Origin of the sequence: Variovorax sp. 22077, assembly GCF_052044195.1 — a bacterium.
GTDB lineage: Bacteria > Pseudomonadota > Gammaproteobacteria > Burkholderiales > Burkholderiaceae_C > Variovorax > Variovorax atrisoli.
In genome coordinates this window covers 1-54,535 of the sequence record NZ_JBQEQC010000019.1, presented here as the reverse complement: position 1 = coordinate 54,535, position 54,535 = coordinate 1, and the positions used below count along the sequence as shown (strand labels likewise).

The following is a 54,535-nucleotide window of genomic DNA, read 5'->3' as shown; positions in this document are numbered from 1 at the left end:
GCCGAGGCCGGCGGCTGCTCGATCACCACCACGTCGTCGGGCCTGCCGTCGCGGCCGGCGTCGGGATGGTCGTCCTTGGGCTCGATGGGGCCGGTCTTCATGTAGTGGAAGAAGCTGCCCACCACGGCGCCGATCATGGCGACCACGGCGAGCGGCTTGGCGACGCCCTTCCACAGCGACACCAGCGGGCTGATGTGCGGGTCCTTCGGAAGGTCGGCGTACAGCTGCGGCCGGTCGGCGTGCTGCAGCACGTACATCACGTGAGTGCCGCCCACGCCCGCCGGGTCGTAGACGCCGGCGTTGGCGAAGCCGCGCTCCTTCAGGTCGACGATGCGCTCCGAGGCGTACTCGTGCATGTCCTCCTTGGTGCCGAAGTGCAGCGCGCCGGTGGGGCAGGCCTTCACGCAGGCCGGCTCCAGGCCCACGCCCACGCGGTCGGAGCACAGCGAGCACTTGTAGGCCTTGTTGTCGACCTTGCTGATGCGCGGCACGTCGAAGGGACAGCCGGTGACGCAGTTGCCGCAGCCCACGCAATGCTCGCTGATGAAGTCGACGATGCCGTTGGCGTACTTGACGATGGCACCCGGCGAGGGGCACGACTTCAGGCAGCCGGGGTCTTCGCAGTGCATGCAGCCGTCCTTGCGGATCAGCCATTCGAGCTTGCCGGCTTCGGGCTCGACCTCGGAGAACTTCATCACCGTCCAGGAGGCGGGCGTGAGGTCGACCGGGTTGTCGTAGGTGCCGTGCGTGGTGCCGACTTCGTCGCGCAGGTCGTTCCACTGCATGCATGCGACCTGGCAGGCCTTGCAGCCGATGCAGGCCGACACGTCGATCAGCTTCGCGACCGGCTGGATCTGCGGCCGATGGCGGATCTCGGGCGACGGCGTGGTCGTGGCCGAGCGGGCGGCGATGTCTAGGGTTTGAAGAGATGACATCGTTCAGGCCTTCTCGATGTTTACGGTGAAGGACTTGTACTCCGGCGTCTGCGTGTTCGCGTCGCCCACGAACGGCGTCAGCGTGTTCACCAGATAGCCGGGCTTGGCGATGCCCACGAAGCCCCAGTGGTTCGGCAGTCCTACGGTATGGACCGTGCGCCCGTCCACCTGAAGTCCCACGATGCGCTTGGTGACCACGGCCACGGCCTTGATGTAGCCGCGCTTGCTCGACACCTTGACCATGTCGCCGTGGCCGATGCCCTTCTCCTTCGCGAGCTCTTCGCCGATCTCGACGAACTGCTGCGGTTGGATGATGGCCGAGGTACGCACGTTCTTGGTCCAGTAGTGGAAGTGCTCGGTGAGCCGGTAGCTGGTCGCCACGTACGGGAAGTCCTTCGGCACGCCGAGCCTCTCGAGGTCGCCCTTGAAGATGCGTGCCGCGGGGTTGGCGCGCGCCTTCTCGTTGTTCGGGTGCATCAGGTTGTTGACCAGCGGCGACTCGAACGGCTCGTAGTGCTCGGGCAGCGGTCCTTCGGCCATGCCGGTGGGCGCGAACAGGCGCGCCACGCCCTCGGCGGTCATGATGAAGGGGCGCACCGCGTCGGCTTCCGTCGGGTTGGCGTCGGGCCGGATGTCGGGAATGTCCGAACCTGCCCACTGCTTGCCGTTCCACGCGATCAGGCCGCGCCTGGCGATCCATGGCTTGCCGGTGGCGGGGTCGGTGGACGCGCCGTTGTAGAGGATGCGCCGGTTCGCCGGCCAAGCCCACGCCCAGTTCTGCACCATGCCGATGCCGTACGGGTCGGCGTTGTCGCGCCGCGCCATCTGGTTGCCGGCCTGCGTCCATGCGCCCGAGTAGATCCAGCAGCCGCTGGCGGTGCTGCCGTCGTCGCGCAGCAGGCCGAAGCCCGAGAGCTGTTCGCCGGCCTTGGCCAGCGGGGGCTTGGTCGGGTCCTTCGGATCGGTCAGGTCGGCGAGCGCGCGGCCGTTGTATTCCATCGCCAGTTCCTGCGCGGAGGGCGAGTGCGGAATCTTGTAGGGCCAGGTGAGCTTGACGATCGGATCGGGGAAGGCGCCGCCGTCCTTCGCGTAGGCGGCGCGCAGCCGGTTGAAGATGCCGGCGACGATCTCGATGTCGCCCTTGGCCTCGCCCGGCGGCTCCGCGCCCTTCCAGTGCCACTGCAGCCAGCGGCTGGAGTTGGTGAGCGAGCCGTCCTCCTCCGCGAAGCAGGTGGAAGGCAGGCGGAACACCGTGGTCTGGATGTCGGCGCTCTTGACGTCGTTGAACTCGCCGAAGTTGCGCCAGAACTCGCTGGTCTCGGTCTGCAGCGGATCGATGGTGACCAGGAACTTGAGCTTCGAGAGCCCGTCGACGATCTTCTTCTTGTCGGGGAAGGAGCCCACCGGGTTGAAGCCCTGGCAGATGTAGCCGTTGAGCTTGCCCTGGTTCATGAGCTCGAAGGCCTGCAGCACGTCGTAGAGCCTGTCGATCTTAGGCAGGTAGTGGAAGGCCCACTCGTTCTCCGCCGTGGCCGCGTCGCCCCACCACGACTTCTGCATGCTGACGAAGAACTTCGGGTAGTTCTGCCAGTAGCTCATCTGGTTGGGCCGCAGGGGCTTGAGCGCGCGGGTCTTGTAGTAGTCCTCCAGCGTCTGCTCGCTGTCACGCGCCAGCGACATGTAGCCCGGCAGGGAGTTCGACAGCAGCCCCAGGTCGGTCAGGCCCTGGATGTTGCTGTGGCCGCGCAGCGCGTTCATGCCGCCGCCCGGCACGCCGATGTTGCCCAGCAGCAGCTGCACGATGGCGCCGGTGCGGATCATCTGCGAGCCCTGGCTGTGCTGCGTCCAGCCCAGCGCGTACATGATGGTCATGGTGCGCTGGGAGGTGCTGGTGCTCGCGATGTACTCGCACACCTTCAGGAACTTGTCCTTCGGCGTGCCTGTGATGCGGCTCACCATGTCGGGCGTGTAGCGCGAATAGTGCCGCTTCATCACCTGAAGCACGCAGTTCGGGTCCTGCATGCTCATGTCGACCTTGGCCATGCCCTGCTCGTCGAGTGCGTAGCCCCACGACTTGGGGTCGTAGTTGCGCTTCTCGGCGTTGTAGCCGCTGAACAGGCCGTCCTCGAACTTGTAGTCGGGGCCGACGATGAAGGTCGCGTTGGTGTAGTTGCGGACGTACTCGGTCTGGATCCTGTCGTTGCTCAGCAGGTAGTTGATGACCCCCGCCAGGAAGGCGATGTCCGACCCCGCGCGGATCGGCGCGTAGTAGTCGGCCATGGCGGCCGAGCGCGTGAAGCGCGGGTCGACCACCACCAGGCGGGCCTTGTTCTGTTTCTTGGCTTCGATGACCCACTTGAAGCCGCACGGATGCGCCTCCGCGGCGTTGCCGCCCATGATCAGCACGACATCCGCGTTCTGGATGTCCTGCCAGTGGTTGGTCATCGCGCCTCTGCCGAACGTCGGGGCCAGACTGGCCACCGTAGGTCCGTGTCAGACGCGTGCCTGGTTGTCGAACACCAGCATTCCGGTCGAGCGGAATGCCTTGTGCGTGATGTATCCGGTTTCGTTGGACGAGGCCGAGGCGCAGAGCATGCCGGAGCTGGTCCAGCGGTTCACGGTCTTGCCGTCAGCGTTGGTGGTCTGGAAGTTGGCGTCGCGGTCGGCCTTCAGCAGCTTGGCGATGCGGTCGAGCGCCTCGTCCCAGCCGATGCGCTTCCACTCCGTGGCGCCGGGTTCGCGCACCTCGGGGTATTTCAGGCGCATGGGGCTGTGCACGAAGTCGAGCAGGCCGGCGCCCTTGGGGCACAGCGTGCCGCGGTTGACGGGGTGGTCGGCATCGCCCTCGATGTGGAGGATGTCGGACACCACGTTCTTCGCCTTGTCGCCAAGGCTGTACATGATGAGGCCGCAGCCCACCGAGCAGTACGGGCAGGTGTTACGTGTCTCGGTGGTGCGCGCGAGCTTGAAGTTGCGGGCCTCGGCCAGCGCGGCGGTCGGCGAGAAGCCGAGCGCGGCGATGCTGGAGCCGACCAGCCCCGCGCTGCTGACGCGGAAGAATTGCCGGCGGTTCATGTCCATGACGGAACCTCCTGCGGCGGTGAAGTGGGGGGTCGTTTCATCGTGGTCTTCTTTTCTTCTTGCGGGTAACTCGAACGAAAGCTGGCAAGCCGCGCTACTTCGGCGCCGAACCGTCGCCAGCGCTGGGCGCGGGCGCCGCGCCGCCGGACGAGCCGGCGCCGCCCGGGCCGCTCATGCCGCCGACGGCTGCGCCGCCTTCGGACGGCCCGTTGTGGGACGTGGTGGACTCGACCTTGTCGCCGGACTCGGCAGGCGTGATGCCGGTGGGGCTGGCGCCGGTCGTGCCGGCGCTGGCCTTGGGGGCGGGGGGTTTGGGATCGCAGGCGCTCGAGAGCACGCCGAGGGCCAGGCACAGACCCAGGGTTCGCAGGCGCTGAGATTGCAACATCGACACTCCTTCGGGGAAAGGATCGCCAGATAGTGGAATGTTTTTATTTGCCTCGTCGCCGCCGCCAAAGAATGTCTGATCGGAGCGAAGGGGTGTTTGAGTCGCATCATGCGGCAGGGCCGGTGTGCGGGCAAGTAGGCCAAAACCGGCAATAACCCTCGAATCCGGCTGCGAGCGAGCCTCTCGGCTATCGTCGCGGCCATGAATGCCTCCCTTCGCCTGGGTTGGCGCACGCTCTGGCGCGACCTGCGTGCCGGCGAGCTGCGCCTGTTGATCGTCGCCGTGCTCCTGGCCGTGGCCGCGCTCACGGCCGTCGGCTTCTTCGCCGACCGGCTGCAGGGCGGGCTCAAGCGAGACGCGCGGCAGCTGCTGGGCGGCGACGCGGTGATCGTCAGCGACAACCCGACGCCCGAGGCTTTCGTGGCGCAGGCCAAGTCGCTGGGGCTGCAGGGCTCCTCTACGTACGGCTTCCCGACCATGGCCCGCGCCGAGGACGCGCAGGGCGGCGCCAGCAAGCTGGTGGCGCTGAAGGCGGTGACCACGGGCTACCCGCTGCGCGGCAGCCTGCAGACCTCCACCACCATCGATGGCGCGGGTGCCGTCACGCGCGACATCCCGCCGCCGGGCGAGACCTGGGTCGATGCCTCGCTGCTCGACTCGCTGGGCCTGAAGGTCGGCGACACGTTGCTGCTCGGCGACACCGGCCTGCGCGTGGGCCGCGTCATCACGCTGGAGCCCGATCGCGGCGCCGGCTTCATGAGCTTCTCGCCGCGCGTGATGCTCAACCAGGCCGACGTGGCCCGCACCGGGCTCGTGCAGCCGGCCAGCCGCGTGGGCTACCGATATGCCGTGGCCGGCAGCGACGCCGCGGTCAAGCGCTTCACCGACTGGGCCGACGCCACCATCAAGAAGGGCGAACTTCGCGGCGTTCGGCTCGATTCCTTCGAAAGCGGCCGGCCCGAGATGCGCCAGACGCTCGATCGCGCCGAGAAATTCCTGAGCCTCGTCGCGCTGCTGGCTGCGCTGCTGTCGGCTGTGGCGGTAGCGCTGGCCGCGCGCGGCTTCGCGGCCAGCCACCTCGACGACTGCGCGATGCTGCGCGTGCTCGGCCAGAGCCAGCGCACCATCGCTGTGGCCTATGCCTTCGAGTTCGCGGTGATCGGCATCGTGGCCAGCGCACTGGGCGTGGCCATCGGCTTCGCGGTGCACTACGTGTTCGTGCTGCTGCTGGCGGGGCTGGTCGAGACCGCGCTGCCCGCGGCCACGCTGTGGCCCGTGGCCTTCGGGCTCGGCATGGGGCTCACGCTGCTCTTCGCCTTCGGCCTGCCGCCGGTGCTGCAGCTGGCGCGCGTCCCGCCGCTTCGCGTGATCCGGCGCGACGTGGGCGGGCTCAAGCCCGCGTCGCTCGCGGTGCTGGGCGTCGGCGTCGCGGGCTTCGCGGCCCTGCTGATGGCGGCCAGCAGCGACATCAAGCTGGGGCTCATCGCCGTCGGCGGCTTCGCGGGGGCGGTGGCGGTGTTCGCGCTCTTGAGCTGGCTGGCAGTGAAGGTGCTGCGCCGCAGCGTCAACGAAACGACCGCGCCGCGCTGGCTGGTGCTGGCGACGCGGCAGATCTCGGCGCGGCCGGCCTATGCGGTGGTGCAGGTCAGCGCGCTCTCGGTGGGGCTGCTGGCGCTGGTGCTGCTGGTGCTGCTTCGCACCGACCTCGTCGCGAGCTGGCGCCAGGCCACGCCGCCCGACGCGCCGAACCGCTTCGTCATCAACGTCATGCCCGACCAGAGCGAGGCTTTCCAGAAGTCGCTGCGCGATGCAGGCGTGAGCAAGTTCGACTGGTACCCGATGATCCGCGGCCGGCTCGTGGCCATCAACGACAAGCCGGTCTCGCCCGACGACTACACCGAGGACCGTGCCAAGCGACTGGTCGACCGCGAATTCAACCTCAGCAACAGCCTGGAGGCGCCGCCGCACAACAGCATCACCTCCGGCAAGTGGACACCCGGCGCGTCCGGCGAGGTGAGCGTGGAAGAGGGCCTGGCCGAGACGCTGGGCCTGAAGATGGGCGATGTGCTGCGCTTCGACATCGGCGGCATGCAGAACGATGCGCGCATCACCTCGCTGCGCAAGGTCGACTGGGGCTCGATGCACGCCAACTTCTTCGTGATGTACACGGTGGCCTCGCTCGCCGACGTGCCCACCACCTACATGGGCGCCTTCCGCGCGCCCGAGACGCGCGGCTTCGACAACGCGCTGGTGCGCAGCTATCCGAACGTGACCAACGTCGACATGAGCGCGACCATCAACCAGGTGCAGCGCGTGCTCGATCAGGTGATCCGCGCGGTCGAGTTCCTGTTCGGCTTCACGCTCGCGGCCGGTCTCGTGGTGCTCTTCGCCGCGGTGACGGCCACCCGCGAGGAACGCGCGCGCGAGTTCGCGGTGATGCGCGCGGTGGGCGCGCGTGCCAGCCTGCTGCGGCAGGTACAGCGCGCCGAGCTCGCGGGCGTGGGCCTGCTCGCGGGTTTCCTCGCGAGCATCGTGGCCGCGCTCATCGGCTGGGGGCTCGCGCGCTTCGTGTTCGAGTTCACCTGGACCGCCTCGCCGCTGGTGCCGGTCGCCGGCGCGCTGGCCGGGGCGGTGCTGGCGCTCGGCGCCGGATGGTGGGGCCTGCGCGAGGTGCTGCGCCGGCCGGTGGTCGACACCTTGCGGCGCGCGGCGGAGTAATTTTTTTCTTTTCTTCGTGGCGATGCGAAGCAAGACGAGGCCGGGGATGCAATACATTCCCCGGCCCCGTATCCATTTCAAGAAGAGAGAAATTCCCGCATGCGCCTGGCGTCATTCCAGATCACCAACTTTCGCTCGATCAACGACAGCGGCCTCATCGACTCCACGCAGATCACCACGATCCTCGGCCGGAATGACAGCGGCAAATCGAACCTGCTGCGCGCGCTGCACAGCCTGAACCCCGCCGAAGGCATCGCCGAACTCAGCCCCATCAAGGACTTCCCGCGCCATCGCCGCCTGGAAGAGTGCACGGGCGACACGCCCGTCGTGTTCACGCGCTGGAGCCTCGACGAGAGCGAGCAGGCCGAGCTGGCCGCGATCCTGCCGCGCGCGGCAGGCGTGCGCCACGTCACCGCGAGCCGCGGCTATGCCGCCGTCCGCACGGCCGGGTTCGAAGGACTCGGTGCCCTGTCGCTGGACGTGAGCGAGATCAAGGGCAAGGTCCGCAAGATCGTGCCGGCAGTCAAGGCCGCGGCCGAGAAGGTCGCAGACGAGGCGAAGGCCGCGCTGGACCAGGAAGCCGACCTCTTCGACGCCGCGATGATCATGAGCCCCGACTACATCAGGTGGTCGGCCGGCGCGGTCAAGGCGGCGCAGGCCCTGCGCAAGGCGCTGGCCGTGGCCGGCGCCGAGCTCAGCGACAAGCAGGAGCAGATGCTCGGCGAGCTGGAAGACATGGCCCTGGCCATCGCCAACGACGCGCCCGCGCTGGAGCGCGCGCGGGAATGGGTCGTCGGCAAGCTGCCGCGCTTCGTCTACGTCGACGAATACCCGGCGCTGCCCGGGCGCCAGAACATCGCCGAATACCTGGGGCGCGAGGGCTGGGGCCAGCTCACGCCCGAGCAGCAGAGCTTCGGCAGGCTGTGCAAGGTCGCGGGGCTCGACCTGCGGCAGCTGCAGGCCCTGCTCGAGAAGAACGACCAGGCCACGCGCAACCAGCTCGTCAACCGCGCCGGCTCGGTGGTGACCGCCGAGATCCGCCGCCTCTGGAAGGACCGTGCGCTGAAGGTGCGCTTCAACCTCGACGGCCAGTACCTCGACACGCTGGTGTCCGACCCGAACGCCGCCTACGAAGTCGAGGTGAACCTGCAGGAGCGCAGCCGCGGCTTCCAGTGGTTCTTCTCGTTCTACGTCGCCTTCTTCGCCGACACCCGCGGCGGCCGGGCCGAGGACGCCGTGCTGCTGCTGGACGAACCCGGCCTGCACCTGCACCCCCATTCGCAGGCCGACCTGCTGGCGCACCTCGAAAAGGACTTCGCCGGCAACCAGGTCATCTACACCACGCATTCGCCGTTCATGGTGCCCGCCCACCGCCTCGACGCCGTGCGCACCGCGAGCCTGAGCGAAACGGCGGGCACCACTGTGAGCAACACCGCCGAGGGCGACGAGCGCACGCTGTTTCCGCTCAAGGCCGCGCTGGCGCTGAGCCGGATGGCGAGCGAGCCGGTGACGCAGGACGCGGCGAAGCCGCTGGCTGCGACGCAGGAACCGGTGAAGCCCGCGCCCGCCAGGCCTGCGAAGTCGGCAAAGTCCGCCGAGACGGCCAAGCCGGAGCCTGTGAAGCCAGAACTCGCCAAGCCCGTTGTCGTGGAAAGCGCGAAGCCGGTGGAAGCGGCACTTGTCGCGGTGGCCGCGCCTGCGCCCGCGATGGCTGAGGCGGCGAAGGCTGCCGCTCCCGCGAAGATCGATGCAGCCAAGCCCGAAGCGGTAGAGCCGGTCGTCGTGGAAAGCGCCAAGCCGGCACAAGCAGCACCTGTCGCAGTCGCTGCGCCGGCCGTTACGCCTGCGACGCCCGAATCGACGAAGCCGCCGGTCGTCGAGAGCACCAAGCCAGTCGAGCCCGTCGCGGCGGCGCCGGTCGCCGTGGCTGCCATGTCCGCGGAGACCCCCGTGGCGCAAAGCGTCGAGGAGCCGGTCGCCGCCATCGGTCAGCAAGCGGAGCAGCCGGCAGAAGTCGCCTGACGGGCAGGCCTGTCAACTCATGCGGCGCCAACCATGCGCCGCATGTGCAGGCTTTTCCTCGGTTCATGGCGCCATCGCTTCCTCCCTGAACATGTGCTCCCCCGCGAAGTCCACGAACGCCCGCACCTTCGGCGACAGCTGACGGCTCGACGGCCACAGCGCCGTGAACTGGCCCTGGCGCACGAGGTGCGTGGCCAGCACGCGCTGAAGTTCGCCGCGGCACAGCGAGTCGCGCGCGAGGAAGTCGGGCATGTAGGCCACGCCGAGGCCGGCGACTGCCGCGCTGAGCATGGCTTCCATGTTGTTGCACAGCAGGCCGGGCGGCAGCTGCGCGGGCAGGCCGGGCAGGTCCCAGTCCTCGATCTTTCCGCCGGTGGCGAACTTGTAGCGAAGGCAGGCGTGCCGCGCGAGGTCGGCCGGCGTCTGCGGCACGCCGTGGCGCTCGAGGTAGGCCGGCGAGGCGACGAGCACGAAGCGGAACGGGCCGAGCCGGCGCGCCACCAGTTGCGAGTCGACCAGCTCGCCGCTGCGGATCGCCACGTCGACGCCCTCGGCGATCACGTCGACCAGCCGGTCGTTGAAGTCGAGGTCGAGCTCGATCTCGGGGTAGCGCTGCCTGAAGGCAGGCAGGATCGGCAGCAGGAAGCGGTAGCCGATGGTCGGCAGGCTCACGCGCAGGCGGCCGCGCGGCGCGGCCACGGCGTCCTGCATCATGGACCGCGCGTCGTCCAGTTCGTCGAGGATGCGGCGGCAGCGCTCGTGGAAGAGGGCGCCTTCCTGCGTCAGCCGCATGTGGCGCGTGGTGCGGTTGAAAAGGCGCACGCCGAGCTGCTCCTCGAGCCGCGCGACGTTCTTGCCCACGGCCGAGGCCGAGATGCCCAGGAGCCGGCCGGCCCTGGCAAAGCTCGACAGGTCGGCCGCCCGCACGAAGGATTCGAGTCCGCTGAAGCTGTCCATGGATTGGCAACCTTTGGTTGGGAGTGTGTGGAGCAATGAGGCGATTCTCAGTGCATTGATTCCTTTCTATCTTCGTGCCTTCCTTTTTACCTTCCGCGAAAGCACGTTCCGATGTCCGCTTCTTCTTCCTCCAGGAACTGGCTCCTGGCCGCCGTTTGCCTCGCGGCGCTGGGCATGCCGCTGAGCTTCACAGGCCCGGCGGTGGTGCTGCCCGCCGTGCGCGATGCGCTGGGCGGCAGCCCGGTGCAGCTCAACTGGGTGACCAACGCCTTCATGCTGAGCTTCGGCGCCACGCTGATGGCCGCCGGGGCGCTGGCCGATGCATACGGGCGCAAGCGCGTCTTCCTGCTGGGGCTCGCGGTGGTGGCGCTCAGCGCCTCGCTGCTGACCCTGGCGCCGGGCATCGTGGCCTTCGACCTGGCGCGCGCGCTGCAGGGGCTGGGCTCGGCCGCAGCCTTCGCGGCAGGCACGGCCGCGCTGGCACAGGTGTTCGACGGTGCGGCGCGCACGCGGGCCTTCAGCCTGATCGGCACCTCGTTCGGCGTGGGGCTGTCTTGCGGCTCCATCGTGTCGGGCTGGCTCGCGGAGCGCTTCGGGTGGCAGGCGGTGATGCTGAGCCCCGGCGCGGTGAGCCTCGCGGCGCTGTGCATTGCTTCGCTGGCGATGCGCGAATCGCGCAACCCGCAGGCGATGGGGCTCGACGTGCCGGGCACGCTGAGCTTCACCGCCGCGCTGAGCCTGCTGACCCTGGGCGTGCTGCAGGCGCCCGACAGCGGCTGGGGCAGCCCCTGGGTGCTCGGTGCGCTGGCGGGCGCTGCGGCGATGGGCGCGGTCTTCGTCGCCATCGAAAGGCGCGTGCCGCATCCGATGCTCGACCTGTCGCTGTTCCGCTTTCCGCGCTTCGTCGGGGTGCAGCTGCTGGCGGCCGCGCCGGCCTACGGCTTCGTCGTGCTGCTGGTGCTGCTGCCGATCCGCTTCGTGGGACTCGAAGGGCGCAGCGCGATCGAGGCGGGCGCCTTCATGTTCGCGCTCTCGGGGCCGATCCTCGTGGTTCCGACGCTGGCGGCATCGCTGGCGCACCGGTTCTCGGCCGGCGCGATCTCGGCCGTCGGGCTGCTGGTGTGCGCTGCAGGCCTCTTCTGGCTCAGCCGCTGCGCGCCGGGCACGCCGCTCGCCGGGATGGCGTGGCCGCTGCTGCTCATCGGCGCCGGCATCGGGCTGCCCTGGGGCCTGATGGACGGGCTGGCCGTGAGCGTGGTGCCGCGCGAGCGCGCAGGCATGGCCTCGGGCATCTTCAACACGGTGCGGGTGGCGGGGGAGGGCATCGCGCTGGCACTCGTCGGAGCGGGCCTGACCGCGCTGGTGACGGCGCATCTGGGGCAAGTCGCCGGCGCATCGCAGGCGGCGCAGCGCGTGACCACCGGCAACCTCGCGCAGGCGCTGGCGCTGCTGCCCGGCATGGACCGCGCGGCCTTGCTGCACGCGTATGGCGCGGCGTTCGGCACGCTGCTGTGCGTGCTGGCGGGGGTGACGGTGCTGACGGCGCTCGTCGTGTTCGCTTTCCTGCGCGGCGAGACGCACGCCGAGGCCGGCGCCGTGGCGCTGGAGTCGACGGCCTGCTGAATCAGGCTGCTTCGGCGGCCTCGAAGATGTCGCGCAGCCACTGCGTGAACACGCGCACGCGCGAGGACAGCTGCCGGTTCTGCGCGTAGAGCACCGAGACGGGCATCGGCGGCGGCGCGAACTCGGGCAACAGCACCTTCAGCCGCCCCTGCGCCAGTTCGCCCGCCACGCGGTAGCGCGGCACCTGCACCAAGCCCAGTCCCGCGACGGCCGAGCCGGTGTACAGGTCGGCACCGGTCACCGAGACGATGCCGCCGAGCTGCACGCTCGTCACCCGCCCGTCGACGGTGAATTCGAGCGGGAGGGCCTTGCCCGTGGCGCTGGAAACGTAGTGGATGGCGCGGTGCGAGGCCAGCTCCTCCAGGCTGCGGGGCTCGCCATGCGCCTCCAGATAGGCGGGGCTCGCGACCGTGACCTGCGGCAGCAGCGCCACGCGCCGCCCGATCATCGAGGAGTCCTGCAGCGTGCCGGCGCGCAGCACGCAATCGACGCCTTCGCGCACCAGGTCGACGAGGCGGTCGTCCTCGCCGATGTGCAGCTCGAGCTCGGGGTAGCGCGCCAGGAAGCCCGGCAGCGCCGGCACCACGAAATGCCGCGCCAGCGTGCCCTGCAGGTTCACGCGCAGCAATCCCTTGGGCGCGGCGTCGCGGAACAGGCCCTCGGCTTCCTCCACGTCGGCCAGCAGCCGCACGCAGCGGCGGTAGTAGGCCTCGCCGTCCTGCGTGAGGCGCACGGTGCGGGTGGTGCGCTCCAGCAGCCGGGTGCCGATGCGCTGCTCCACGCGCTTGATCAGATTGGTGACGGTCGCACGGGGAATCCGCAGGTCTTCGGACGCCTGCGTGAAGCTCTGGCGCTCTGCGATGCGCACGAAGGCCTGCATTTCCTGGAAGCGGTCCACGGGCGGCTTGCCGGTCTATTGTTGAAGTGGATGGAATATTAATGGCGATCAGGTGCTGATTATCTTTTGGGCGGAACGATCGAAGATTCGCCTCACCAACCAACCTCCACCGCAAAGGACACCAGCCATGACCCGCTCATCCACCCCCAAGGTCGCCATCGTCACCGGCGCATCGCGCGGCATCGGCGCCGCTGTCGCGCAGCGCCTCGCCAGGGACGGCTTCGCCGTCGCCGTCAACTACGCATCGAGCCCTGCGCAGGCCGACGCCCTCGTCGCCGAGCTGACGGCCGCTGGCGGCAGAGCCATCGCCGTCAAGGCCGACGTGGCCCGCGCCGACGAAGTGCGCGCCATGTTCGACGTCGTCGAGGCGCAACTCGGCAAGGTCGAGGTGCTGGTCAACAACGCCGGCGTGCTCAAGACCCTGCCGCTGGCCGAGCACAGCGACGCGCAGTACGACCAGAGCTTCGACATCAACGTGCGCGGCACCTTCAACACGCTGCGCGAGGCCGCCGCCCGCCTGAACGAGGGCGGGCGCATCGTCAACTTCTCCAGCACCACGCTCGCGCTGAACATGCCCGGCTACGCGATCTACAACGCCACCAAGGCGGCGGTCGAGGCCTTCACGCACGTGTTCGCCAAGGAACTGCGCGGCCGCAGCATCACGGTGAACGCCGTGGCGCCGGGCCCGATCGCCACCTCGCTCTTCCTCGACGGCAAGACCGAGGAGCAGATCCAGGCCTTCGCGAAGATGCCGCCGCTGCAGCGCCTGGGCCAGCCCGAGGACATCGCATCGGTGGTGTCCTTCCTTGCCGGGCCCGACGCGGGCTGGGTCAACGGACAGATCCTGCGCGCCAACGGCGGACTCGCCTGAGCGGCGGACTCCAAGCGAAACAAGCCGAAGGAGAAACACGCCATGAAGAAGCAGATCGTCCTCGTCACCGGTGCCGGCAGCGGGATCGGAAAGCTCACAGCACTGTCGCTCGCCGAGGCGGGCCACGTCGTCTACGCATCGATGCGCGACATCGCCGGACGCAACAACGCCCGCGCCGCCGAACTGCGCGCGCTGGCCGCGCAGAAGAAGCTGCAGCTGCATCCGCTCGAACTCGACGTGCTCTCGCAGGAGTCGGCCGATGCCGCCGCAGCGACCATCGTGCGCGAGCAGGGCCATCTCGACGTGGTGATGCAGAACGCCGGCCATCTCGTGGTCGGGCCCACGGAGGCCTTCACGCCGCAAGAGATCGCGAAGGTGTTCGACACCAACGTGCTCGGTGCGCAGCGCGTGAACCGTGCGGTGCTGCCGTACCTGCGGGCGCAGGAATCGGGTCTGATGCTGTGGATCAGCAGCACGACCACAAAGGGCGGCTTTCCGCCGTTCATGGGGCCGTACGGCGCGGCGAAGGCTGCGATGGATTCGCTGGCCGTCACGCTGGCCTACGAGATCGCGCGCTTCGGCATCGAGACTTCCATCGTCGTGCCGGGCGCCTTCACCAAGGGCACCGACCACTTCCCGAGCGCGGGCAGGCCAGCGGATGCCGCCATCGCCGCAGCCTATGCCCGCTACGACGGACTCATGGACCAGATCGGCGCGCGCCTCTCGGCGCTGACGCCCGACGGCGCCGACCCGCAGGCCGTGGCCGACGAGATCGTGCGCATCGTGGGCATGCCCGCCGGCACGCGGCCGATGCGGTCGGTGGTCGACTTCGTCGGCGACGGTGCGGCGGAGGTCTTCGAGGTGTCGGAGCGCGTGCGCATCGAGTTCGCCAGGCGCATCGGCATGGCCGACCTGCTGGAGGCCAAGGTGCGCCGCTGAACAAGGCGTCACGAAGAGCAGGGCGGTCTTCCTGTCCAATAGCGGCATGGAAAACCCGTCCCACGACCTCATTGCCGAACGCGTGACCGAACTCGAGATCAAGTCGAGCTACGCCGAAGACCTGCTCGACCAGCTCAACATGACGATCTACCGCCAACAGCAGCAGATCGACCGGCTGATCCTGCAGGTCACTCAACTGAAGGAGCAGATGCAGAGCTCAGGCCAGGACGGCGCCGCGCGCAACCCGCGGGACGAACTCCCACCGCACTATTGACACCCCCCAGGCTTCGCGCACTTCGTGTCGCTGCGCCAACCCCCTCGCCGGGGGCAACACCGATGGCCCGGCAAAGCCGGTTCCATGGTGTTCCTGGAATCAGCGGTCAGCCATGCGCATGCCAGAGCACGGCGAAGAAGTGGCAGGTGCTGCCGGCAAGCACGAACAGGTGCCACACCGAATGGGCGAAGCGCACCTTGTTGTCGAACAGGAACACCACCGCACCGGCCGTGTAGAAGAGCCCGCCGGCCACCAGCCAGCCCAGGCCTGCGGCCGACATGCGCTCGTACAGCGGCACGGCGGCCATCAGCGCCATCCAGCCCATCGCCACGTACAGGCCGGTGGACCACAGCGGATGCTTCAGCCGGTTGAACAGCTTGGCGCCCACGCCCAGCGCCGCCGCCGCGCAGATCGCGCCGAACAGCGTCCAGCCCAGCGGGCCGCGCAGCACGCCGAACAGGAAGGGCATGTAGCTGCCCGCGATGAAGAGGTAGATGGCTGCGTGATCCAGCCGGTTGAACCACGCCTTGGCGCGGCCGATCGGCAGCGCGTGGTAGAGCGTTGAGATCAGGTACAGCACGATGGCCGTGCCCGCGAAGAGGCTGGCACCGACCACGGCCGCGGCCTGGCCCTTCTGTGCGGCGCTGTAGACCAGGATCGGCAGCGAGGCGATCGCGAGCGCAAGGCCCAGGCCATGGCTCAGTGCGTTGAAGAGCTCCTCCATCGCCGTCTGGTCGCGTGCGGCGAGGACGGCGGTCTTGCTGCGTTGCGGGGGCGGGGGAGAGGGTGTCGAAAAGGTCATCGTCTGTCCGTGCGCAATGAGTGTGTCGGGGCGGGAGCCGAGAGTGCCTGCCTACTTGACCTGCTGCTTGCCCAGCTTGCGCGCCAGCGTGCGCCGGTGCATGCCGAGCCTGCGCGCGGTCTCCGAGATGTTGAAGCCGGTCTCGGCCAGCGTCTCGTGGATGCGCTCCCATTCGAGCGTCTTGATCGAGGTGGAGCGGTTGGTCAGCTCCACCTCGGTGGTGCCGACGGCGCGGCCGAAGGCGGCCTCGATGTCGTCGGTGTTCGAGGGCTTGGCCAGGTAGTGGCAGGCGCCGAGCTTGATGGCTTCCACCGCGGTGGCGATGCTCGCGAAGCCCGTGAGCACCACGATCAGCATCTTCGGGTTGTGCCGGTGCAGCATCTGCACGCAGGCCAGGCCCGAGGCCTCGCCGTTGAGCTTGAGGTCGACCACCGCGTAGCCGGGCGTGGCGGTGGCCAGCAGCGCCTCGACCTCGGCCAGGTTGCTCGCGTGCGCCACCGCATAGCCGCGGCGCTCGAACGAGCGCCCGAGCGCGCGCGCGAAGGCGCCGTCGTCCTCGACGATCAGCAGCTGGCGCTGCGCTTCAGCTCCGGTTTCGCTCATTGCCTTCCATTCCGATGGTCCTGCCGGCGGCCGCGAGGGCTTCCTCGTCGTCCGCGTCGTCGCCCACTTCCGTCTCTTCTTCCTCGAGCACGATGGCCGCGAGCGGCAGCGTGATCTTCACGACGGCGCCGCCCTCGGGCCGGTTGGCCGCCGCGACGCGGCCGCCCACGGTGCGCGCCACGTTCACCACCAGGAACAACCCCAGCCCGCCGCCAGCGCGGCCCTTGCTCGACTGGTAGGGCTTGCCGAACTCCTTGAGGATGGCCGGCAGGAAGCCGGGGCCTGCGTCGGTGACGGTGATCGTCAGCGCGTCGGCGTCGTGCGCCGCCTCGAGGCGCAGCCAGTGGGGCGACGCCTCCAGCGCATTGTCGAGCACGTTGCAGATCATCTGCTTGAGGGCCGAGTCGGAAACCATGGGCAGGTCGCGGCCGAAGCGGTTGTCGTACTCGAAATCCTCCACCGGGCGGGTGGTGCGCCATTCCTCGACCAGGTCGTCGAGGAAGGTGCTGACGGTGGTTTCCTCCGAAGACTCGCCGCGCGCCTCGCCGGCCGACAGCAGGATGCCGCTCACGATGCTCTTGCAGCGCTGGATCTGCAGTTCCATCTCGGCCACTTCGGTCAGCAGCTCGGGGTCGGAACTGAAATGCGGCAGCCGGCGCCAGTCGCCGAGGATCACCGCGAGCGTGGCAAGCGGCGTGCCCAGCTCGTGCGCCGCGCCCGAGGCCAGCAGGCCCATGCGCACGATGTGCTCTTCCTCCGAGGCGCGCTGCCGCAGGTCGGCCAGACGCGCGTCGCGCGCGCGCAGGTTGCGGCTGATGCGGGTGATGAAGATGACCAGCAGCGCCGCATTCAGCGCGAAGCACACCAGCATGCCCTGGATGTACGGGCTCCACAGGCCCCGGTCGTGGTCCAGCGGCAGCGCGAGCGGGCGCGAGAACAGCGCCAGCCCGGCGAAGCAGATGCTGGTGATGACCACCATGGTCCAGGTCGACCAGGCCTTCAGCAGCACCGCGCCGAGCGTCACCTGCAGCAGGAAGAGGAACACGAAGGGGTTGGTCGCGCCGCCGCTCAGGTAGAGCTGCGCAGTGAGCGTGGCCACGTCCACCAGCAGCGCGACGAACAGCTCGCCGTTGGTCACGCGCCGATGGCTGCGCGAGCGCAGCAGGCTCACCATGTTGAAGAGGGCGAGGCAGGCCAGCACCTGCAGCATGTGGTCCAGCGGAAGCCGGATCTCGAAGCCGTAGTGCACCACCAGGATGGTGGCAACCTGCCCGACCACGGCGAACCAGCGCAGCTGGATCAGCTGCTGCATGTTCTGGTGGCCGATGGCGTTGTCGAGGCTCGCGACGCCGGCGCGGGGCGGGTGCAGTTCGCCCGCGACCGCGGCGGCTTCAGCCGTCGCGGCGGGCATCTTGGTCGGCGGGGCGGGCGTCGGCATGGGCCGCATTTTCGCTGCGCCGCACGAACCAGGCCGCGATCAGCACCATCAGGGCCAGGCCATACCAGGTCAGGGCATAGACGAGGTGGCTGTTGGGAAATGAAATGACCGTCAGGCCGCCGGCGGGCCAGGCGGGGGTGTCGGCGGCCGTGGCGCCGGACTTTGCAGGCGCGGCTTCCGCATCGACGAAGTACGGCGCCACGTCGGCCAGGCCGCGCGCGGCGGCGATGGCCTGCACGTCGCGCGAGAACCAGCGGTCGCCGGCCGGATCGTTCTTGCGCAGGAAGCCGCCCTTGGGCTCGGTCAGGCGCAGCAGGCCGTCCACGGTGGTCTCGCCCTGCGGCTCGGTCGCGGTACGCGCCGCGCGTTTCTGCGCCTCGGGAGGCACGAAGCCGCGGTTGACCAGCACGATGCTGCCGTCGGCGCTGCTGCGAAGCGGGGTCAGCACCCAGAAGCCGGCGCCGAGCTTGGTGCTGGCCTGCACCAGCGTCTCTTTGTCGTGGAGGAAGGTGCCGGCAAGGCGGACATGCCGGTATTCGTCGTTGGCCGCGTTGACCGTGGGCCATTCGGTCCGCCCGGGGGCCGCGCTGGCCGGGGCGTGCACGCGCTGTTCGACGCGTGCGATGAGATCCAGCTTCCAGGCCCTGCGCTCGACCTGCCAGGTGCCGAGCGCGACGAAGCCGGCGAAGGCGAGGGCGGCGCAGACCGCCAGCGCCACCCGTGCGGCGGTGGAGCGCTGGCGGACGGCCTGCTCCGCCATCAGGGCATGTTCTTCATGTCGTGCACCGAGTGCGGCATCATGTTGGTGTTCATGTGGTACATGACCCACAGCGAACCGGCCAGCGTGATGACCACGAGCACGAGCGTGAAGATCAGCGCCAGCATGTTCCAGCCGCCTTCGGACTTCGCGTCCATGTGCAGGAAGTAAACCATGTGCACCACGATCTGCACCACGGCGAAGGCCAGGATGACGAGGGCGGTGGTGCCGGGCTTGTCGAAGACCTTGCCCATCACGAGCCAGAACGGAATGGCGGTGAGGATCACGGCCAGCACGAAGCCGGTCATGTAGCCCTTGAAGGTGCTGTGGCTCACCGGGCCGTCGTCGTGACCGTGCCCGTGATCGTCGTGGCCATGTGCGCCGTGGCCGGCGGTTTCGGTGTGCGCGCTCATTGCAGCGATCCCATCAGATACACGAAGGTGAAGACGCCGATCCAGACCACGTCCAGGAAGTGCCAGAACATCGACAGGCACATCAGGCGGCGGCGGTTGGCGGCGGTGAAGCCGTGCTTGGGCAGCTGGATCATCAGCACGATGAGCCAGATGATGCCGAAGGTCACGTGCAGACCGTGGGTGCCCACCAGCGCGAAGAACGACGACAGGAAGGCGCTGCGCTGCGGGCCCGCGCCTTCGTGGATCAGGTGCGCGAATTCATACAGCTCCAGGCCGATGAAGCCCGCGCCCAGCAGGCCCGTGATGGCCAGCCAGAGCAGCACGCCGCCCATGCGGCGCTGCTGCATCTGCAGCATGGCGAAGCCGTAGGTGATGGAAGACAGCAGCAGCAGCGAGGTGTTGATCGCCACCAGCGGCAGGTCGAACAGGTCGGCGCCCGAGGGGCCGGCCGCATAGCTGCGGCCCAGCACGCCGTACACCGCGAACAGGCAGGCGAAGATGAGGCAGTCGCTCATCAGGTAGAGCCAGAAGCCCAGCAGCGTGCCGTTCTCGGGGTGGTGGTCTTCGTTGCGGACGTTGAACACCTCGAAGGTGGGCACGCTCGCGGCGTTGCCCACGGTGTTCGTGTGGCTGGAGTGGAGGGCGGTACTGTTAGACATTGGCAGCCAGCAGGCGCGTGCGCGCTTCTTCGGTACGGACGACTTCTTCCGCGGGGATGTAGTAGTCGCGCTTGTAGTTGAAGGTGTGGATGATCGTGGCGGCGAGCATGGCGACGAAGCCGATGCCGGCCAGCAGCCACATCTGCCAGATCAGCGCGAAGCCGCACACCGCGCTCAGGCCCGCGATGATGAAGCCGGCGGCCGTGTTCTTGGGCATGTGGATCGGGCTGAAGCCTTCCAGCGGACGCTGGTAGCCGCGGGCCTTCATGTCCGACCAGGCGTCGTTGTCGTGCACGCGCGGCGTGAACGCGAAGTTGTAGGCCGGCGGCGGCGACGAGGTCGCCCATTCCAGCGTGCGGCCGTTCCACGGGTCACCGGTGGTGTCGCGCAACTGGTCGCGGCGGATGAAGCTCACCACCAGCTGGATCAGGAACGAGGCGATGCCCAGGGCGATCAGCACGGCGCCGAAGGCGGCGATCTGGAACCAGATCTGCAGCGACATGTCCTGGAAGTGGTTCATGCGGCGGGTGACGCCCATCAGGCCCAGGATGTACAGCGGCATGAAGGCGAACCAGAAGCCGACGATCCAGAACCAGAACGAGCACTTGCCCCAGAACGGGTCGAGCTTGTAGCCGAAGGCCTTCGGGAACCAGTAGGTGATGCCCGCCAGCATGCCGAACAGCACGCCGCCGATGATCACGTTGTGGAAGTGTGCGATCAGGAACAGGCTGTTGTGCAGCACGAAGTCGGCCGGGGGAACGGCCAGCAGCACGCCGGTCATGCCGCCGATCACGAAGGTGATCATGAAGCCGATGGTCCACATCATGGGCAGCTCGAAGCGGATGCGGCCGCGGTACATGGTGAACAGCCAGTTGAAGATCTTCGCGCCCGTCGGGATCGAGATGATCATCGTCGTGATGCCGAAGAACGAGTTCACGCTGGCGCCGGAGCCCATGGTGAAGAAGTGGTGCAGCCAGACGAGGTACGACAGGATGGTGATCACGACCGTGGCGTACACCATCGAGGCGTAGCCGAAGAGGCGCTTGCCCGAGAAGGTGGAGACCACTTCCGAGAAGATGCCGAAGGCCGGCAGGATCAGGATGTACACCTCGGGGTGGCCCCAGATCCAGATCAGGTTCACGTACATCATGGCGTTGCCGCCGAGGTCGTTCGTGAAGAAGTTGGTGCCTGCGTAGCGGTCGAGCGACAGCAGGGCCAGCACGGCGGTCAGCACCGGGAAGGCGGCGACGATCAGCACGTTGGTGCACAGGGCGGTCCAGGTGAAGACGGGCATCTTCATCATGGTCATGCCGGGCGCGCGCATCTTCACGATGGTGGCCAGCAGGTTCACGCCGGACAGCAATGTGCCCACCCCCGCTATCTGCAACGACCATATGTAGTAGTCGACCCCCACGTCGGGGCTGAAGAGGATGCCCGACAGCGGCGGATAGGCCAGCCAGCCCGTCTTGGCGAACTCGCCGACGAACAGCGACGCCATCACCAGGCCGGCGCCGAAGGTGGTCATCCAGAAGCTGAAGTTGTTCAGGAATGGGAAGGCCACGTCGCGCGCGCCGATCTGCAGCGGTACCACGAAGTTCATGAGGCCCGTGACCAGCGGCATCGCCACGAAGAAGATCATGATCACGCCGTGGGCGGTGAAGATCTGGTCGTAGTGGTGCGGCGGCAGGAAGCCCGCGTTGTCGCCGAAGGCGATGGCCTGCTGGGCGCGCATCATGAGCGCGTCGGCGAAGCCGCGAAGCAGCATCACCAGGCCCAGGATGATGTACATGATGCCGATCTTCTTGTGGTCGATGCTGGTGATCCAGTCGCGCCACAGGGTGCCCCACAGCTTGAAGTAGGTCAGTGCGCCCAGGACGGCCAGGCCGCCCAGCACCACGCCGGCAAAGGTCACGAGCAGGATCGGCTCGTGCAAGGGAATCGCCTCCCAGGAGAGGCGGCCGAAGACGAGCTTCGTCAGGTCTAGGTTCTGCAACATCTTATTCTTCAGTGGTGCACATCGCGGTGACGTACTTGCGCTTGGGCGTATCGAGGGATTCGATGTCCCATGCCAGCTTGGTGGCAACGTTGAAGGCGCCGGGCTTGCCCATGCCGCCGCTGGCGTCGATGGCCATCATTTCCTTCATGCACATCTTGTTGCGGTCCACGCACTGGTTGAGGATCGCGTCGTACAGGTCGGATGCAACGGTGGGGTAGTGGCGCACGGGCTCGCGCTCGCTCGGCACTTCGAGCTTCTTGTAGATATCGCGGGAGAGTTCGCCGTCCTTGCCGGACTTGACCTTCTGCACCCACTGGTCGAAATCTTCGTTGCTCAGGCCGTGGAACTTGAAGCGCATGCCCGAGAAGCCCGCGCCGCTGTAGTTGGCGGAGAAGCCTTCGAACTCGCCCGGCTTGTTGATGACCGCGTGCAGCTTGGTCTCCATGCCCGGCATGGCGTAGATCTGGCCGGCCAGCGCGGGGATGAAGAAGGAGTTCATGACCGAGGAGGCCGTGATCTTGAAGCTGATCGGGCGGTCCACCGGGGCGGCCAGCTCGTTCACCGTGGCGATGCCCTGCTCGGGGTAGATGAACAGCCACTTCCAGTCGAGGGCGACCACTTCCACCGTCAGCGGCTTGGTCTCGGCCGGAATGGCGCGCTGGGCGTCGAGGCGGCGCAGCGGCTGGTAGGGGTCGAGCGTGTGGGTGCTGATCCAGGTGATGGCGCCCAGCGCGATGATGATGAGCAGCGGCGCCGCCCAGATCGCCAGCTCGAGCTGGGTGGAGTGGTCCCAGTCGGGGCTGTAGGTGGCCTCCTTGTTGGACTGGCGATAGCGCCAGGCAAAGAAGATGGTCAGGGCGATCACCGGAATGATGATGATCAGCATCAGCACGGTGGAGACGACGATCAGGCGTCCCTGCTGATGGGCGATGTCGCCGGAGGGGTTCATCAGCACCGTGTTGCAGCCCGCCAGGAGCATGGCGGGGAGCAGCAGGAGTGCTCGGCGAAGGTTCTTGAGGATGTGCATGCCGGGGAAAAGAGATGCAGGGACGCAGGGGGCGACGCAAAAAGACCCCACAATCTACGCCTGAAGACGGGTTTCGCCTATTGGACGTTTTGTCCTATGGCGGTAAACGTGATTCGGTGCGACGCTCTGGGGTCTCCCATGGTCCTATGGTGTCTCGCCGCGGCGTTACATCTGAATTACAGCAAGCAATGACGACGTCCAGCATCATTTCGCAAGGCGCACAGCCGATGCCGAACCCGGCCGATCACGGCGGCGCCCGGCAGGGCGACGACCACTCGCACATCTCCCCCGGCGAGATCGCGGTCGGTGTGGTCATCGGCCGCGCCTCCGAATATTTCGACTTCTTCGTCTACGGCATCGCCTCGGTGCTGGTGTTTCCGGCGGTCTTCTTCCCGTTCGAGCAGCATCTCGAGGGCGTTCTCTATTCGTTCCTGATCTTCTCCTTCGCCTTCATCGCGCGTCCGTTCGGAACTGTCATCTCGATGATGATCCAGCGACGTTTCGGGCGGGAAGCCAAGCTCACGCTGGCGCTCTTCGTGCTCGGCACCTCCACCGCCGGCATCGCCTTCCTGCCGGGCTATTCGAGCCTGGGCTTCACGGCCATCGTGCTGCTGTCGGTGTTCCGCTTCGGCCAGGGCCTGGCGCTGGGCGGCTCGTGGGACGGCCTGCCGTCGCTGCTGGCGCTGAACGCGCCGGCCAACCGCCGCGGCTGGTACGCCATGCTGGGCCAGCTGGGCGCGCCCATCGGCTTCTTCATCGCCAGCGCGCTGTTCGCCTACCTGTATTCCAGCCTGCCGTCCGAAGACTTCCTCGACTGGGGCTGGCGCTATTCCTTCTACGTGGCCTTCGCGATCAACGTGGTGGCGCTCTTCGCCCGCCTGCGCCTGGTGGCCACCGACGAATACTCGCGCCTGCTCGAAGAGCGTGAACTCGAACCCACCAGCGTCACCGAGCTGGTCAGCTCGCAGGGCAGCAACATCCTGATCGGCGCGTTCGCCGCGCTGGCCAGCTATGCGCTGTTCCACCTGATCACGGTGTTCCCGCTGTCGTGGATCACGCTGTATTCCGACCAGTCGGTCACCGAATTCCTGGTGATCCAGATGGTGGGCGCGGTGTTCGGCGCCGCCGGCATCGTGGCCTCGGGCCTGCTGGCCGACCGCATCGGCCGCCGCTTCACGCTGGGCGGCCTGGCCGCGGTGATCGCCGCCTTCAGCGGCTTCGCTCCCACGCTGCTCGACGGCGGCCGCATCGGCCAGGACATCTTCATCCTGCTGGGCTTCGTGATCCTCGGCCTGTCGTACGGCCAGGCGGCCGGCGCCGTGACCTCCAACTTCGCGCCCAAGTACCGCTACGTCGGTGCGGCGCTCACGGCCGACGTGGCCTGGCTGATCGGCGCGGCCTTCGCCCCGCTGGTGGCCCTGGGTCTCTCGGCCCACTTCGGCCTGGCCTACGTGAGCGTCTACCTGCTGTCGGGCGCCGTTGCCACGCTGGCGGCCCTCGGCCTGAACCGGGCGCTGGCGCGGGACTGAGTCTTTCGCGCAACCACGAAAAAGGGGCCTCCATGGCCCCTTTTTCGTTTTTCATTACGATGCCCCGATGTTCGCCGCTGCAATCTTCGACATGGACGGGCTGCTGATCGACTCCGAGCGCCCCATCATGGCCGCCTGGATCGAGGTCGCCCGCACGCTCGGCATCGAGCTTTCGCACAGCCAGTACATGCAGGTGGTGGGGCTGTCCACGGTGGAGTCCGAAGTCGTGCTTGCCTCGCTGCTGGGCGGATCGGCGGCCTACACCCACGCCGTGGGCCTCGTGCGCCAGCGCCTGCAGCTGGAGCGCTCCGACGGGACGCCGCTCTTTCCGATCAAGTCCGGCGCGGCCGAGATACTGTCGGCGTTGCGCGAGCGCGGCACGCGTTGCGCCGTGGCGTCGTCATCCACGAGCGCGCAGATCCAGGCCTGTCTCGGCAGCCTGGGCGTGCTGGAGCATTTCTCTGCCTTCGCGGGCGGCGACGAGGTCGCGCGCGCCAAGCCCGATCCGGCCCTCTACCTGCTCGCGGCCGAGCGCCTGGGCGTGGACCCGGCCGAATGCATCGCGTTCGAGGACAGCGAGAACGGCGCCAAGGCGGCACTGGCGGCGGGCCTTCGGGTGGTGGTCGTGCCCGACCTCAAGCATCCGCCTGCATCGGTCGTCGAACGGGCTTTCCACGTGCTCGATTCGCTGCACGACGCGCTGGCGCACCTGCCGCGCTGGTTCCCGCAACAGGCCATGCAGAAGGTGTAACGGCATGATCAAGATCGGCACGCTCTGCCATGTGGTCGACAGCTGCCTGGCGTCGCCCTTCACGGAGCGGGCCGTGGGCCGGATCGTGGAGGTGGTGTCCGCGCCCTATGAAGCGCCGAGCGAGCGCTACCTGCCCGGCACCTACTACGACGTGCTGTTCGAGGGCTGGACCTTCTACTGCCGCAGCGACAAGCTCGTGCCCATCTCCGACCCCGACGCCCGCATCGAGCACTGGGAGGACGCCTTCCTCGAAGAGCCCGGCCTCCTGCCGGCGCCGGCTCCTGCCCCTCAGAGCACTTCGTCGCGCAGCTGCGGAAACACCTTCGACACCTTCGCGAGCAGGTAGTCGCCGTAGCGCCCGTTGAAGGCGTGCACGTTGGCGCGGTCCCAGCGTTCGGCACTGTCGTCGCGGGCCTCCGCGCCCGCGAGGCCCTCGATGCGCTGCACGCGTGCCTCGAAGTTCGGGTCGAAGAAGAGCGGAAACGACAGCCGGTCATGCCCCGAGGTGTTGCGCTTCACGCGGTGCGGCGTCGACTTGTAGAGCCCGCCGGTCATGCGGTCGAGCATGTCGCCGATGTTGCAGACGAAGGAGCCCGCCACCGGCGGCGCGTCGATCCAGCCGCCCGGCGTGTGCACCGCGAGGCCGCCGATGTGGTCCTGGTGCAGGATCGTCAGCAGCCCGTAGTCGGTGTGCTCGCCCACGCCCCATTGCACGTCGAGGCCTTCGGGCACCGGCTGCGAGGGGTAGTTGAAGAGGCGGAACAGGATCAGCGGATCGGCCGTGTAGCGCTTCGCGAAGTAGCCCGCGTCGAGGCCCAGGCTCAGCGCGATGCCTTCCATCAGCCGGTGGCCCAGTTGCGTGACGGCGGCCATGTATTCGAGGATGGTCTCGCGAAAGCCCGGCACGTCAGGGAACAGGTTGGGCCCGTGCACCGGCGTCTTCGCCTGCACCAGCGGATGCGTGGCGGGCAGCTCCGTGCCGAGGTAGAGGCCTTCCTTCCAGTCGGGCCGGCCGGAGGTCAGCTCGCCGCCGAGCGGAAAGTAGCCGCGCCATGCGCGGCCGCCCAGGGCCATGCGCCACTGCATCTTGGTTTCCTCGGGCAGGTCGAAGAAGCGGTGGCTCAGGTCTTCGAGCCGCTTCACCAGCGCCGGGTCGACGCCGTGGCCGGTCACGTAGAAGAAGCCGTGGGCGCGGCAGGCGGCGCCGATCTGCGCGGCCACGGCATCGCGTGCGGCGGTGCCGGCGACGAGCGCGGAAACGTCGATGAGGGGGAGGGCTGAAGCGGTCATGCGTCTCTCGCGAAGGGGGAGCGGATGTCGGCCAGGAACTGCTGCGCGCGCGGATGCTGCGGCCGGTTGAAGAAGTCGTCGGGCGTGGCGCGCTCCAGCACCTTGCCTTCGTCCATGAAGAGCACGCGGTCGGCCACCTCGCGCGCGAAGCCCATCTCGTGCGTGACGCAGACCATGGTCATGCCGTCGCGCGTGAGGTCGCGCATCACCAGCAGCACCTCGCCGACCATCTCGGGGTCGAGCGCGCTGGTGGGCTCGTCGAACAGCATCAGCGGCGGCTGCATCGCGAGCGCGCGGGCGATCGCCACGCGCTGTTGCTGGCCGCCCGAGAGCTCGCTGGGCCATGCGTTGGCCTTGTTCGACAGGCCCACGCGGTGCAGCAGCGCCATCGCGCGCTCGTCGGCCTGCTTGCGGGTGAGGCCGCGCAGCTGCATCGGCGCCATCGTGCAGTTCTGCAGCACCGTGAGGTGCGGGAACAGGTTGAACTGCTGGAACACGAAGCCGATGCGCGAACGGAATTCGTTCACGTCCAGCCCCGGAGCATGAATGTCCTGGCCGTTCACCACGATGCGGCCCGACTGGATCGGCTCCAGCCGGTTGAAGGTGCGGATCAGCGTCGACTTGCCCGAGCCGGAGGGCCCGCACACCACGACGACCTCGCCCTTGTGGATGGTTTCGGTCACGTCGACCAGCGCGTGGTAGCTGCCGTACCACTTGTTGACTTTTTCGAGTTCGATCATGCGGACACCTTGGTGGCGGCGGTGGAGATGCCGCGGCGTGCGAGCCGGCGTTCGAGCCAGTAGGCGAAGCGCGAGAGGCCGAAGCACAGGATGAAGTACGTCCCGCCCAAGATCAGGTAGATCTGAGCGGGCTTGGTGAACACCTGCGTGTTGATCTGCGTCGCGATGAACGACACCTCGGCCAGCCCGATGATGTAGCCCAGCGAGGTCTCCTTGATGGTCGAGACGAACTGGTTCACCAGCGAGGGCAGCATGCTGCGCAGCGCCTGCGGCAGTACCACGAGGCGCATCGCGGCGCCGTAGCCCAGGCCCAGCGCACGGGCCGTTTCCATCTGCCCGCGCGGCAGTCCCTGGATGCCGGCGCGCACGATCTCCGCCAGGTAGGCGGCGTCGAACACCACCAGCGCGATCAGCATGGTGGTGAACTGGTCGGTCTTCACGCCCGTGACGCTGGGCAGGAAGAAGTAGGCCCAGAAGATCACCATCAGCAGAGGCAGCCCGCGCACCACGTACACGAAGCCAGTGACCGGCCAGCGCAGCCAGCGCCAAGGGCTCACCCGCGCCAGCCCGAGCACGATGCCCAGAGGCAGCGCCAGCACCAGGCCGCAGGAGGCGAGGATCAGCGTGAGCACCAGCCCGCCGAGCGGCCCGTTCGGGTACTGGCCGATGAGGAAGTAGACCCAGTAGTCGTTGATGATCTGAAGCATCAGCGCTCAGCTCCCGCTTCACGTGGCTCGCGATGCACGGCACCGGCACGGCCAAGGCCGGAAACACCGCGGAACCGGCTTTGCCGGGCTGCCGGTGTTGCCCCCGGCGAGGGGGGAGGAGAAGCGACACGCAGTGCGCGCAGCCTGGGGGAGTGCGTCATATCGTCCGCACCGGGTAACGGTGGTGGTACCAGCTCGCCAGGCCCGTGATGGCCAGCGAAACAGTGAGGTAGGCCGCGCTCGCGAACGCGAAGGACTCGAAGCTGCGGAAGGTCGCGCTCTCGACCTGGCCGGCCTGGTACATCAGCTCGGCCACGCCGATCACGGTGGCGATGGAAGTGTTCTTCCACAGGCTCAGCGTCTGCGAGATGAGCGGCGGGATGGTCACGCGCAGCGCCTGCGGCAGCACTATGCGGCGCATGGTGGCAAGGTAGCTGAAGCCCATTGCCCGGCCGGCCTCGAACTGCACGGCGGGGATCGCGCGGATGCCGCTTCGGATGTCTTCCGCCATGAAGGCGGCCGTGTAGAGCGCCAGCGCGATGATGGCGCTGTAGGCCTCGATGTGCCCCGCGTAGAGCCATTGCTTGATGTCCTCCGGCAGCAGCTCGGGCGCGCCGAAGTACCAGAAGAGCATGTGCGCGAGCAGCGGAATGTTGCGGATCGATTCCACGTACGCAAAGCCGAGCCAGCGCAGCGGCGCTAAGGGCGACAGCCGCAGCAGCGCCACCACCACCGCGATGGGCAGCGCCAGCACCAGCGAGGCCGCGAGCAGCTGCAGCGACAGCAGCAGGCCCGCGACGAGCATGTCGTGGTACTTGCCGGTCAGCAGCAAGGAATAGTCGAACAGGGGCATGGCGGGCGACAGTATCACCGCCGCGGAGGGATGTGGCTCCCTCCCCCGCTGGGGGAGGGTTGGGGTGGGGGTGCGGCGGCGTCTGGAAAGACGCGGCGGTCATGTGCAGGCCGCTTGCCCCCATCCCGGCCTTCCCCCAGCGGGGGAAGGAGAAAGACCTGAGGCCGGGCTCAGTCGATCTTGTCGCTCTCGAGCTTGAAGTCGCGCGACTGGAAGCCCGATGCCGTGTTCGGGCCGTACCACTTGACGAAGATCTTCTCTGCGTCGCCCGACTTCTCGAGCTCGCGCAGCGTGTCGTCCACCACGGCCTTCAGGCCGCTCTCGCCCTTCTTGATGCCGATGGCCAGCGCCTCGGTGCTCAGGTTCTGCTTGAGCACCACGTACTGGGCCTTCTGCGGGCCGAGCTTGGCGTAGCTGCGCAGCAGCGCCGCCTCGTCGTCCACGTAGCCCACGCCCTTGCCCTGCTGCAGGGCCTGGAAGGCCTGCTGGCTCGTATCGAAGGTCACGACCTCGACGTTGGGCACGGCCTTGCGGATGTTCGGCTCCTGCGTGCCGCCGCGGATGGTCAGCACCTTCTTGCCGGCGAGCTGCGGCACCTCGGTGATGCCGCTGTCCTTCTTCACGAGCGCCTTCTGGCCGGTGACGAAGGTGGTGAGCGAGAAGTCGATCTGCGCCTCGCGCTCCTTGTTGTGCGTGAGGCCGGCGGCCACCAGGTCGACGTGGCCCTGCTGCAGCTCGGGAATGCGCGCGGCCACCGCGATCTGCTTGAGCACCGGCTTCACGCCGATCTTCTTGGCGATGGCGTTCACCAGGTCCACCTCGTAGCCGACGATCTGGCGCGTCTTGGGGTCGACGAAGGTCGCGGGCTCGTCCGTGCCGAGCACGCCGACGACCAGCTCGCCCTTCTTCTTGATGTCGGCCAGCTGGTCCGCATGGGCGGCGGTCCCGAGCAGGAAGGTCGAAGCGGCGAGGGCCGCGGCTGCAATCAGTTTCATGCGCATGTTCTTCTCCTTGGTGGAAACGGAAGGGGCAGGACCATATCAATAAAACCTCTGATTATTAAATCGTCAATCGACATATGCATATAGGGCAGCCCGAAGGCCGCTTTTCCGGGCTGGGTTAAATTCGCGGCGCAAAAACGCGCTTCGGGCGCCTTTGTTTCGCCTCCCTCAGCATCTCTTCGAGCGAGATCCTCATGATCATCAAACCCCGCGTGCGCGGCTTCATCTGCGTCACCACCCATCCCGCCGGCTGCGAAGCCAACGTCCGCCAGCAGATCGAATACGTCAAGGCGAAGCCCGCCATCGAAGGCGGCCCGAAGAAGGTGCTGGTGATCGGCGCATCGACCGGCTACGGCCTCGCCGCGCGCATCACCGCCGCCTTCGGCTGCGGCGCCGGCACGCTGGGCGTCTTCTTCGAACGCCCGGGCAGCGAGACCAGGCCCGGCTCGCCCGGCTGGTACAACACCGCCGCCTTCGAGCGCGCCGCGCATGCCGAGGGCCTCTATGCGAAGAGCATCAACGGCGACGGTTTTTCCGACGCGATGAAGCAGCAGGTCATCGACACCATCCGCGCCGACCTGGGGCAGGTCGACCTCGTCGTCTACAGCCTGGCCGCACCGCGGCGCACGCATCCGAAGACCGGCCAGGTCTTCAACTCGGTGCTCAAGCCCGTGGGCAAGGCGGTGACCTTGCGCGGCCTCGATACCGACAGCGGGACGGTGAAGGAATCGGTGCTCGAGCCCGCCACGCAGGAGGAGATCGACAACACCGTGGCCGTGATGGGCGGCGAGGACTGGCAGATGTGGATCGACGCGCTGCAGCAGGCCGGCGTGCTGGCCGACGGCGCCAAGACCACGGCCTTCACCTACCTGGGCGAGAAGATCACGCACGACATCTACTGGAACGGCTCCATCGGCGCGGCCAAGAAGGACCTCGACCAGAAGGTGCTGGGCATCCGCGCGCAGCTCGCGGCCAAGGGCGGCGACGCACGCGTGTCGGTGCTGAAGGCGGTGGTCACGCAGGCCAGCTCGGCCATTCCGATGATGCCGCTGTACCTGTCGCTGCTGTTCAAGGTGATGAAGGAAGAGGGCACGCACGAGGGCTGCATCGAGCAGGTGCACGGTCTCTATGCCGACAGCCTCTACGGCGCCGCGCCGCACATCGACGAGGAAGGCCGCCTGCGCGCCGACTACAAGGAGCTGGCACCGCAGGTGCAGTCGCGCGTGCTGGCGCTATGGCCCCAGGTGAACGACGCCAACCTCGGCGAGCTCACCGATTTCGCCGGCTACAAGACCGAGTTCCTGCGGCTCTTCGGCTTCGCGGTGGAGGGTGTGGACTACGACGCCGACGTGAACCCCGACGTGGGCATTCCGGGCATCGTGCAGCTCTAGCAGGCCCTTGAGGGGATACTCCCGCCCATGCAGATTCAAGAAAAGCCACCCGCCGGCACGCCCTTCGACTGGATCGGCGGCGAGGCCAAGGTGGAGGCGCTGGTCGAGCGCTTCTACGACCTGATGGACCTCGAGCCTGCCTATGCGCAGCTGCGTGCAGTGCACGGCACCAGCCTCGACAACGCGCGCCAGCGCCTGTTCTGGTTCCTCTGCGGCTGGCTCGGCGGCCCCCAGTACTACACCGACCGCTTCGGCCACCCGATGCTGCGCGCGCGCCACCTGCCGCAGAGCATCGGTGGCCACACCATCGGCATCAAGGAGCGTGACCAGTGGCTCGCCTGCATGGACCAGGCGATGGGCGAGACGGGCGTGCCCGAGGACTTGCGTGCGAGGCTGCGCGACTCCTTCTTCAAGACCGCTGACTGGATGCGCAATAGAGGCGAATGATCGCCGGCCAGACACACGAGCAACGATTTCCGAAAGACGCTTCTTCCATCATGAATTCCATCGTCATCATCGGCGGCGGCCACGCCGCGGCCCAGCTCTGTGCGGGGCTTGCCGAAGCCGGGCAGGGCGCGCGCGTCCACCTGGTCTGCGAGGAGGCCTGCGAGCCTTATCACCGTCCTCCGCTGTCCAAGGCCTTCTTGAAGAGCGCCGAAGAGACCACGCAGCCGCACAAGGCCGCCGACTGGTACCGCGAAGCCGGCATCACGCTGCACCTGGGCGATGCGGCCGTGACCATCGACCGCGAGGCGCACACCGTCACGCTGCGTTCGGGCGCGATCCTGCCGTGGCAGCAGCTGGTGATCGCCACCGGTACGCGCGCGCGCCAGATGCCCGACCTCAAGCCGGGCCTGGAGAACGTCGCCAGCCTGCGCGCGGCCGACGAGGCGCATCGCCTGCGCACGCGGCTCGCTGCGGCAGAGAAGGTGACGGTGCTCGGCGGCGGCTTCATCGGGCTCGAAGTGGCGGCGACCGCCAAGGCGCTCGGCAAGACGGTGCAGGTCATCGAGAGCGCGCCGCGCCTGCTGGGCCGCGCCGTGTCGCCCGAGCTGTCGGCGCACGTGCTGGCCACGCATCGCGCGTCGGGCATCGACATCGTGCTCGGCGCGCAGACCGGCGCCTTCGAGGTCGAGGGCGACCGGCTGGTGTCGCTGCAGGTCAACGGCGCGAAGCAGCCGGTCGACCTGCTGCTGCTGGGCATCGGCGCAGTGCCCGAGACCGCGCTCGCTCAGGCGGCCGGCATCGAGTGCGCGGACGGCATCGTGGTGGACGAGCACATGCGCACCAGCGCGGCCGACGTGCTCGCGGTGGGCGACTGCACGCGCTTTCCCGATCGCCGCGCGGGCCGTGCGCTGCGGCTCGAGTCGGTGCAGAACGCGAACGACCAGGCGCGCACCGCGGTCGCCACGCTCACCGGCGAGGCACGCGCGCACGATGCGGTCGCGTGGTTCTGGTCAGACCAGGGCGGCATGCGCCTGCAGATGGTGGGCCTGATGCCCGCCGAAGGCACGCCGGGCCTGAGCAGCGTGCGCCGCGCGGGCCCGAAGCCCGACGCCTTCTCGCTGTTCCACTATGTCGATGGAAAGCTCGTGTGCGTGGAGTCGGTGAACGCGCCGGTCGACCACATGATGAGCCGCAAGCTGCTCGAGGCGGGCCGCAATCCCGATGCGGCGTCGGTGGCGGATGCCTCGGTGCCGCTGAAGAACCTGCTGGCCTGAGCCGAAGAAGGTGCTCAGCGCCGCGCGGGCGCCAGCAGCACCACCAGCGCCCCGGCTCCGCCTTCGGCCGGCTTGGCCTGCACGAAGGCGATCACCTCGTTCTTCTGGATCAGCCAGCGCTGCGTCTTGGTCTTGAGCACCGGCTGCTTGCCCGGCGAGCCCAGGCCCTTGCCGTGCACCACGCGCACGCAGCGCAGGCCCTGCTTGTACGCATTGCGGATGAAGCCGCCCAAGGTCTCGCGCGCCTCGTCGCTGCGCAGCCCGTGCAGGTCGACCTGCGCCTGGATGGCCCAGTCGCCCTTGCGCAGCCGCGCGGTCACGTCGGTGCCGATGCCCGGGCGGCGGAAGCTCATGGCGTCGTCGACGTCGAGCAGCGTGGTCACGTCGAACTCGTCGGAGAGCGATTCGCGCAGCACGCGCTGCTCGTCGAGCTGGTGCTGCACCGGGATGGGCGCGGGCGGCTCCGGCGCGAGCGGCACCACGGCCTTGCGGCGCAGCGGCTCGGTGGCGCCGATGGCACGGGTGAACAGGTCTTTCTCGGCCGCGCGCTTGCGCTCGGCCAGCGCCTTGGCCGCGGCCTCGGCGGCTTCGCGCTCGCGGGTCTCGGCGAGCACGCGCTGCACCTGCTTGAGATCGGCGAGGTTCTTGATCGAAGGCGTGCGTGCGGCCATCAGAGCAATCCTTTCTCGGCCATCGAGAAGCTCTGCCCGGGGCTCACGATGATGTGGTCGAGCACGCGCACGTCCACCAGCGCCAGCGCGGCGCGCAGCGTCTGCGTGAGCGATTCGTCGGCGCGCGAGGGCTCGATGCTGCCGCTGGGGTGGTTGTGCGCCAGCACCACCGCTGCCGCATGGTGGTGGATGGCGCGCGTGACCACTTCGCGCGGGTAGACGCTGGTCTGCGTGAGCGTGCCGCGGAACATTTCCTCCAGCGCGAGCATGCGGTGCTGCACGTCGAGGAAGACCACCGCGAACACCTCATGGGGGCGCGGGCCGATGTGCAGCTGCAGGTACTGCTTGACCGCGTCGGGCGAGTCGAAGACGGGGCGCTCGCGCAGCTTCTCGCCCATGGCGCGGCGCGCCAGCTCGAGCACCGCGATCAGTTCGGAGCGCTTGGCGCTGCCGCCCAGCCCCTTGACCGACTTGAGGTCGTCGGCGCCGGTGTGCAGCAGCCCGGAGAGCCCGCCGAAGCGTTCGAGCAGCTGCTGCGCAAGCTGCAGCACGTTCTTGCCCGCCACGCCGGTGCGCAGCAGCAGGGCCAGCAGCTCGGCATCGGCCAGCGCGGCCGCGCCGCGCGCGATGAGCTTTTCGCGCGGACGTGCGTCCAGAGGGAGATCCTTGAAAGACATGAAACCCCGGGGTGAAACCTTGGCGGAGCCGGGTGAAGCCCCGGTCCTTAAAATGAGGCCAGTTTATCGGGACACATCCCTGTCTCCGCACACCTTCGCTGCACCATGTCCCAAGTCGTGAATTCCGGCTCCTTTCTCACCCTGCACTACCGGCTGGCCGGTCCGGCGGGCGACATCATCAACACCTTCGCCGACAAGCCCGCCACGCTTTCGCTGGGCACCGGCGAGCTCTCGCCCGCCATGGAGCAGCGCCTGATTGGCCTGGAAGAGGGCACGCACGCCACCTTCGAGCTGCCCGCGGGCGAGGCCTTCGGCGAGCGCAATCCCGACATGCAGCAGTGGGTGGCCAGGAAGCTGCTCGCGCAGATGGGCGACCCCGACGAGCAATATGCCGTGGGTGACGTGGTGCAGTTCCCCACGCCCGACGGCACGGGCAGCTATGCCGGCGCGGTCATCGAGTCGAACGACACCGCGGTGCGCTTCGACTTCAACCATCCGCTCGCAGGCCAGCCCGTGACCTTCGAAGTGAAGCTCATCGGCGTGCTATGAACCCCGGAATCTCCGAAGTCATCCTGGCCGAGCCGCGCGGTTTCTGCGCGGGCGTGGACCGCGCCATCGAGATCGTCGAGCGCGCCATCGCGAAGTTCGGCGCGCCGATCTACGTGCGCCACGAGATCGTGCACAACACCTACGTGGTGAACGAGCTCAAGGCCAAGGGCGCGATCTTCATCGAGGAACTCTCCGACGTGCCGCCCGGCGCCACGCTGGTGTTCAGCGCGCACGGCGTGAGCAAGGCTGTGGAGCAGGAGGCGCGAGACCGCGGCTTCTCGATCTTCGACGCGACCTGCCCGCTGGTGACCAAGGTGCACGTCGAGGTCGCCAAGCTCGCGAAGGAAGGCTACGAGTTCATCATGATCGGCCACAAGGGGCACCCCGAGGTCGAGGGCACGATGGGCCAGCTCTCCAGCGGCATCCACCTGGTGGAGGACGTGGAGGACGTGGCCAGGGTCGCCCCGGGGCAGACCGACAAGCTCGCCGTGGTCACGCAGACCACGCTGAGCGTGGACGACGCCGCCGACATCGCCGCCGCGGTGCGCGCGCGTTTTCCCAAGGTGCGAGAGCCCAAGCAGCAGGACATCTGCTACGCCACGCAGAACCGCCAGGACGCGGTGAAGATCATGAGCCCGCAGGTCGACCTCGTGATCGTGGTCGGCAGCCCCACCAGCTCCAACAGCAATCGCCTGCGCGAACTGGCGCAGCGCCTGGGCACCGAGAGCTACATGGTCGATTCGGCCGCCGAACTCGAGCCCGGGTGGTTCGAGGGCAAGGCGCGCGTCGGCATCACCGCCGGCGCCTCGGCGCCCGAAGTGCTGGTGCGCGAGGTGATCGACCGCGTGCGCGCATTCGGCGCGGTGTCGGTGCGCAAGATGGACGGCATCGAGGAAACCATCAAGTTCCCGCTGCCCAAGGGCCTCAAGCTCGACGACATTCCTCCCCCTGGACACATCTCTTGAACACCACGCAGACCGCCGGCTGGCGCTCCCAAATAGATAGCGCATCGCAACGGCTGGCCGAGCGCGCCGGCCACTTCCTGCGCCAGACGCCGTTGTGGAAGCTGCCGGCTTCGGCCTTCGGCATCGACGCGAGCGGCGCGGAAATCTGGCTCAAGCTGGAGCACATGCAGGTCAGCGGCAGCTTCAAGGCGCGCGGCATGATGAACCGGCTCCTGGCCAACGACATTCCGCAAAGCGGGGTGATCGTCGCCTCGGGCGGCAATGCGGGCATCGCCACGGCGGCCGCGGCGCGCGCGCTGGGCGTGCCCTGCCAGGTCTTCCTGCCGGGCGTGTCGCCCGAAGCCAAGCGCGCGCGGCTGCGTGCGCTGGGCGCCGAAGTGGTCGTGGTCGGCGAGCTGTACCCCGATGCGCTGGCCGCCTGCCTGACGCGCCAGAAGGAATCGGGCGCCTTGCTCACCCACGCCTACGACCAGCCCGAAGTGGTGGCCGGGGCCGGCACGCTGGGCCGCGAGATCGAGCAGCAGGGCGGCCTGCCCGACGCTGTGCTCGTGAGCGTGGGCGGCGGCGGCCTGATCGGCGGCCTGGCCGGCTGGTTCGAGAAGCGCTCCCGCGTGGTCGCGCTCGAGCCCGAGAAGGCGCCGACGCTGTTCCGCGCCCGCGAGGCCGGCGAGCCGGTCGACGTGGAGGTGGGCGGCATCGCCGCCGATTCCCTGGGCGCGCGCCGCATCGGCGCCATCGCCTGGGAGATCACCCGACAGCACGTGCAGGACGCGCTGCTGTTGTCCGACGAATCCATCCGCGCGGCCCAGCAGTGGCTCTGGAAGGAGCTGAAGCTGGCCGTGGAACCGGCCGCCGCGCTGCCGCTGGCGGCGCTGCAGACCGGTGCCTACAAGCCGCGCGCGGGCGAGAAGGTCTGCCTGATCGTCTGCGGGGCGAACGTCGATCCCGCGACGGTTGCCTGACGGCTTCCTGCTTCACGCAGTTCATCTTCCAGGCTGGCAGAGCCTGTCGGCAGGCATGCCGAAGCCCGTGGCCCGCAACCGCGGGCCGCAGGGCATCGCCAGCCTGCCGCCTTCGGCCCGCGCACGCCCACCTAAAATCCCTCCATGCTCGACATCACCCTGCTCCGCAAAGATCTGGCCTCCGCAGTGGCCGGCCTCGAAAAACGCAAGAAGAACCAGCCGTACCTCGACGTGTCGGCATTCACCGCGCTCGAAGCCGAACGCAAGACCCTGCAGACCCGCACCGAGGAAATCCAGGCCCGCCGCAATGTGCTGAACAAGCAGATCGGCCCCCTCAAGGCCAAGGGCGAGTCGACCGACGCGCTGATGGCCGAAGTGAATGCGCTGAAGGCCGAGCAGGAATCGCAATCGAAGCGTCTCGACGAGATCCAGCCGGAGCTGCACGCGCTGCTCCTGGCCGTGCCCAACCTGCCGCACGCCAGCGTGCCGGTCGGCGAGGACGAGACGGGCAACGTCGAGATGCGCCGCTGGGCCCCGAAGGGCGGCGCCGGCGCCAACGCCACGCCGCTGGGCTTCGCGCCCAAGGACCACGTCGACCTCGGCGCGCCGCTGGGCCTCGACTTCGAAACGGGCGCCAAGCTCGCGGGCTCGCGCTTCACCGTGATGAAGGGCCCGATCGCCCGCCTGCACCGTGCGCTCGCGCAGTTCATGCTCGACATCCAGACCGAGAAGCACGGCTACAGCGAGTGCTACGTGCCCTACATCGTCAACGCCGCCACCCTGAGCGGCACCGGCCAGCTGCCCAAGTTCGAGGGCGACCTGTTCGCCGCGAAGAAAGGCGGCCAGGACGGCGAACCCGCGCCCGACCATTCGGCGCTGTACCTCATCCCGACCAGCGAAGTGCCGCTGACCAACTTCGTGCGCGACGAGGTGGTGCCCGAGTCGCAGCTGCCGATCAAGCTCACCGCCCACACGCCGTGCTTCCGTTCCGAAGCCGGCAGCGCGGGCCGCGACACGCGCGGCATGATCCGCCAGCACCAGTTCGACAAGGTCGAGATGGTGCAGATCGTGCACCCCGAGAAGAGCTACGACGCACTCGAGCAGATGACCGGCCATGCCGAGGCCGTGCTGCAGGCGCTGGAGCTGCCTTACCGCGTGGTGCTGCTGTGCACGGGCGACATGGGCTTCGGCTCCAGCAAGACCTATGACCTCGAAGTCTGGCTGCCCGCGCAGGACACCTACCGCGAGATCAGCTCGGTCTCGAACTGCGAAGCCTTCCAGGCGCGCCGCCTGCAGGCCCGTTTCAAGAACGCACAGGGCAAGAACGAACTCGTGCACACCCTCAACGGCTCCGGCCTGGCAGTGGGCCGCACGCTCGTGGCCGTGCTCGAGAACCACCAGAACGAAGACGGCTCGATCAACGTGCCCGCCGCGCTGCGTCCGTACCTCGGCGGACTCGAAGTTTTGAGGGCCTGATCGCAGGGGGCTTCAAAAGCCCCGTTTTTGTCTGCTAGAATCGCAGGCTCGACAGCACCGGAGAGGTGGCAGAGTGGTCGAATGTACCTGACTCGAAATCAGGCGTACTAGCGATAGTACCGAGGGTTCGAATCCCTCCCTCTCCTCCAAAAAATGACGGCCTGATCCATGTAGAACGTGGATCAGGCCGTTTTCTTTTGCCCCGATGGGCTGCAAGACTCTTCGTATCCCGGAAAAGGATTTGCCATGAAGCTCCATCCCAAACTGATTCCTTGCGCCGCTTCGATGTTGGCGATCCTGTCGATCGCCGCGTGCTCGACAGCGCAGCCGCAGGCAACGGCGGATGCCGCCACGGCACCCGCCGCGTGCCGGCCGGACGCCGCAGCCGCACTGACCGGCAAGGCCCGCATGAGCGATGCCGAGGCGCGGCAGGCGACGGGCGCATCCATCGTGCGCCAGATCCAGCCCGGCCAGCCGGTGACGATGGACTACCGCCGCGAGCGCGTGACGATCGAGACGGATGCGGCCAGCGGCAAGATCGTCCGCGCCTTCTGCGGATAGGCCGGGCTTTCTCCGATCAGCCGTTCGCCGCGGTACCCGCTGCGGCCTGAGCCGAAGGACGTGCGGTGAGGGCGGTGGCGACAGCACCTTCCTTGTCGAGCGAACACCACGCGGCCTGAGCCTGGGACTTGCCTGCTTCGAGCGAGCACCAGGCCGCCGAAGCCTTATCCGCTTCCAGCGAGCACCAGGCAGCAGCTGCCGAGCCCTTGCCGACCTCCGCCGAGCACCAGGCCGCCGAGCCCTGGCCAGCCTCGGCCGAACACCATGCGGCCGACGCCTTGCCCGCTTCCAGCGAGCACCAGGCCGGCGAGCCCTTGGCCGCTTCCGCCGAGCACCATGCTGCGGAACTCTTGGCAGCTTCGGCGGAGCACCAGGCTGCCGAGCCCGTGCCGGCCTCGGCCGAGCACCACGCAGCCGAGTCCTTCGCCGCCCCATGCCGCAGCGCGGGCGTCGGTTCGCCGAACTCCTCGGCGAGCAGGCGCTGCATCTGCTGGAAGGCCGCCTCCAGCGCCTTCGCGTCGTCCTCGCCGCGCAGGCCGAGGTAGGGGAAGTGGTGCAGGAAGTATCCGAAGGTGGCCTCGCAATCGGCGGCGTACTTGCGCGTGTCGAGGATGTGCATGTGCCAGAAGCGGTCGACGTCCTGCTCGGGCGCGAGCGTCAGCTCGGGGTGCTTCGCATGCAGGATGAGGTAGCGCTTGTAGGCCACTTCCATCTGGTCCGCGTAGCCTGCCGACCAGCCGTAGCCATCTTCCTTGCGCGTGGCCTTGAACTTGATCGGCGTCAGGTCGAGCGCGTGGATCGCCGCGATCGTCTGTTCCAGCGACTTGCTCTGGATTGAATCGGTCATGAATGCTCCTGTGAAGTTTCGGGGAAGCCCGAGCGAACGTGCCCGGTAACGATTGCAGCGAAGGGCCGGCTCTCAGGCCAGCGCCGACGGAGCAAATTGGGTGCGCAGGTGACGCGCCATGAAATCGCGTGCCTCGTCGGCGGACACCGGCTTGCACAGCCAGTAGCCCTGGGCTTCGTCGCATCCGCGGCTGTGCAGGTAGTTGAACTGCACGTCGGTCTCCACGCCCTCGGCCACCACCTTCATGCGCAGCCCGTGGGCGAGCGTGATGATCGCGTCGATGAGCGCGCGGGCATCGGTGTCCTGCGAGAGGTCGTTGATGAAGGAGCGGTCGATCTTGACCGTCGAGAGCGGAAAGTGCTTGAGGTACGACAGCGACGAATACCCCGTCCCGAAGTCGTCGATGGCCAGGCCCACGCCCATGTCCCGGATCGTGCGCAGCAGCTTCGCCGCGTGCTCGGGATTGGCCATCATCGCGCTCTCGGTGATCTCCAGCTCCAGCAGCGACGGATCGAGGCCCGACGATTCCAGGATGGCCGCCACGTCGGCCACCAGCGTGCGGCTGCCGAACTGCCGCGGCGAGAGGTTGACGCTGATCATCACCGGCGGCAGGCCCTGCTTCTGCCAGGCCAGCGCGTCGGCGCATGCCTGCTCCAGCGCCCACTTGCCCATGGACACGATCAGGCCGAGCTCCTCGGCGATGGGGATGAACTGGGCCGGCGGGATCGGTCCCAGGACCGGATGGCGCCAGCGCATCAGCGCCTCCACGCCGACGATGCGCCGCGTCTGCATGTTCAACTTCGGCTGGTAGTGCATCTCCAGCTCGCCGCGCTCCAGGGCATGGCGCAGCGCGCTTTCCAGCATGAGTTGCTCGGTGCTCTGCGCATTCATCTTCGCCGCGTAGAAGCGGTAGGTGTTGCGGCCCTTTTCCTTGGCGTGATACATCGCCGTGTCGGCGTTCTTCAGCAGCGTCTCGGCGTCGGCGCCGTTCTCGGGGTGGATGCTCACGCCCACGCTGGCGCTGACATGCAGCTCGCGCCCGTCGAGCACGAAGGGCTCGGCGCAGCAGTCGAGCACCTTCTCGGCGAGCACCGCGGCATCGCCGGAGCTGTCGAGGTTCTCCTGCAGCAGCACGAACTCGTCGCCGCCGAAGCGCGCGACCACGTCGGTGTTGCCCAGCAGGGTGGTGAGGCGCTCGGCGCAGGTCTTGATCATCTCGTCGCCCACGCCGTGGCCCAGCGTGTCGTTGATCTGCTTGAAGCGGTCCAGGTCCACGAACAGCACGGCGAACTGCTTCTGCTGGCGGGCGCTGCGCCGGATGGCGCGGGCGAGCTCCTGCTGCAGCGCCGCCCGGTTGAGCAACCCCGTCAGCTCGTCGTGGCTGGCCATGAAGCGCAGGGTCTTCTCCGCCTGCTTGCGCTGGCGGTACTGCGTGATCTGCAGCGCGATGACGCGCAGCGACTCCAGCGTCTCCGCGTCGGCCGCGTAGGGGTTGGCGCCGAAAAGCTCCAGCGCCGTGGTCGCCTCGGGCGCGACCATCGGCACGACCAGGCCGGTGGTCAGCCCAGCCTCGCGGGCCATCGCGTCGCGCGCGAAATGGCTCGGCGACGACTGGGTGTCGATGCGCACGACGCTGCCGATTCCCCAGGCGCGGCCGAGCGAGCCTTCGCCGGAGCGGTAGGTGAGCGAGCTGCTGGCCTCGACGAAGCGGCGCACCGCCGCGTCGTTGTCGGCGTGCCAGGCCACGGTGCAGTGGGCCAGGCCGTCCTCGCCCACGCTCCAGAGCGCGCCGCAGTCCCAGCGCAGGTCGGTGCATATCGCCTCCAGCGCCAGCGCGATCACCGTCTCGGTCCTGCCGTCGCCGGCCAGCAGCCGCGCGATCTTGTATTCGAGCTTCTGGCGCAGCGCGTCCTTGCGCGGCCGCGTGGCGTCGCGCACCGTGCCGCGCACCAGCCTCCTGCCCGCGTCCTCGCCCGACTGCGCGATGACGTGGAGCCAGCGCTCGGTGCCGTCGGGCAGGCACAGGCGGTGCTCGAACTCGCTGCGCTCCGTGGACTGGGAGGCCAGTGCGATCTGCCGCTCGACCGTGCCGCGTTCCATGTTCGGCACGCGCGAGAGCAGGGCGTGCAGGTCCGGCGGCAGCGGATCGTCGCCGAAGCCCAGGATGCGCCGCGCCTCCTCGGAGCACTGCAGCGTGCCGGTCTCCGGGTCGAGGGTCCAGCTGCCCAGGCTGGCCAGGTGCTGGGCGTCCTCCAGCTGGCGTTCGCTGGCGCGAAGGTGGCTGGTCATCTCCTCGGCCAGGACCTGGGCCCGGCTGGTGGTCGTGGCCAGCGACAGGACGATGCCGCCGAGCAGCGCACTGGTGGCCAGGCCGCCGAGCACCACGAGCCAGGGAATGGCCCTGTCCAGCGGACCGAGCACCTGGCTCTCGTCCTGCCTCACCTCCACCAGCCAGGAATGGCCTCCCAGCTCGAAGCCGAGCGTGCGCTGCAGGCTGCCTGCAGGTTCCGGAGCCGGCCTGCCGGGCGTGGAGCTGTCGAACAGCAGTTCGCGATCGCCGAACGCGACCGGCGCCACGAAGCGGGTCTCGATGCGCGTGCCGATCGGCCCCTTGCCCGGTCCGGCGTCGGCCAGCCGCAGCTGGAGCGTCTTCGCCGCCTCGATGCTGATCACGTCGCGCAGCATGCCGGTGATGCTGAAGCCCGCGCCCACCGAACCCATGTAGGCCCGGCGCCGCTGCTCCAGGGTATCGACGGGCATCTTCGGACGGTACACCGGCAGCCGCATCGCCAGCCCGACTTCGGATTCGCGGCCCGCGATCCGGATCTTGCGCCCGGAGGTGACCAGCCCGCCGGTGTCGCGCCCCTGCTCGAGCGCATCGCCGCGGTCGGGCATCGCGCCCAGGTCATTGCCCAGGAGCTTCTCGTTGCCGGCCAGCGGCTCGATGAAGGCCAGCGGGTAGTAGACCTCGCGCTCGCCGGGCGGCTTGATGGCGAAGCCGGAGGCGACGGCGGCGTCGAGGTCGGCATCGCCGCGCGCCTGCTCCTCGAAGCGCTGCCTGTCGGCCTGCATCACGCGCGGCGCGTAGTTGACAGCCTGGAAGCCTGGATAGGCGCTCGGCAGGTTCAGCCCCGCGACGTAGTCGCGGAAATCGCTGCGCGTCACCGCGTCCGAGGTGTTGAACCGCGCGCGCAGCCCGATCAGCACGGCGATGTAGTCGTCGAAGCGGCCCTCGACCTTGCGCGCCAGGTCGAGGGCGGTGGCGTCGAAGCGCGCTCGTGCGCTGCGCCCGATCTCCTGATGGGCATAGATTCCGAGGGCGATCGACAGCGCCGTGCCGAGGATCAGGATCGCAACCGGCAGGCGAATCCTGGCCCAGATGGACAAAGACATGGTTCGATCCTGTCGCTGTGCAAGCCGGGTGGCTTCGTGTGCGCCACAGTGTGGCACGGCGGCAAGCCCCTTGTTTGCATTTGGGAACAATTCGCTCGTATTTCTGTAATGTTGGGGAACGAGGGCCTAAGTATTTAATTCTTAAGAACTAATTTTCGTCGGCACGGCGGGATTCGATCCAGATCAAAAAGGTTGGGCGAGCGATTTTCTCGACCTCTGGCCACCTGCCTGGGATGTCGCCACGAGGCTTCCGTTCGGCCTTTCCGGCCTTTGCGGCCGTTCCTGCATCAGCGAGCCGATGCCGGGCTTCAGTCTCCCGCCGATCGACGCGTCACCGTGCCCTGGAATTCCTCGACCGATGCGAGCAGCGGCGTCGCCCGCAGGCACACGATCCGCGGCTCGCTTCCGTCGCGCGCCCGCTCCAGGCAGAGCGCGACGGCATGCGCGTCGTCGGGCTGCATCCGCCAGAACTGCCAGCGGTCGGCGCTGTCGCCCTCCAGGCCGTGCTCGAAGCCGATGGCCTCGCTGCCGCTTCCGTCCAGGTCGAAGGAAAAGCGGTCCAGCGGAATCGAAAGGCCCATGCCGCGCGCCTTGATGTAGCTTTCCTTGAGCGTCCAGAGGTCCCAGAAGCGCGAGGGCTGCTGAACGGCCGGCAACTGCTGCAGCGCCTGCGCCTCCTTCGGCGAGAAGAAATGGCCGGCGATCTCCAGCGGCGCATTCCTCGCCGTGTGCTCGACGTCCACGCCCACCTCGCGCTCCGCCGCCACCGCCGTCACCACCAGCGAGGCGCTGTGCGAGATGTTGAAGCGGATGTGCCGGCCCTGTGCCGGCGCGTCGGCGATCCGCGGGCGGCCGTATTCGTTGTTCTCGAAGCGCCAGTCGGCGGGCGCGACCTGCGGCACGTAGCGCGACAGCAGCGAGCGGATCAGCCCCCGCGTCATCAGGTAGCGGCGTCGATCGCGGGCGAAGTGGAACCGCCCGTGCTTCTCGCGCTCCTCCGGCGTCAGCAGGGCCATCAGGGCGTGGTTGACGGCATGGTGATCGGCCGGGTCGTCTTGTTCAGGAACGTACAGGTGCCAGAGGTGGACCTGGTGCGCATCGATCTGAAGTTGCATGCGCAGGATTCTGGCCTGCCTCGTCGACGCTCGACCCGACCGGCCGATTCAGCCCTGCTTAAGTTTGGCGGCCGATACTGCAATGGACGGTCGGCTGGCGCTGGTAGAGGTAGCCCCTGGCACCCGCGCCGCTCGATGCGGGCGGTTCCTCGAAGCCGGCGATCGTCGCATTTCCCTGGCCCTAGGCGCGGGCGGCTTGTGCGAGCCAGCTCGGCTCGTTCGATGTTTCCGGAAAGCCCGAATCGTCCACGGTGCCGCGGCCGGTCGCCGGTTCGACGGCTGCATGCCGCAGCTCGTAGCCCCGGCCGTACACCGAATGCAGCACGAACTCGTTCGCCTTGTGCAGCGACAGCTTGCGGCGGACGTTCGCCACGCAGCAGTCGAGCACCCGGCTCTTGCGTTCGACGCGCGACTCGGGCCACAGCGAGCCCAGCAGCCATTCGCGCTCCAGCAGCTGGCCGGCGTTGCGAAACAGCAGCAGCGCCAGTTCGAATTCGCGCGGCTTCAGCCGGATCTCCTCGCCCTTGTGCACCACCACCTTGCGGTTGCCGATGAAGCGGTAGTCGCCGAACAGCGCGCTCGTGGCCTGCGGATGCAGCAGAGTCTCGTTGCGCCGCAGCGCCTCGCGCACGCGCAGCTCCACCTCGAAGTCGTCGACCGGCAGCACCGCGAAGTCGATGCCCGGGCCCTTCGACTCGGGCTCCGCCGCCGACAGCACCTCGGCCAGCAATTCGCGCTGCAGCGCATTGGCGACCAGGAAGATCGGCACGCGCAGCGCCTGGCACATCGAGGTCAGCAGCGGCCATGCGCCTTCGTCCTTCAGCACCACCAGCAGCAGGTCGAAGTGGGTGGTGCCGTGCGTGGCCGCATGCAGGAAGTCGGCGCTGCAGTCGAAGGAGACGGGCGTGCAGCCCATCAGGCGCAGCCTCTGTCCCCAGGCGCGTGTCTGGGCTTCGTCGCAGCCCACCATGGCGACCTGTCGCGCGCCGCCGTCAGCATCGTTGCTCATGTGGAAAGCCTTCATGTGTGGTGGCGAGGGGAGGGGGATGGTCGTCTCAGCGGCTGTCGGCGCGCGGCAGCTTCCAGCCGATGCCGGCGTTGAATCCCCATGCCCGCCCCGCGTTGGCAACGGTCATGCCCCAGGCTGTCTGCCCGTCGTCCGAAAGAGTCCTGAAGCCCAGGCTGGCTGCCGTGTAGCCCCTGTAGCTGCCGAAGGCCAGGCCCACGGTCTTCTCGCCGGGCTGCAGGGCGGGCGCGTAGGCCGCGGTCATGGCCACGGCCATCGCGGTGCCCGAATACGCGATGCGCTCCACGTCGCGCAGCGCGGCGCCCGCCTGGTTCAGCTGGCCGAGGTTGATTGCGTCGCCGGGCTGCGCGCCGGGCGCCACGTTGGAGATCAGCACGCTCTCCGCAGCGCCTGCCGCACCATGCGCGGCTGCGGCGCCGAGCCACAGTGCGACCAGCAGCCCCGCTCGCACGCGGCTCAGCCCGCCGCGAGGCGGTTGCCCGAGCCCGCCTGCGTCCTGCGCACGCCGTCCGGTCCGTAGAACAGCTGCGCGCTGGCCTGCAGGAAATGCAGCGCCTGTTGGGTGAAATCGAGATGCGCGTAGACCATCGAGCCGTTGCGCAGGTTGTGGCCCCGCGCCTGTCCGGCGAGCTCCAGCAGCTCTTCCCAGGCCTTTTGAACCTGTGGGCCCGCTGCCGCAGCGGCGGCATCGGCGGCCTCGCGGCCGGGCTGGAAGCCCAGCGCCGCCTGCAGCGCCTCGCGCTGGGCGTCGAGTTCGGCCATGCGGTCCAGCAGCACGGTCTTTTCCGCGGCGATGGCCGCCAGGTCGGTGAAGCTGCCGCCCGACATCGCATCGGCCTCGCGGTCGAGCACCGACAGGAATTCCTCGATGCAGGCTGCCTCGGTGCGCAGGTGGGCCAGCAGGTCGGACGGCTGGCTTCTCATTCGCCTTCGCCTTTCTTCACGTCCTGCCCGCTGCCGGCGGGCGCGTCGGATGCGCCGGGCGTGAGCAGGTCGCGCACGCTGGCCAGCAGGCCGTCGGCGATGCGTTCGGGGCGGATCTGGTAGCGCCCCGCGCGGATGTCCTCGCGGATCGCCGCCACGCGGGCCGCGTCGAAATCGGTCGCGGCACCCGCCGCGCTGGGCAGCGAGCGGATGTGCGCCGAAGGAGCCGGTGCCGGCGCCTTGGCAGCGCGCTGGGCGGCATCGGCACCGGTCGCGGCGGCCGCACCTGCCGTGCCTGCCGGGGCGGGCGTCGGTCGGGGAAGGGGCGTGGCCGAGGGGGCGGGTTGATCGATTTTCAAGGTGATTCCTCAGGGGCTGACCCGTATATCGGCAGCCCGCGCAAGAACTTTAGGAATGGCGTGCATGGCGGATTTTGTGCGGCGCGTCATTGCGCCAGCTGGATCTGCCCCTCTTCGTCCGCCACGCCGCTGACCAGCCGGCCGTCGCGCGTGCGGGCCTGCACCACCGCGCCTACCGCCGCTCCGGTCATGGCCTTGCCCTCGGTGCTGACGACGAAGCCCTGGCCCTGCGCCACCACCTTCACCGCCTGCCCCTGCTGGATGACGGTGACGCCGCGCAGCAGCTCCTTGCGCAGCGGCGCGCCGGGCGCCACGCGATTGGCCGTCACCACGCCGTTCAGCTCGGCCGCGCTGGTGACGATGGAGCGCGGCAGCCGCGTGAGGTCGCCGGTGCGCTCCTCGACGTCGCCCGCGCCCAGCGGCCGGCCCGCATCGATCGCGCGCACGGCCACGAAATAGCTTCCTTCCACCGCCACGTGCGCCTGCACGAAGCGCGTCCATGGCCGCTCCGCCTGGCAGCGCACGCCCACCGAGACGCGGCCCCACGGCTTCGCCCCCGGCGGCAGGAAGGCCTCGGGTGCGTCGCAGGCGGGCAGGGCGGAGGTGCCGCGGCCTTCGAGGCTGATCGTCACCTTGCCCGGCAGCCCCGCCGATTGCGCCTGCAGGTATTTCTCGATGACCGCGTCGACGGAAGGAGCGCTTTCGGCTGCGCCGGCCGTGAAGCAGCACGCCAGCGCGAATGCCGCTGCCGGCAGCACGGTGCGCAGTGCGTGATCGCGAAGCTCGGCAAGCGTTGGAAGGGTCATCGGATATGTGTGGATGGTGGCTTCGGCGGCGATGCGTCACACAGGAGCAACGCATGCCGCCGCACGGAAATTCTAGAAATCCGCGCGCCGATCGAAGTTGCGAGCAGCAGGCGAAAACCCCCTTTGTTCGGGCGATTGCAAAAGTGGCTCGTGCATAGACTCGCTTTCCATCTGTCGCTGCGCCCTGCGCATTCGCGACGCCTCAACGGATGGAACAAACATGCTCGACAAGCTGGATGCGGCGCTTCGCTTCAACCGCGAAGCCCTCAACCTCCGCGCGGAACGCCAGGAGGTTCTCGCGGCCAACATCGCCCATGCGGACACGCCCAACTACAAGGCGCGCGACTTCGACTTCAGCGCGCGCCTGAGCGAAGCCGTGGAGCGCGGCCGCGCGTCGCAGTCGATGTCGCTGGCCACCACCTCGTCGCGCCACCTCGCGGGACAGGCGCAGGCCATGCCCGACAAGGACCTGCTCTACCGCGTGCCCAACCAGTCCAGCCTCGACGGCAACACGGTCGAGATGGACGTCGAGCGCATCGCCTTCGCCGACAACGCGCTGCGCTACGAGTCGAACCTCACGGTCATCAACGCCAAGATCAAGTCGCTGCTCTCTGCGGTGCAGCCCTAAGCAGCGCAGCAAGCAGCAGGAGTCCCTTCCATGCCCTTCAACAGCACCTCCATGAACATCTTCAACGTGGCCGGATCGGCCATGACCGCGCAGTCGCAGCGCATGAACGTGACCGCGAGCAACATGGCCAACGCCGAGAGCGTGGCCGGGCCCGACGGCATGCCCTACCGCGCGAAGCAGGTGGTGTTCCAGGTCGCGCCCTCGGCGTACGGCGCGGGCGACATCGGCGGCGTCAAGGTGGCCGGCGTGGTGGAAGACCCTTCTCCGCCGAAGCTCGTGTTCGACCCCAAGAGCCCGCATGCCAACGCCGAAGGCTACGTGGCGATGCCCAACGTCAACGTGGTGGAGGAGATGACCAACATGATCTCCGCCTCGCGCAGCTACCAGGCCAACGTGGAAGTGCTCAACACCGCCAAGACGCTGATGGTCAAGACGCTGACCCTCGGCCAGTAATTCCCCGGCAAGACAAGAACCCAAGAAAGAACAGGCACGAACGCGCCATGGCCATCTCCGATACCTCGTCCATCACCGGACAGAACGCCGCCTCCGCGGTCGGCGGCAACAGCAGCACCTCGAACGTCGACAGCGAGCAGCGCTTCCTCAAGCTGCTGGTCACGCAGCTGAACAACCAGGACCCGCTCAATCCGATGCAGAACGCCGAGCTCACCTCGCAGCTCGCGCAGATGAGCACGGTCAGCGGCATCGAGAAGCTCAACAGCACGCTCTCGGGCCTGGTGAACCAGACCGGCTCCAACCAGCTGCTGCAGGCCACTTCGCTGATCGGGCAGAACGTGCTGTCTCCCGGCGACGTCCTCGCCACCAGGGCGCCGGAGGAGGGCAAGGACCCGGCCATGCAGGCCTTCGCCGTGCAGCTGCCGGGCACCGCCTCCGACGTGCAGATCAAGATCCTCGACGCCAGCGGCAAGGTGGTGCGCACCATCGACGCGGGCTCGATGAACGAAGGCGTCAACGCCGTGACATGGGACGGCAAGGACGACGTGGGCGCCGTGGTGCCCGCGGGCGCCTACCGCTTCACGGTCGAGGCCACCAACGGGGGCACCTCCGTGAAGTCGACCGCGCTCACCTTCTCGCAGGTCGCCGCCGTCAAGCAGGGCGCCAGCGGCGTGACGCTGGAGCTGTCGTCGGGCGCGAGCATCGGGCTGTCGGACGTGCGCCTGTTCCTCTGAGCTTCTTTCCCTTCCCCACCGCATTCATCGCAAACGCGCCGCATCCAACGGCAGACAAGGAACCATCATGGCTTTTTCCCAGGGCATCAGCGGACTCGGCGTGGCCGCGGCCAACCTCGACGTCATCGGCAACAACATCGCCAACTCGGGCACCGTCGGCTTCAAGTCCGCGGCGGCCACCTTCCAGGACGTGTACGCAGGCTCGCGCGTGGGCCTGGGCGCATCGGTGTCGGGCGTGACGCAGAACTTCTCGCAGGGCGTGACCCAGTCGAGCAGCCGCCCGCTGGACGTGGCCATCCTCAACGGCGACGGCTTCTTCCGCCTCACCAGCGCCACCGGTGAAGTCATGTACTCGCGCAACGGCCAGTTCACGCGCGACAAGGACGGCTACATCGTCAACGCATCGGGCCTGCGCCTCACCGGCTTCGGCGTGAACGCCAACGGCGGCGTCAGCGGCGGCACGCCGGCGGCCATCCAGATCCCGACCACGCCGATGACGCCCAAGGCGACCACCAGCATCGACGCCGAGTTCAACCTCGACGCGCGCAAGGCGGCGCCCACCAAGACGCCGTTCAACCCCGCCGACTCCGACACCTTCAACTACTCGAACGCCGTCGGCCCCATCTACGACTCGCTGGGCAACCCGCACGACGTGTCCGTGTACTTCGTCAAGAGCGCCACGCCCGCCAACACCTGGAGCATGTACGGCACGATCGACGGCGCCGCCATCGGCGCCGGCGCGCTCGGCACGATGACCTTCGACGCCGCCGGCAAGATGACCGCGCCGGCCAGCGGCCAGTTCAGCCTGGGCACCATCAACCTGACCAACGGCGCCGCCGCGCTCACGCCCACGATCGACATCTCGGGCACCACCCAGTTCGGCGCCGCCAACGCGATGAGCAAGCTCGGCCAGGACGGCTACCGCTCGGGCGAGCTCACCTCGTTCTCGATCAACGCCGACGGCACCATCACCGGCAAGTTCTCCAACGAGCAGACCAAGCTGCTGGGCCAGGTGGTGCTGTCTTCGTTCGCCAACCCCAACGGCCTGGAGCCCAAGGGCAACAACGTGTGGGCCGAGACGCAGGCCTCGGGCAACCCGCTGACCGGCACGCCGGGCGAAGGCACCAAGCTCGGCTCGCTGCAGTCGGGCGCGCTGGAGGCATCCAACGTCGACCTCACCTCCGAGCTGGTCAACCTCATCGTCGCGCAGCGCAACTACCAGGCCAACGCGCAGACCGTGAAGACGCAGGACCAGGTCATGCAGACGCTGATGAACATCCGCTGAGGCGGCGCTGCACCGAGACCGACACCAGGAGCACCCAGTGGATCGCATGTTGTACGTCGCCATGAGCGGCGCCAAACAGGTCATGGAACAGCAGGCCGCCGTCGCCAACAACATGGCGAACGTCTCGACGCCGGGCTTCCGCGCACAGATCGCCAACTTCCGCGCGGTGCCCGTGGTCGGCCAGGAGGCGCCCACGCGCGCCTTCGTGGCGGCCACCACACCAGGCGCCGACTTCACCCACGGCCCCCTCACCGAGACCGGCCGTGCGCTCGACGTGGCCGTGAGCGGCCAGGGATGGCTGGTCGTGCAGACGCCCGACGGCGGCGAGGCCTACACCCGCGTGGGCAACCTGCAGGTCGGCGCCGACGGGCAGCTCACCACGATGGGCGGTCGCCCGGTGGTGGGCGACAACGGCGCACTGACCGTGCCGCCCGGCTCCGCGGTGAGCATCGCGGCCAACGGCCTCGTGGGTGCGCGCGATGCGTCCTCCACCACGCTCACGGGCATCGCCGAGGTCGGCCGCCTGAAGCTGGTGAACCCGCCGGTCGCCGACCTCGAGCGCGGGGAGGACGGCCTGTTCCGCATGCGCGCGGGCCAGCCGCCGGCCGAGGCCGACGAGGCCGTCACGCTGGTCAGCGGCGTGGTCGAGGGCAGCAACGTCAATCCGGTCGAGACCATGGTGGCCATGATCGCCAACGCACGCAGCTTCGAGATGCAGATGAAGTCGCTGCAGACGGCCGACACCAACGCGCAGTCCGCCAACAAGCTGCTGGCCTACGGCTGACGCGCGCTCTCCTTCTCGCAACTTCTTCCGCAGGACCTTCGTACAAATGATCCGCTCCCTCTACATCGCCAAGACCGGCCTCGACGCGCAGCAGACGCAGCTCGACGTGGTCTCCAACAACCTCGCCAACGTCGGCACCACAGGCTTCAAGCGCAGCCGTGCCGTGTTCGAGGACCTCGTCTACCAGAACCTGCGCCAGGTCGGCGGCCAGTCGTCGGACCAGACGCGCCTGCCCTCGGGCCTGCAGGTCGGCACCGGCGTGCACGTGGTCGCCACCGAGCGCATCCACTCGCAGGGCAACCTCACCAAGACCGACAAGCCCACCGACGTCGCCATCAACGGCAGCGGCTTCTTCCAGGTGCTGATGCCCGACGGCACCACCTCGTACACCCGCGACGGCTCGTTCCAGACCGACCGCGAAGGCCAGCTGGTCACGGCCAGCGGATTCCCCGTGCAGCCGGCCATCACCGTGCCTGCCAACGCCACCAGCATCACCGTGGGCCGCGACGGCATCGTCTCGGTGGTGCAGGCGGGCAGCACCAACACCGTGCAGATCGGCCAGCTGCAGCTCGCCACCTTCGTCAACCCGACGGGCCTGCAGAGCAAGGGAGAGAACCTCTACGCCGAGACCGACGCATCGGGCGCGCCCAACCAGGTGAACCCGGGCGTCGACGGCGCGGGCACGCTGAGCCAGGGGTACGTGGAAGCCTCCAACGTGAACGTGGTGGAAGAGCTGGTCAACATGATCGCCACCCAGCGCTCGTACGAGATCAACAGCAAGGCGGTCCAGACCTCGGACCAGATGCTGCAGCGCCTGGCCCAGCTGTGAGCGTGACGGTGACGATGCTGCAGGTGTTCCACCGTCTCCGCCGCGGCGCCGCCGAGGCGAAGGCCCGGCTGCTGACGCTGCTCGTGGTTGCGGGCGCGGTGCTCGCCACCGGCTGCGCGCAGGTGCCGCGCGAGCCGCTGGTGCACCAGCCGATGACGGCGCGCTCCGACAACTACGCGGCGGTGCAGACGCGGCGTTCGCCCGGCGCGATCTTCCAGGACGGCCCCGGCGCGAACGCGCTCTTCGAGGACCGCCGGCCGCGCAACGTGGGCGACATCCTCACCATCGTCATCAGCGAGAAGGTCAACGCGACCAAGAATTCCGGTGCCAACGCGAGCCGCACGGGCAGCACCACCGGCGTGTTCTCGGCCATTCCGAAGCTCATCGGCGGCCTGCTCGACGGGCAGGGCACGAATCTCTCTGGCACCAACAAGCTCGACGCCAAGGGCGGGGCCAATGCCAACAACACCTTCAACGGCGTGATCACGGTCACGGTGACGGACGTGATGAGCAACGGCAACCTGCTGGTCAGCGGCGAGAAGCAGATGGGCATCAACCAGGGCACGGAATACATCCGCTTCTCGGGCGTGGTGAACCCGCGCACCGTCTCGGGCAACAACACCGTGCCCTCCACATTGGTGGCCGATGCGCGCATCGAGTACTCGGCCAAGGGCTACATCGACGAGGCGCAGCACATGGGCTGGATGCAGCGCTTCTTCCTCAACGTCATGCCGTTCTGAACATGGAAAACCCCCAGGCTTCGCGCACTTCGTGTCGCTGCGCCCACCCCCTTGCAGGGGGCGATGCCTACGGCCCGGCAAAGCCGGTTCCGTGGCATCCCGCGAATTTTCGGGCTCGCTTGCGCATCGCGGCGCTGGCGGTGCTCGGTTCCTTGTTGTTTGTTCCTGCGCATGCTGAGCGGCTCAAGGAGCTGGCGAGCATCCAGGGCGTGCGGGACAACCCGCTGATCGGCTATGGGCTGATGGTGGGGCTGGATGGCACGGGCGATCAGACGATGCAGACGCCGTTCACCACGCAGAGCCTGAACAACATGCTGCAGCAGCTGGGCATCACGATTCCGCAGGGCGTGAACATGCAGCTGAAGAACGTGGCGGCGGTGATGGTGACGGCCACGCTGCCTTCGTTCGCGCGGCCGGGGCAGAACATCGACGTGACTGTGTCCTCGATGGGCAACGCGAAGAGCCTGCGCGGCGGCACGCTGCTGATGACGCCGCTCAAGGGCGTGGACGGACAGACGTACGCGGTGGCGCAGGGGAACATGGTGGTCGGCGGCGCAGGTGCCTCGGCCAACGGCAGCAAGGTGCAGGTCAATCAGCTCAGCTCGGGCCGCATTCCCGGCGGTGCGCTGGTGGAGCGCACGGTGGAATCGCCCGTGGGTGCCGAGGGCACGTTCTCGATCGAGCTCAACCGCTCCGACTTCGGCACCACGCAGCGCGCGGTGGATGCGATCAACAGGCAGTTCGGTTCCGGCACGGCCGAGGCCATCGATGCGCGATCGATCCGTGTGCGTGCGCCCGAGCCGCAGCAGCGCGTGGGCTTCCTCGCGCGGCTGGAAGATCTCGAGGTGACGCCTACGCAGGCCGGTGCCCGCGTCGTCGTGAATGCACGCACGGGGTCTGTGGTGATGAACCAGGCGGTTCGCGTGAAGGACTGCGCCATCGCGCACGGCAACCTGTCGGTGGTCATCAACACCGAGCCGGTCATCAGCCAGCCGGGCGCATTCTCCGGCGGCAGCACGGTGGCGGCCCAGACCTCGCAGATCTCGGTCAACCAGGGCGGCGGCGCGATCCAGATGGTGCGCGGCGGTGCCTCTCTGTCGGACGTCGTCAAGGGGCTCAACAGCCTGGGCGCGAATCCGCAGGACCTGGTTTCCATTCTCCAGGCCATGAAGTCGGCCGGCGCCCTGAGCGCCGAGCTCGAGATCATCTGACGGGGTCGCGGCGATGACGTTACCGGTCAATGACCGCAGTGGTGCGCTCGACCAGCGTTTCGCGCTCGACGTGCAGGGCGTCGATGCACTGCGGCGCACGGTGCGCAGCTCGCCCGAAGAGGGCCTGCAGCAGGTCTCGCGGCAGTTCGAGGCGATGTTCATGAACATGGTGCTCAAGAGCATGCGCGAGGCGACGCCATCGAGCGGCCTCTTCGACAGCCAGGACCAGAAGGTGTACCTGTCGATGTTCGACCAGCAGCTCACGCAGAACCTTTCGGGGCGCGGCGTGGGGCTCGCCGAGGCGATGCTCGCCCAGCTGCGCCGCAGCATGCCCTCGGGTCCGTCCGACGCGCAGGCCGACGCCGAGATCGGCGTCAAGCCGATGCAGCTGGATCCGCCCCTGCCCGGTTCTCCGCTGGGGGCGCGTGCGGGCATTCCGATCGGTTCGGCACCCGTCGCCTCGACCGCACGCACGGCGGACCTCGGCATCTACCAGTTCAACGGCGACCGGCGCGCGCAAGGCGCGAATGCCGGATCGCTGCAGGGCCAGGTCGACGAATTCGTGGGCCGCATGGGCGCATCGGCGCAGGCCGCAAGCACGGCCAGCGGCGTGCCCGCGCCGCTGATCCTCGCGCAGGCCGCGCTCGAATCGGGCTGGGGCAAGCGAGAGATCCGCGCCGACGACGGCACGCAGAGCTTCAACCTCTTCGGCATCAAGGCCGACCGCAGCTGGAAAGGCGCGACGGTGGAGACCACCACCACCGAGTACGTCGACGGCGAGCCGCAGAAGGTGCGCGCGAAGTTCCGCGCCTACGCCTCCTACGAGGAAGCCTTCACCGACTACGCACGCTTCATCACCCGCAACCCGCGCTACGCGAACGTGCTGGCCACCGACGACCCGAACGAGGCGGCCCATGGCCTGCAGCGCGCGGGCTACGCGACCGACCCCCGCTACGGCGAGAAGCTGGTCCGCATCATGCAGAAATTCGGCTGAGGCGCCCGAGCGCTCACCGCACCAAGGAAAAGCCAATGGCACAGACCGCATCAGCAACCGCAATCCGGCAGGCACAGGCGCCGCAGCTCCAGGGCGCTGTCGCGCCCCTGGAGGTGGTGACCTTCAAGCTGGGCGATGAAGAGTACGGGATAGACATCCAG

Annotated in this window: 54 protein-coding genes and 1 tRNA gene (1 of these 55 cut by a window edge); 27 read left to right on the top strand and 28 right to left on the bottom strand. The window is 68.2% G+C overall.

All coding sequences use genetic code 11. From position 1 onward, the window contains the following. The 3 genes from fdxH to ACTJLF_RS24370 form a co-directional block, all read right to left on the bottom strand. Positions 1-935 carry the 5' portion of a formate dehydrogenase subunit beta gene (gene fdxH / locus ACTJLF_RS24380; RefSeq protein ID WP_132753909.1) on the bottom strand. 34 nt of this gene lie to the left of the window's left edge, so 935 of the gene's 969 nt are visible here — the first part of the coding sequence; the start codon lies at positions 933-935; its stop codon lies beyond the left edge, outside the window. Between the two features lie 3 nt (positions 936-938). Beyond that, complete coding sequence (gene fdnG / locus ACTJLF_RS24375; protein WP_145760880.1) at positions 939-4,016, bottom strand: formate dehydrogenase-N subunit alpha; 3,078 nt, start codon at positions 4,014-4,016, stop codon at positions 939-941. A gap of 94 nt (positions 4,017-4,110) precedes the next feature. Next, positions 4,111-4,404 (bottom strand): hypothetical protein, encoded by a 294-nt coding sequence (locus tag ACTJLF_RS24370; protein ID WP_440884060.1) that lies wholly within the window; start codon positions 4,402-4,404, stop codon positions 4,111-4,113. 201 nt (positions 4,405-4,605) lie between these two features. Here ACTJLF_RS24370 and ACTJLF_RS24365 point away from each other — a divergent pair, with 201 nt between their 5' ends. Together ACTJLF_RS24365 and ACTJLF_RS24360 are read left to right on the top strand one after the other, a co-directional pair. After that, positions 4,606-7,122, top strand: a complete 2,517-nt coding sequence (locus ACTJLF_RS24365; RefSeq protein ID WP_126183111.1) for an ABC transporter permease — start codon at positions 4,606-4,608, stop codon at positions 7,120-7,122. Between the two features lie 99 nt (positions 7,123-7,221). Further along, positions 7,222-9,144, top strand: coding sequence for an AAA family ATPase (locus ACTJLF_RS24360; RefSeq protein WP_440884059.1), 1,923 nt, complete (start codon positions 7,222-7,224; stop codon positions 9,142-9,144). Between the two features lie 63 nt (positions 9,145-9,207). Here ACTJLF_RS24360 and ACTJLF_RS24355 read toward each other — a convergent pair whose 3' ends face one another. Next, on the bottom strand, positions 9,208-10,101 hold the full coding sequence (locus ACTJLF_RS24355) for a LysR family transcriptional regulator (RefSeq protein ID WP_440884058.1): 894 nt from the start codon (positions 10,099-10,101) through the stop codon (positions 9,208-9,210). 111 nt (positions 10,102-10,212) lie between these two features. Here ACTJLF_RS24355 and ACTJLF_RS24350 point away from each other — a divergent pair, with 111 nt between their 5' ends. Beyond that, positions 10,213-11,724, top strand: coding sequence for an MFS transporter (locus tag ACTJLF_RS24350; RefSeq protein ID WP_440884057.1), 1,512 nt, complete (start codon positions 10,213-10,215; stop codon positions 11,722-11,724). A 1-nt stretch (position 11,725) separates the two neighbouring features. Here the strand turns inward: ACTJLF_RS24350 and ACTJLF_RS24345 are convergent, their stop codons facing one another. Then, positions 11,726-12,622 (bottom strand): LysR family transcriptional regulator, encoded by an 897-nt coding sequence (locus ACTJLF_RS24345; protein ID WP_184606233.1) that lies wholly within the window; start codon positions 12,620-12,622, stop codon positions 11,726-11,728. A gap of 127 nt (positions 12,623-12,749) precedes the next feature. Here ACTJLF_RS24345 and ACTJLF_RS24340 point away from each other — a divergent pair, with 127 nt between their 5' ends. Genes ACTJLF_RS24340 through ACTJLF_RS24330 form a run of 3 tightly spaced genes read left to right on the top strand, consistent with a single transcriptional unit; the run spans position 12,750 to position 14,706 of the window. After that, entirely contained in the window at positions 12,750-13,493 is a 744-nt protein-coding gene (locus tag ACTJLF_RS24340; RefSeq protein ID WP_440884056.1) for an SDR family oxidoreductase, read from the top strand. Positions 13,494-13,535: 42 nt separating this feature from the next. Beyond that, a complete protein-coding gene (locus ACTJLF_RS24335; protein WP_132799376.1) occupies positions 13,536-14,432 on the top strand; it encodes an SDR family oxidoreductase in 897 nt (298 codons plus the stop codon). 46 nt (positions 14,433-14,478) lie between these two features. Further along, the gene (locus ACTJLF_RS24330; RefSeq protein ID WP_019656666.1) at positions 14,479-14,706 is read left to right on the top strand and encodes a SlyX family protein; all 228 of its coding nucleotides are present in this window, start codon (positions 14,479-14,481) and stop codon (positions 14,704-14,706) included. Between the two features lie 106 nt (positions 14,707-14,812). Here ACTJLF_RS24330 and trhA read toward each other — a convergent pair whose 3' ends face one another. The 8 genes from trhA to cyoA are packed head-to-tail and all read right to left on the bottom strand — an operon-like array spanning position 14,813 to position 22,401. Further along, the gene (gene trhA, locus ACTJLF_RS24325; protein ID WP_409327462.1) at positions 14,813-15,508 is read right to left on the bottom strand and encodes a PAQR family membrane homeostasis protein TrhA; all 696 of its coding nucleotides are present in this window, start codon (positions 15,506-15,508) and stop codon (positions 14,813-14,815) included. A gap of 51 nt (positions 15,509-15,559) precedes the next feature. After that, positions 15,560-16,111, bottom strand: coding sequence for a response regulator transcription factor (locus ACTJLF_RS24320; protein ID WP_019656668.1), 552 nt, complete (start codon positions 16,109-16,111; stop codon positions 15,560-15,562). Then, positions 16,092-17,549 (bottom strand): ATP-binding protein, encoded by a 1,458-nt coding sequence (locus ACTJLF_RS24315; RefSeq protein WP_309938121.1) that lies wholly within the window; start codon positions 17,547-17,549, stop codon positions 16,092-16,094. The genes ACTJLF_RS24320 and ACTJLF_RS24315 overlap by 20 nt, the downstream gene beginning before the upstream one ends. Beyond that, positions 17,503-18,309: an SURF1 family protein gene (locus tag ACTJLF_RS24310; RefSeq protein WP_126183118.1), complete on the bottom strand. Its 807-nt coding sequence runs from the start codon at positions 18,307-18,309 to the stop codon at positions 17,503-17,505. The genes ACTJLF_RS24315 and ACTJLF_RS24310 overlap by 47 nt, the downstream gene beginning before the upstream one ends. Further along, positions 18,309-18,719 carry a cytochrome o ubiquinol oxidase subunit IV gene (gene cyoD / locus ACTJLF_RS24305; protein ID WP_019656671.1) on the bottom strand — a complete coding sequence of 137 codons (411 nt, stop codon included), beginning with the start codon at positions 18,717-18,719 and terminating at the stop codon, positions 18,309-18,311. The genes ACTJLF_RS24310 and cyoD overlap by 1 nt, the downstream gene beginning before the upstream one ends. Then, a complete protein-coding gene (gene cyoC / locus ACTJLF_RS24300) occupies positions 18,716-19,378 on the bottom strand; it encodes a cytochrome o ubiquinol oxidase subunit III (RefSeq protein WP_019656672.1) in 663 nt (220 codons plus the stop codon). Before cyoC ends, cyoD begins: the two co-directional genes overlap by 4 nt. Beyond that, positions 19,371-21,374 carry a cytochrome o ubiquinol oxidase subunit I gene (gene cyoB / locus ACTJLF_RS24295; RefSeq protein ID WP_019656673.1) on the bottom strand — a complete coding sequence of 668 codons (2,004 nt, stop codon included), beginning with the start codon at positions 21,372-21,374 and terminating at the stop codon, positions 19,371-19,373. The genes cyoC and cyoB overlap by 8 nt, the downstream gene beginning before the upstream one ends. A gap of 1 nt (position 21,375) precedes the next feature. After that, positions 21,376-22,401 carry a ubiquinol oxidase subunit II gene (gene cyoA / locus ACTJLF_RS24290; RefSeq protein ID WP_132753891.1) on the bottom strand — a complete coding sequence of 342 codons (1,026 nt, stop codon included), beginning with the start codon at positions 22,399-22,401 and terminating at the stop codon, positions 21,376-21,378. 188 nt (positions 22,402-22,589) lie between these two features. Here cyoA and ACTJLF_RS24285 point away from each other — a divergent pair, with 188 nt between their 5' ends. From ACTJLF_RS24285 to ACTJLF_RS24275, 3 genes are all read left to right on the top strand, one after another. Then, a complete protein-coding gene (locus ACTJLF_RS24285; protein ID WP_126183119.1) occupies positions 22,590-23,930 on the top strand; it encodes an MFS transporter in 1,341 nt (446 codons plus the stop codon). A gap of 67 nt (positions 23,931-23,997) precedes the next feature. Next, the gene (locus ACTJLF_RS24280; protein WP_019656676.1) at positions 23,998-24,681 is read left to right on the top strand and encodes an HAD family hydrolase; all 684 of its coding nucleotides are present in this window, start codon (positions 23,998-24,000) and stop codon (positions 24,679-24,681) included. Positions 24,682-24,685: 4 nt separating this feature from the next. Then, the gene (locus ACTJLF_RS24275) at positions 24,686-25,027 is read left to right on the top strand and encodes a hypothetical protein (RefSeq protein ID WP_132753889.1); all 342 of its coding nucleotides are present in this window, start codon (positions 24,686-24,688) and stop codon (positions 25,025-25,027) included. On the opposite strand, the gene ACTJLF_RS24270 is transcribed toward ACTJLF_RS24275, so the two are convergent. The 5 genes from ACTJLF_RS24270 to ACTJLF_RS24250 all read right to left on the bottom strand — a co-directional run bounded on the left by ACTJLF_RS24270 (position 24,970) and on the right by ACTJLF_RS24250 (position 29,272). After that, entirely contained in the window at positions 24,970-25,971 is a 1,002-nt protein-coding gene (locus ACTJLF_RS24270; RefSeq protein WP_132753887.1) for an isopenicillin N synthase family dioxygenase, read from the bottom strand. The genes ACTJLF_RS24275 and ACTJLF_RS24270 overlap by 58 nt on opposite strands. Further along, a complete protein-coding gene (locus ACTJLF_RS24265) occupies positions 25,968-26,711 on the bottom strand; it encodes an amino acid ABC transporter ATP-binding protein (RefSeq protein WP_019656679.1) in 744 nt (247 codons plus the stop codon). Before ACTJLF_RS24265 ends, ACTJLF_RS24270 begins: the two co-directional genes overlap by 4 nt. Continuing rightward, positions 26,708-27,418: an amino acid ABC transporter permease gene (locus tag ACTJLF_RS24260; protein ID WP_019656680.1), complete on the bottom strand. Its 711-nt coding sequence runs from the start codon at positions 27,416-27,418 to the stop codon at positions 26,708-26,710. The genes ACTJLF_RS24265 and ACTJLF_RS24260 overlap by 4 nt, the downstream gene beginning before the upstream one ends. A gap of 157 nt (positions 27,419-27,575) precedes the next feature. Continuing rightward, positions 27,576-28,271 (bottom strand): amino acid ABC transporter permease, encoded by a 696-nt coding sequence (locus ACTJLF_RS24255; protein WP_132753885.1) that lies wholly within the window; start codon positions 28,269-28,271, stop codon positions 27,576-27,578. A gap of 170 nt (positions 28,272-28,441) precedes the next feature. Then, positions 28,442-29,272, bottom strand: a complete 831-nt coding sequence (locus tag ACTJLF_RS24250; RefSeq protein WP_019656681.1) for an ABC transporter substrate-binding protein — start codon at positions 29,270-29,272, stop codon at positions 28,442-28,444. 194 nt (positions 29,273-29,466) lie between these two features. On the opposite strand from ACTJLF_RS24250, the gene fabV reads away from it, so the two are divergent. The 3 genes from fabV to ACTJLF_RS24235 are packed head-to-tail and all read left to right on the top strand — an operon-like array spanning position 29,467 to position 32,384. After that, the gene (fabV, locus tag ACTJLF_RS24245; RefSeq protein ID WP_132753883.1) at positions 29,467-30,663 is read left to right on the top strand and encodes an enoyl-ACP reductase FabV; all 1,197 of its coding nucleotides are present in this window, start codon (positions 29,467-29,469) and stop codon (positions 30,661-30,663) included. A gap of 27 nt (positions 30,664-30,690) precedes the next feature. Then, positions 30,691-31,110, top strand: coding sequence for a group II truncated hemoglobin (locus tag ACTJLF_RS24240; RefSeq protein ID WP_019656683.1), 420 nt, complete (start codon positions 30,691-30,693; stop codon positions 31,108-31,110). A 50-nt stretch (positions 31,111-31,160) separates the two neighbouring features. After that, entirely contained in the window at positions 31,161-32,384 is a 1,224-nt protein-coding gene (locus tag ACTJLF_RS24235; RefSeq protein ID WP_126183124.1) for an NAD(P)/FAD-dependent oxidoreductase, read from the top strand. 14 nt (positions 32,385-32,398) lie between these two features. Here the strand turns inward: ACTJLF_RS24235 and ACTJLF_RS24230 are convergent, their stop codons facing one another. Both ACTJLF_RS24230 and radC read right to left on the bottom strand, forming a co-directional pair. Next, positions 32,399-33,055, bottom strand: coding sequence for a Smr/MutS family protein (locus ACTJLF_RS24230; protein ID WP_145760870.1), 657 nt, complete (start codon positions 33,053-33,055; stop codon positions 32,399-32,401). Continuing rightward, positions 33,055-33,732: a RadC family protein gene (gene radC, locus ACTJLF_RS24225; RefSeq protein ID WP_019656686.1), complete on the bottom strand. Its 678-nt coding sequence runs from the start codon at positions 33,730-33,732 to the stop codon at positions 33,055-33,057. The genes ACTJLF_RS24230 and radC overlap by 1 nt, the downstream gene beginning before the upstream one ends. A gap of 105 nt (positions 33,733-33,837) precedes the next feature. On the opposite strand from radC, the gene ACTJLF_RS24220 reads away from it, so the two are divergent. The 6 genes from ACTJLF_RS24220 (at position 33,838) to ACTJLF_RS24195 (ending at position 38,245) form a co-directional block, all read left to right on the top strand. Further along, positions 33,838-34,281 carry an FKBP-type peptidyl-prolyl cis-trans isomerase gene (locus ACTJLF_RS24220; protein WP_132799382.1) on the top strand — a complete coding sequence of 148 codons (444 nt, stop codon included), beginning with the start codon at positions 33,838-33,840 and terminating at the stop codon, positions 34,279-34,281. Continuing rightward, positions 34,278-35,246 carry a 4-hydroxy-3-methylbut-2-enyl diphosphate reductase gene (gene ispH, locus ACTJLF_RS24215; RefSeq protein ID WP_019656688.1) on the top strand — a complete coding sequence of 323 codons (969 nt, stop codon included), beginning with the start codon at positions 34,278-34,280 and terminating at the stop codon, positions 35,244-35,246. The genes ACTJLF_RS24220 and ispH overlap by 4 nt, the downstream gene beginning before the upstream one ends. Next, the gene (locus ACTJLF_RS24210; protein ID WP_019656689.1) at positions 35,243-36,208 is read left to right on the top strand and encodes a threonine/serine dehydratase; all 966 of its coding nucleotides are present in this window, start codon (positions 35,243-35,245) and stop codon (positions 36,206-36,208) included. Before ispH ends, ACTJLF_RS24210 begins: the two co-directional genes overlap by 4 nt. Positions 36,209-36,352: 144 nt before the next feature. Next, the gene (gene serS / locus ACTJLF_RS24205) at positions 36,353-37,684 is read left to right on the top strand and encodes a serine--tRNA ligase (RefSeq protein WP_019656690.1); all 1,332 of its coding nucleotides are present in this window, start codon (positions 36,353-36,355) and stop codon (positions 37,682-37,684) included. A 59-nt stretch (positions 37,685-37,743) separates the two neighbouring features. Beyond that, a tRNA-Ser gene (locus tag ACTJLF_RS24200) sits at positions 37,744-37,833 on the top strand. 97 nt (positions 37,834-37,930) lie between these two features. Next, complete coding sequence (locus ACTJLF_RS24195; protein WP_126183154.1) at positions 37,931-38,245, top strand: I78 family peptidase inhibitor; 315 nt, start codon at positions 37,931-37,933, stop codon at positions 38,243-38,245. A 16-nt stretch (positions 38,246-38,261) separates the two neighbouring features. On the opposite strand, the gene ACTJLF_RS24190 is transcribed toward ACTJLF_RS24195, so the two are convergent. The 8 genes from ACTJLF_RS24190 to flgA all read right to left on the bottom strand — a co-directional run bounded on the left by ACTJLF_RS24190 (position 38,262) and on the right by flgA (position 46,716). Continuing rightward, positions 38,262-39,092: a glycine-rich domain-containing protein gene (locus tag ACTJLF_RS24190; RefSeq protein WP_440884055.1), complete on the bottom strand. Its 831-nt coding sequence runs from the start codon at positions 39,090-39,092 to the stop codon at positions 38,262-38,264. A 72-nt stretch (positions 39,093-39,164) separates the two neighbouring features. Continuing rightward, entirely contained in the window at positions 39,165-42,485 is a 3,321-nt protein-coding gene (locus tag ACTJLF_RS24185) for a bifunctional diguanylate cyclase/phosphodiesterase (protein WP_440884054.1), read from the bottom strand. Between the two features lie 308 nt (positions 42,486-42,793). Next, on the bottom strand, positions 42,794-43,600 hold the full coding sequence (locus ACTJLF_RS24180; protein WP_440884053.1) for a 4'-phosphopantetheinyl transferase family protein: 807 nt from the start codon (positions 43,598-43,600) through the stop codon (positions 42,794-42,796). Positions 43,601-43,781: 181 nt separating this feature from the next. Beyond that, the gene (locus ACTJLF_RS24175; protein WP_440884052.1) at positions 43,782-44,609 is read right to left on the bottom strand and encodes a DNA-binding response regulator; all 828 of its coding nucleotides are present in this window, start codon (positions 44,607-44,609) and stop codon (positions 43,782-43,784) included. A 46-nt stretch (positions 44,610-44,655) separates the two neighbouring features. Continuing rightward, a complete protein-coding gene (locus ACTJLF_RS24170; RefSeq protein WP_440884051.1) occupies positions 44,656-45,078 on the bottom strand; it encodes a YadA-like family protein in 423 nt (140 codons plus the stop codon). A gap of 5 nt (positions 45,079-45,083) precedes the next feature. Beyond that, entirely contained in the window at positions 45,084-45,551 is a 468-nt protein-coding gene (locus ACTJLF_RS24165) for a flagella synthesis protein FlgN (protein WP_440884050.1), read from the bottom strand. Continuing rightward, the gene (gene flgM / locus ACTJLF_RS24160) at positions 45,548-45,910 is read right to left on the bottom strand and encodes a flagellar biosynthesis anti-sigma factor FlgM (protein ID WP_019656698.1); all 363 of its coding nucleotides are present in this window, start codon (positions 45,908-45,910) and stop codon (positions 45,548-45,550) included. Before flgM ends, ACTJLF_RS24165 begins: the two co-directional genes overlap by 4 nt. Positions 45,911-45,996: 86 nt before the next feature. Next, positions 45,997-46,716, bottom strand: coding sequence for a flagellar basal body P-ring formation chaperone FlgA (gene flgA / locus ACTJLF_RS24155; RefSeq protein ID WP_145760817.1), 720 nt, complete (start codon positions 46,714-46,716; stop codon positions 45,997-45,999). Positions 46,717-46,936: 220 nt separating this feature from the next. Here flgA and flgB point away from each other — a divergent pair, with 220 nt between their 5' ends. The 9 genes from flgB (at position 46,937) to flgJ (ending at position 54,374) form a co-directional block, all read left to right on the top strand. Beyond that, the gene (gene flgB / locus ACTJLF_RS24150) at positions 46,937-47,344 is read left to right on the top strand and encodes a flagellar basal body rod protein FlgB (RefSeq protein WP_019656700.1); all 408 of its coding nucleotides are present in this window, start codon (positions 46,937-46,939) and stop codon (positions 47,342-47,344) included. A gap of 30 nt (positions 47,345-47,374) precedes the next feature. Then, entirely contained in the window at positions 47,375-47,797 is a 423-nt protein-coding gene (flgC, locus tag ACTJLF_RS24145) for a flagellar basal body rod protein FlgC (RefSeq protein ID WP_019656701.1), read from the top strand. A 47-nt stretch (positions 47,798-47,844) separates the two neighbouring features. Then, complete coding sequence (locus ACTJLF_RS24140) at positions 47,845-48,531, top strand: flagellar hook assembly protein FlgD (protein ID WP_132753861.1); 687 nt, start codon at positions 47,845-47,847, stop codon at positions 48,529-48,531. Between the two features lie 67 nt (positions 48,532-48,598). Beyond that, positions 48,599-49,816, top strand: a complete 1,218-nt coding sequence (gene flgE, locus ACTJLF_RS24135; protein ID WP_019656703.1) for a flagellar hook protein FlgE — start codon at positions 48,599-48,601, stop codon at positions 49,814-49,816. A gap of 37 nt (positions 49,817-49,853) precedes the next feature. Further along, positions 49,854-50,600, top strand: coding sequence for a flagellar basal-body rod protein FlgF (gene flgF, locus ACTJLF_RS24130; RefSeq protein WP_019656704.1), 747 nt, complete (start codon positions 49,854-49,856; stop codon positions 50,598-50,600). Between the two features lie 46 nt (positions 50,601-50,646). After that, positions 50,647-51,429 carry a flagellar basal-body rod protein FlgG gene (gene flgG / locus ACTJLF_RS24125; RefSeq protein WP_019656705.1) on the top strand — a complete coding sequence of 261 codons (783 nt, stop codon included), beginning with the start codon at positions 50,647-50,649 and terminating at the stop codon, positions 51,427-51,429. A gap of 14 nt (positions 51,430-51,443) precedes the next feature. Beyond that, positions 51,444-52,169 carry a flagellar basal body L-ring protein FlgH gene (locus ACTJLF_RS24120; RefSeq protein ID WP_165924595.1) on the top strand — a complete coding sequence of 242 codons (726 nt, stop codon included), beginning with the start codon at positions 51,444-51,446 and terminating at the stop codon, positions 52,167-52,169. Next, the gene (locus tag ACTJLF_RS24115; protein ID WP_440884084.1) at positions 52,130-53,380 is read left to right on the top strand and encodes a flagellar basal body P-ring protein FlgI; all 1,251 of its coding nucleotides are present in this window, start codon (positions 52,130-52,132) and stop codon (positions 53,378-53,380) included. The genes ACTJLF_RS24120 and ACTJLF_RS24115 overlap by 40 nt, the downstream gene beginning before the upstream one ends. 13 nt (positions 53,381-53,393) lie before the next feature. After that, positions 53,394-54,374, top strand: coding sequence for a flagellar assembly peptidoglycan hydrolase FlgJ (flgJ, locus tag ACTJLF_RS24110; protein ID WP_440884049.1), 981 nt, complete (start codon positions 53,394-53,396; stop codon positions 54,372-54,374). The last annotated feature ends 161 nt before the right edge of the window (positions 54,375-54,535 follow it).

Coding starts and splice junctions, on each gene's coding strand:
- ACTJLF_RS24370 (WP_440884060.1), bottom strand. CDS start 4,404: ATGTTGCAATCTCAGCGCCTGCGAACCCTGGGTCTGTGCCTGGCCCTC.
- ACTJLF_RS24365 (WP_126183111.1), top strand. CDS start 4,606: ATGAATGCCTCCCTTCGCCTGGGTTGGCGCACGCTCTGGCGCGACCTG.
- ACTJLF_RS24360 (WP_440884059.1), top strand. CDS start 7,222: ATGCGCCTGGCGTCATTCCAGATCACCAACTTTCGCTCGATCAACGAC.
- ACTJLF_RS24355 (WP_440884058.1), bottom strand. CDS start 10,101: ATGGACAGCTTCAGCGGACTCGAATCCTTCGTGCGGGCGGCCGACCTG.
- ACTJLF_RS24350 (WP_440884057.1), top strand. CDS start 10,213: ATGTCCGCTTCTTCTTCCTCCAGGAACTGGCTCCTGGCCGCCGTTTGC.
- ACTJLF_RS24340 (WP_440884056.1), top strand. CDS start 12,750: ATGACCCGCTCATCCACCCCCAAGGTCGCCATCGTCACCGGCGCATCG.
- ACTJLF_RS24335 (WP_132799376.1), top strand. CDS start 13,536: ATGAAGAAGCAGATCGTCCTCGTCACCGGTGCCGGCAGCGGGATCGGA.
- ACTJLF_RS24330 (WP_019656666.1), top strand. CDS start 14,479: ATGGAAAACCCGTCCCACGACCTCATTGCCGAACGCGTGACCGAACTC.
- trhA (WP_409327462.1), bottom strand. CDS start 15,508: ATGACCTTTTCGACACCCTCTCCCCCGCCCCCGCAACGCAGCAAGACC.
- ACTJLF_RS24320 (WP_019656668.1), bottom strand. CDS start 16,111: ATGAGCGAAACCGGAGCTGAAGCGCAGCGCCAGCTGCTGATCGTCGAG.
- ACTJLF_RS24315 (WP_309938121.1), bottom strand. CDS start 17,549: ATGCCGACGCCCGCCCCGCCGACCAAGATGCCCGCCGCGACGGCTGAA.
- ACTJLF_RS24310 (WP_126183118.1), bottom strand. CDS start 18,309: ATGGCGGAGCAGGCCGTCCGCCAGCGCTCCACCGCCGCACGGGTGGCG.
- cyoD (WP_019656671.1), bottom strand. CDS start 18,719: ATGAGCGCGCACACCGAAACCGCCGGCCACGGCGCACATGGCCACGAC.
- cyoC (WP_019656672.1), bottom strand. CDS start 19,378: ATGTCTAACAGTACCGCCCTCCACTCCAGCCACACGAACACCGTGGGC.
- cyoB (WP_019656673.1), bottom strand. CDS start 21,374: ATGTTGCAGAACCTAGACCTGACGAAGCTCGTCTTCGGCCGCCTCTCC.
- cyoA (WP_132753891.1), bottom strand. CDS start 22,401: ATGCACATCCTCAAGAACCTTCGCCGAGCACTCCTGCTGCTCCCCGCC.
- ACTJLF_RS24285 (WP_126183119.1), top strand. CDS start 22,590: ATGACGACGTCCAGCATCATTTCGCAAGGCGCACAGCCGATGCCGAAC.
- ACTJLF_RS24280 (WP_019656676.1), top strand. CDS start 23,998: ATGTTCGCCGCTGCAATCTTCGACATGGACGGGCTGCTGATCGACTCC.
- ACTJLF_RS24275 (WP_132753889.1), top strand. CDS start 24,686: ATGATCAAGATCGGCACGCTCTGCCATGTGGTCGACAGCTGCCTGGCG.
- ACTJLF_RS24270 (WP_132753887.1), bottom strand. CDS start 25,971: ATGACCGCTTCAGCCCTCCCCCTCATCGACGTTTCCGCGCTCGTCGCC.
- ACTJLF_RS24265 (WP_019656679.1), bottom strand. CDS start 26,711: ATGATCGAACTCGAAAAAGTCAACAAGTGGTACGGCAGCTACCACGCG.
- ACTJLF_RS24260 (WP_019656680.1), bottom strand. CDS start 27,418: ATGCTTCAGATCATCAACGACTACTGGGTCTACTTCCTCATCGGCCAG.
- ACTJLF_RS24255 (WP_132753885.1), bottom strand. CDS start 28,271: ATGCCCCTGTTCGACTATTCCTTGCTGCTGACCGGCAAGTACCACGAC.
- ACTJLF_RS24250 (WP_019656681.1), bottom strand. CDS start 29,272: ATGCGCATGAAACTGATTGCAGCCGCGGCCCTCGCCGCTTCGACCTTC.
- fabV (WP_132753883.1), top strand. CDS start 29,467: ATGATCATCAAACCCCGCGTGCGCGGCTTCATCTGCGTCACCACCCAT.
- ACTJLF_RS24240 (WP_019656683.1), top strand. CDS start 30,691: ATGCAGATTCAAGAAAAGCCACCCGCCGGCACGCCCTTCGACTGGATC.
- ACTJLF_RS24235 (WP_126183124.1), top strand. CDS start 31,161: ATGAATTCCATCGTCATCATCGGCGGCGGCCACGCCGCGGCCCAGCTC.
- ACTJLF_RS24230 (WP_145760870.1), bottom strand. CDS start 33,055: ATGGCCGCACGCACGCCTTCGATCAAGAACCTCGCCGATCTCAAGCAG.
- radC (WP_019656686.1), bottom strand. CDS start 33,732: ATGTCTTTCAAGGATCTCCCTCTGGACGCACGTCCGCGCGAAAAGCTC.
- ACTJLF_RS24220 (WP_132799382.1), top strand. CDS start 33,838: ATGTCCCAAGTCGTGAATTCCGGCTCCTTTCTCACCCTGCACTACCGG.
- ispH (WP_019656688.1), top strand. CDS start 34,278: ATGAACCCCGGAATCTCCGAAGTCATCCTGGCCGAGCCGCGCGGTTTC.
- serS (WP_019656690.1), top strand. CDS start 36,353: ATGCTCGACATCACCCTGCTCCGCAAAGATCTGGCCTCCGCAGTGGCC.
- ACTJLF_RS24195 (WP_126183154.1), top strand. CDS start 37,931: ATGAAGCTCCATCCCAAACTGATTCCTTGCGCCGCTTCGATGTTGGCG.
- ACTJLF_RS24190 (WP_440884055.1), bottom strand. CDS start 39,092: ATGACCGATTCAATCCAGAGCAAGTCGCTGGAACAGACGATCGCGGCG.
- ACTJLF_RS24185 (WP_440884054.1), bottom strand. CDS start 42,485: ATGTCTTTGTCCATCTGGGCCAGGATTCGCCTGCCGGTTGCGATCCTG.
- ACTJLF_RS24180 (WP_440884053.1), bottom strand. CDS start 43,600: ATGCAACTTCAGATCGATGCGCACCAGGTCCACCTCTGGCACCTGTAC.
- ACTJLF_RS24175 (WP_440884052.1), bottom strand. CDS start 44,609: ATGAGCAACGATGCTGACGGCGGCGCGCGACAGGTCGCCATGGTGGGC.
- ACTJLF_RS24165 (WP_440884050.1), bottom strand. CDS start 45,551: ATGAGAAGCCAGCCGTCCGACCTGCTGGCCCACCTGCGCACCGAGGCA.
- flgA (WP_145760817.1), bottom strand. CDS start 46,716: ATGACCCTTCCAACGCTTGCCGAGCTTCGCGATCACGCACTGCGCACC.
- flgB (WP_019656700.1), top strand. CDS start 46,937: ATGCTCGACAAGCTGGATGCGGCGCTTCGCTTCAACCGCGAAGCCCTC.
- flgC (WP_019656701.1), top strand. CDS start 47,375: ATGCCCTTCAACAGCACCTCCATGAACATCTTCAACGTGGCCGGATCG.
- ACTJLF_RS24140 (WP_132753861.1), top strand. CDS start 47,845: ATGGCCATCTCCGATACCTCGTCCATCACCGGACAGAACGCCGCCTCC.
- flgE (WP_019656703.1), top strand. CDS start 48,599: ATGGCTTTTTCCCAGGGCATCAGCGGACTCGGCGTGGCCGCGGCCAAC.
- flgG (WP_019656705.1), top strand. CDS start 50,647: ATGATCCGCTCCCTCTACATCGCCAAGACCGGCCTCGACGCGCAGCAG.
- ACTJLF_RS24120 (WP_165924595.1), top strand. CDS start 51,444: ATGCTGCAGGTGTTCCACCGTCTCCGCCGCGGCGCCGCCGAGGCGAAG.
- flgJ (WP_440884049.1), top strand. CDS start 53,394: ATGACGTTACCGGTCAATGACCGCAGTGGTGCGCTCGACCAGCGTTTC.